Source organism: Mesorhizobium sp. M5C.F.Ca.ET.164.01.1.1 (assembly GCF_004792125.1).
In the GTDB taxonomy this organism is placed as follows: domain Bacteria; phylum Pseudomonadota; class Alphaproteobacteria; order Rhizobiales; family Rhizobiaceae; genus Mesorhizobium; species Mesorhizobium wenxiniae.
Map to the genome: position 1 here is coordinate 110,727 of NZ_SRTG01000002.1, position 57,452 is coordinate 168,178.

Genomic DNA, 57,452 nt, shown 5'->3' on the forward strand with positions numbered 1-57,452 from the left:
CCTTGCCATCGATGGCTGGCGCAAGCTGTGGAGCGCCGCTCGCCTTCGCGCCGACGAGGTCGAGCCGGGACTGGCGGCCGAGGTCGATGCCGACTTCGCCGATTTCGAGCGGAACTGGCCGAAAGGCCTGCCGGAAGGCATCATCCATGCCGATCTTTTCCCGGACAATGTCTTCTTCCTTGGCGAAAAACTGTCGGGCCTGATCGACTTCTATTTCGCCTGTAATGATCTCTACGCCTATGATGTCGCTACCTGCCTCAATGCCTGGTGCTTCGAGAAGGATTTTTCCTTCAACCTGACCAAGGGTACGGCGCTGCTTGCCGGCTACCAAAGCGTGCGGCCCTTGAGCGGCGAGGAGAAAGCTGCGCTGCCTATCCTGGCACGCGGCTCGGCGCTGCGTTTCATGCTGACCCGGCTTTACGACTGGCTGACCGTTGCCAACGGCGGGCTGGTCGTGAAACGCGACCCGACCGAATATATCAGGCGAATGCGCTTCCACCGGGCGATCAGATCTCCTTTCGAATACGGACTGACATGACCAAACGCGTTGAAATCTTCACCGATGGTGCCTGTTCGGGCAATCCGGGGCCTGGCGGCTGGGGGGCGGTCCTGCGCTTCAACGGCGTCACGAAAGAACTGTCGGGCGGCGAGGCTGCGACTACCAACAACCGCATGGAACTTTTGGCCGCCATCTCGGCGCTCAATGCGCTGAAAGAACCCTGTGCCGTCGATCTTTATACCGACAGCAACTATGTCAAGGACGGCATTTTCAGCTGGATCGACGGCTGGAAGCGCAACGGCTGGAAGACCGCTGCCAGGCAACCAGTGAAGAATGCCGAGCTGTGGCAGGCACTCGACGAGGCGCGCAACCGCCATCAGGTCGTCTGGCACTGGGTCAAGGGCCACGCCGGCCATCCGGAGAACGAACGTGCCGACGAACTGGCGCGGCTCGGCATGGCGCCGTTTAAGAAAGGCCCAGTGAAGGCCCCGACGCCGAAGCCGGATCCGCAGTCGAAGCAGCCGGCGGTCGCAAAGCCACGGCGCTCGACCCAGAGTTATTGAATTCCGGCTGCGGTTCCGCTCTCTGGCAGGAAGACCTCTATCATGCCGATCGCATACTACATCACGCATCCCCAGGTTCGGATCGATGCCAATGTTCCAGTGCCAGAGTGGAGGCTATCCGACATCGGGCGGGCGAGAACGTCTGCAATGCTCGATCAGCCGTGGGTTCGGTCGATCCGGCGTATAGTGTCATCGGGTGAACGCAAGGCGGTAGAAACCGCCGAGATACTGGGAAGGCATCTTCGCCTTGAGGTCGAGGTGAGGGAGCGGATGCATGAGAATGACCGATCGGCAACCGGTTTCCTACCGCCTGCGGCGTTCGAAGCGGTCGCGGACCAGTTCTTCGCCAATCCATACAGCAGCATCCGCGGATGGGAGCGGGCTATCGATGCTCAGCGTCGTATTCTGAGCGAGGTGGACACTGTGCTCGGCACAGATGACGCCGCCGACGTTGCTTTCGTGGGCCATGGAGGTGTCGGAACGCTCCTGCTCCTCTCTCTCAGCGGGCGGGAGATCAGCCGCGAGGCGGATCAGCCAGCGGGCGGCGGGAACTATTTTGCGTACGATACCCGCGCGCGTCGTATTGTCCACGGATGGCGGCCGATCGACAGGCTGGCGCAGCACGGCGACGATTAATTTGGCTAACGGATCAGCAGCGCCGTGCCGAAAAGTCCGAGCGCGAACACAGTATGCGACACGAGGTTGAGGGCGCGTATCCGCATAGCGTTGGGGCGCTTTGATGCGGCCCAGCCGGCGCCCATGCCGGGCGCCAGCAGGAACCAACCGGCGCCCACGGTGACGATGCCGAGGATGAAGGCCGGCAGGAAGGTCGGCGCGGCCAGCCACGCCGCTCCCGCCAAAACGGCCAGAATGATGCCGTAGACGATGCCGACAAAATAGTGGAAGGCCCAGCCCAGCGCCGATTCATGCGCATAGGGTGCCGCCTCGCCGATATCGTCATGGAAGACCTTGCCGTCGCTCAGATGCCAGACCCAGCGACCAACCAGTCCCCAGTTCGGCCGCGGCTGAGCAAATACCATGTTCAGGAAAATCGCCCAGAGGTCCATGAGCGCCGTGGCGCCGATGCCGATCGCCACAGCGCGCCAGAAGTGGTCAAACAGCATTGAGGTCCCCAAAAGCAAGCAACTCGGAAGAGCTAGCGCATGAGCCCGAAACCGGAACCGGTTTTGTTGGGGATCTTGCGGCTCAGAAATCTTGGAGCGTTTTTGCACGCCAAACTGGACGCGCGGCGCTCAAAACAAGCGTGATCGTCAGACCAAAAGAATTGTGCGATCCCTGGTCTATGCCGTCGCCAAAACGGAAAGCTGTGCGAGGATGTGAGCCGCACCGGATTCGTCAACGCCAGGCTTTGTCTCGATATTGAGCGCGGTGACCTTGCCGTCGTCGACAATCATCGAAAACCGCTTCGAACGCAGTCCCATGCCACCGCCGGAAAGGTCGGCGTCGAGACCGATCGACTTAACGAAATCGCCATTGCCGTCGGCAAGATAAAGGATCTTGCCTTCACCGCCGCTGAAGCGGGCCCAGGCGCCCATGACGTGAACATCGTTGACGGCCAGGACGGCGATGGTGTCGACGCCGCGTGCCAGGATGGCGTCGTAATTATCCAGATAGCCGGGCAGATGATTGTTGGAGCAGGTCGGCGTGAAAGCGCCGGGAACGGCGAACAGTACCACCTTCTTTCCCGAGAAAATCTCGGCCATCGTGATCGCTTTCGCGCCCTCGGCGGTCATCGTCTTGAGGGTCGCTTGGGGTAGCTTGTCGCCAACGGCAATCATCATCATGGTCCTCGTTTGACAAATGGAAGGGAGTGTCCTTGCGATAGCGAACTCAGGCGTTTCCCGCAACCGTCGGGGAGCTTGGAGTAAAAGGATGTTCGACCTGAACATCCTTTTGCTCGGGATCAAGGGAACGGCAGCAGGCCTTCGACGGCGCCGGCCGCAGTTGTCAGCGTGTAGTATAATCCGCCATCCGTCGGCGTCGCCGCCGGCCTGTCGAGGATCGGCACGGTAAACACCAGTTTGCCATCCTTTTCGCTGCGGGCCGGCACGCCGAACATGTAATCCCGCTCCCCGGCGACGAAGAAATCCGCCGCTTCGGGATTGCCCGGAAAGCTCGCCTCGACAATCAGTATCTCGCGGTCGCCCGGCAGGATATTGACGCCGAAATCGGGTCTTGCGGGCGCAGGCAGCGTTGCAAGGGCCGCCTTCACCAAAGCGGCGTCTTCGACATTGTCCGGATCGGAGCCTGGATCGATGGTCAGCTTCGTCTGCACCGGGATGCAGATCGTCTCGCAAATGCCGAGAAAGATATCGGCATCGATGACGGCCGGCTCGTTCGGCGCCGACAGCGTAAATGTCACCGGCAGCGAAACCGGATGGTCGTAGCCGGCCCATTCGCCGTAGCCGTCGTCGTGGCGCTGGGGCGGCGGAAACGAAAACGTCGCGTTGGCAATGTTGGTGCTGGCCGAGATATCGATTTGCGGCGGCACGCCCGCGTCGCCCGGATCGCGCCAGTAGGTTTTCCAGCCAGGCTTGAGCGCAATATCGAGGACGCCATGGATGCGCCCGGCTTCGTCGGGCTTGCCGCTGGTCACAAGCCGCACTCTGCCGCCTTCGCTATTGTACCAGGTCGACGAGGAGGCTGCGGCAGGGAGGCCGGTTCCACATCCAACAGCGGCGCTGAGCAGCAGGACTTTCAAGCTTTGCATGACGGTGATTTGAGCGTCCGTTCATGGCTGCGCAATGACTTCATGGCGTCGCTGTTATCATATTTGCGTGACATCGGGCACAGCTTTGCCTGACCTTAGATGCACATCCGCGACGAAATCGCGCGCGGCGCATCTTTTCGGCGCTTCAGAAACGCGTTACGCTCCTCGCATGGACTTGTTGCGCCACAAGAAGATGGCTGCGGGACGCGGCTTTCTCGACGACCAGTTCCTGATTGCCATGCCCGGCATGAAGGACGACCGCTTTACGCGCTCCGTCATCTACATTTGCGCGCACAGCGACGAAGGCGCGATGGGCCTGGTCATCAACCAGACGCAGCAGATGCTGTTTCCGGATCTGCTCGTGCAGCTCGGCATCATGAACGAACAGGAGGCGATCCGCTTGCCCGCGCAGGCGCGCGACTTCGTCGTGCGCAACGGCGGACCAGTGGACCGCAGCCGCGGCTTCGTCCTGCATTCGGGCGACTACCGCGTGGAATCGTCGCTCACCGTCTCCGACGACATTTGCCTGACCGCGACCGTCGACATATTGCGCGCCATTTCGTCGGGCCGTGGGCCCCGGCACGCGCTGATGGCGCTCGGCTATTCGGGCTGGGGCGCCGGTCAGCTGGAAAGCGAAATCGCCGAGAACGGTTGGCTGACCTGCCCGGCAAATGCGGAGCTTCTGTTCGACACCGACATCGAGCGCAAATACGACCGGATTCTCGCCTCGATCGGTATCGACCTCGCGCATCTCAGCCTGGCGGCCGGTCACGCCTAGTGGTGAAAATCCGATACCTGGCTGGCTACCGCTGCATTGCCGACGCCAGCCGTTTGCCCAAATCGTAGACGAGATTCTCGATACCGGCTGTCCAGGACAGGTCAGCCTCTTTCACGCGGCTTTCGACATCGCTGTATTTGCCGATGCGGGCTTCTAAGAAGGAGCGCAGGCGCTGGTGGAACTGGCCGACGGTGAGCTGTTTTCCCTCGGCCCTGAACATCGCGGTATTGAAGCGCGCCGCCTTGGGGAAGATTTTGCTGGCCGTGGCATTGGCGTCTCGTCGGCGTTCGATAGGAGCTGTGCTGCGCCGTTGGTGCCAAGGAAATGGGGGAGGTAAAGATCCCTTTCGTCCATGGCCTTCTCGAGACGGGCTTCGATGCGTACCTTGGCCGCGAGAAGGTTCTTGGCCGCAAGTGCTGCCGACAGATAGGGATCGCGCCTGAATTCAAGGATGCGCTGTTCATCGGCCTTGTCGTCAACGAAATGGTGTTCGCGCTTGCCCTCTAAGCGGATCCGGATCAGTTCCGCTTCGTCGCCCAGGCCGAGCTCTGCACCGTACTTCTTCACCGCCTCAAGCCATGTCTGGTCGAGGAACTGCATAAGACCAAGTGCCGACCCTTTAGGCGGGCGATTGTTGATGTCGAAGGAGGATTCCTTCTCGGCGATCGCGAAAAGGGTGTCGGCAGGAAATTGGGTGTCCTTGGCGGCACGCAGAATCTCGCTGGCAATGTACTGCGACACCTTGTATTCGCCGAACTCGTGCACCGACATGCCGATGACGATCTGTCCCGCGCCTTCGGAAAGGATGGCGACGGTACCCTTCAATGCGTCGGCCAGTGTGCCTTCTCCCTTGCGTCGGGAGGTCGACGTGGTGCCCGGATCGATGATGTCGAACTCGGGCGCGGCCGAGGGGAAACTCAGAGCGTAGGACGGAACAGCAGTGGCACCCGCGGCTTCGGTCACTCCGTTGACCAACACTCCCGAATAGACCGGCCATGGCATGGCCGCCACTGTCGCCGCCAAGCCAAGTCCCGCGAGCCTTTTCGACAAAGGCCGTCCGCCCGAAAGGATGACGCCTCCGCAAGCAAAGAATTCACGTGTTCTTTTGAGTGACGCCAGGTCCCACTCCGTTCCTTGTCTAGCCGCCCAGATATTTTGGGGCAGATCTATTTCCAACGTTGAGCCGTCAACGTCGAAAAAGACAAGAAGAACGGTCAGTGCTTGCTCTAGATAGTCATGGATCGTGGCGGTACAATGGCCGCAATGCGGCGAGGACAGTTCGTAATGTACATAAGATGATTTTATCGAACGTTGCGTAGGCGATGCGTTGCTTGTGAAGAGAGATCATTTAGCCTTTGGCCGTCGCCAGATTGGCGCTGAGCTCGAAGGCTAGTCCCGATCCATTGCTATACGATTGCAGCACGGGCGCACTCTCGCTCAGGATCTCCTCCACGACGCGTTTGCGCTCCTGATCGCGCATTTCCTTGGCTAAGGAACTCATCCCGACCAGCGCCATCATATTCAAATGCAGGAAAGGTGCGCCCTCCGAGAAATGGATGGTGCGCGAAATAATCCTCGATCGGACCTCTCGGAAGCCGGCGTCTCGCAGCAGCGCCTCAAGTGGAGCCGCTTCCCCGAAGCTGTACCGTTGATCGGCGATGGCTCCCAGATGGCGCTCCGCGACGCGGCGCAGTTCGAGAAAGAACGGGATTTCGTCGTCCGGGCGCCACGTGGCCATCGCCAGCCTGCCACCCTTCGCCAGCGCGAGACGCATCTGCGCCGCCGCTGCGGGTCTGTCAGGAAAGAACTGCAGTCCTTGCTGGCAGACGACCACGTCGAACGTCTCACCGTTACGCAGAGGCAGCTCGCCGGCATTGCCCTGGCGCCAGTCAACGGCTGGTTCTACAGCCCGCGCCACGGCAAGCATGTCCGGGCTGATGTCGACGCCGACGATATATCCGGATTCACCGAGCCGCTCTCTTGCAACGCGCGCCACTATTCCTGTTCCGCAAGCGATGTCGAGTAGGCGATCGCCCGAAGACAATTCCAGCTCGCCAAGAGCCATCTCGGCCCATGGACGGAAGAGAGGGCCCACCAGCCACCGCTCGTACATCTGCGGGAAACTTGCCTGGTTCATTGCGTAACTGGGCAGGGTCATGATCGTCCTCCCTCAAATTTCCATCCGGCCATTGTGAGCCTTCTCCCGCGCTCCTTCGGCGAGCGCGATTCCAACGAAGCAAGAAAGTTGCAGTCGTTTCGGAGAAAAAGGAAATGCTAATATTTCATCGCGCCGATGCAAGGCTGTCATCGGGAAAGGGCGATCCATGGAGATACACGAAACCCGCTACTTCCGGGCAGCGCCGCTGCTGCGTGACCCAGCCGGCGCTGACCCGCGCTATCCAGAAGCTTGAGGCCGAGCTTGGAGGGCATCTCTTCCACCGCGAGCATAGCCATCTCCACCTCACCGACTTTGCGCGTCTCACGCAGCCACATCGCCCAAAATGCGCAGCGATTGAGTGTCGGTAGTCCTGGATAGGGTCGGTACCGGTCCGAGGACCACGGCAGAACGCACCTAAAATCAGCTTCAGCAACAAACGCCTAGCCTGGCCAATCGAAGCTCTGGGCAGCTCGGACCATTGCCGCCGTCGCCGGGCTATAGGGCCGGCCCGGAACGCTAGCCAGGGACACGGTGCGTGCCACCGCGGGTTCGATCAGCGGACGCTGCAGAAGTTCAGGCGATGTCACCGAATATTCAGGCATGAAGGCGAAGCCGATCCGCGCCAGCACCATTGATTGGATCCAATCCTCGCGCTCGGAACGAAAGCGGGCATAAAGGCTGACGTTTCTTTCCCGGCACACACCCATCACCAGATCCCGCATTTCGCAGGACAGACGATCGACATAGGGTTCTTGAGAGAGATCGACCAACTTGATTGCATTGAGGCTCGCAAGCCGGTGATCCGGCGCGAATACGACGACGTAGCGCTCACTGTAGAGATCATGGACGCGGAAAGCCGCTCCCAATCTCTCCAGCGGATTGAGGACGGCCAGATCGAGATCGCCTTGCTCAAGCCTGTTTTTCAGTTCCTGCACGCTCGCCTCGCTGACTTCCAGCTCGACGCCATGATAGTCGCGCTGGAACTTTGCCAGGAACCTGGCGAGCTTCACATGGCCGATGGTCGACATGACGCCGAGCCGGATCGGCACCTGGTTGAGCAGCCTGAAATTGTCGGCAAGCGTCCTGGTTGCGTGGGCCTCCTGCATGATCTGCTGAAGATGCGGCAGAATGGAGCGCCCGAACTCACTCAGGAGGACGCGCTTTCCCTCGCGATGGAACAAGGGCGCGCCAAGCTCATCCTCGAGCGTCTTGACCGCTTTGGTGAGCGCCGGCTGAGACACATTGCATTCGGTGGCGGCCTTGGTGAAATTCAGCATCTTCGCGGCAGCAAGCACGTAGCGGACCTGAAACATCTCCATGGCGAGCCCTCCCGAGGCGGTTCCACGAAACGACATTGTAGCCCTTTAATCCATAACTGTCGGCTATGGATCGATAGAAAAAATGTCGTTCTCTTTCGCCCGCCGCTGCATTCAACTCCTGTGGTCACTGTTCATAGGAGGAGATCTGGAAATGACTGTCTACATGGTGGAACGCGACCTCAAGGGCATCAGCATGGAAGCTCTGGGAGATGCGCAGAAGGCGGCGATCAGCCAGGCCGCCGAGATGACGTCCAAGGGCACCGACATCAGCTATCTGCGCTCGACCTTCGCACCGGAGGACGGGCGCTGCATGTGCCTGTTTGATGCTGTCTCCGATACCGACGTGAAGCGTCTAAACGACGATGCAGGCCTGCCCTACCACAGAATCGTGCCGGCGCTCGATCTTACGCCATAAGCCAGCACGGCCGGGCTCGTGATGACCATCCGAGCCCGGTGTTCTTGCGGATCATGCGCAGCGCGCCACGCTAATCATTTGGAACGACGGAAAGGCCAAGACGTTCGTCCGCTAGCCACAGGTTCGACGCTTGTTGTTCCCAGGAGTCGGATGCGTACCATGTTTGGCAATTCTGGCATCATTCCTCTGCCTCGCCCACTTGAGCGTCGTGTGGATACACTTGCGCAGTCGTTCATGCGCCAGCGGCTCGGATCTCAGATGGACTTCTCGACCCCAGAAGGCGAGCCGGCGCTGTTACCGCCCACCTCGATGTCCTGGCGTATTTTCAAGAACCCTGTTGCGCTCTTCATCGGCGGGGTTACTGCGGTGCTGCTCGAATTGGCGGAGCCGCGGGTTCGCGACGCCATTTGGCAGCACAGCACATTCCGCTCGCACGCGCTCCGACGATTACAGCGTACGGGCCTCGCTGCCTTGGTTACGGTCTACGGCCCTCGAACCAAGGCTAAGGCCATGATTGAAGGTGTGGTCAGGATGCATGGGCGCGTTTCAGGTCGAACCAGCGAAGGTGAGCCATACCACGCCACCGACCCGGAGTTGCTGGACTGGGTGCAAGCTACGGCCGGGTTTGGTTTCATGGAGGCGTATCACGTCTATGTGCATCGTCTGCATTTTTTCGAACGGGACGCGATGTTTGCTGAGGCTCGCCCCGTCGCACTACTCTATGGTGCGGCCGGCTCGCCCACGTCACAGGCCGAGCTTTACGCGCTGTTCGACGCGATGAGGCAAAGACTCGTCGCGTCGCCGATCGTCTTGGAATTCCTGGAAATCATGGAAGACGTTCCCGCCTTGCCGGGAGTGGCTCAACCGCTTCAGCGGCCATTTCTGAAGGCGGCCGTCGAGATCCTACCACGCTGGGTGCGCAAGCGCTTGGCACTCGGCGACCGCTGGACACTGACGCCGTGGGAGCGTGCTTTTGTGAAGACTACGGCTGCAATCTGCGAGAGCATCGTGCTCCCTTCATCCCCGGCCGTTCAATCGTGCCGTCGCCTCGGCCTTTCCGATAGCTATCTCTATCGCCGCCGTTAATTCAGGCTTTCCAACATTGATGGGGCCACGCCGCGGTAGGAGACTAAAATTTTCGATACTGCGTGACCAGTTTACTTGCGACCTCCGAGCGCCGGGAAGCGGACCCCCCGGCACGTCGCCCAAAAGTGCAGAGAGGTCTTGGGACAACCGACATGCACAAAATCAAGCCTGAGCCAGCGGATACTGTTCCTTCAGCGTCTTCAGCACCTGATCGCCGGGCATCGGCGCGCCGAACATGAAGCTCTGCACATATTCGCAGCCCATCTGGCGCAGTTCGAGCGCATCGCTTTCATCCGAAATGCCCTCGGCCACGACCGAAAGGCCGAGTTCATGCGCCATGTTGACCATGGATTTGAGCAGCACCGCGCGCTTCGGTGTCGCGTCGTCGACAAAGCTCTTGTCGATTTTGATCGTGTCGAAGGGAAAGCGCGTCAGATAGGCCAGCGAGGAATAGCCGGTGCCGAAATCGTCCAGCGACAGGCCGATGCCAAGCTTCTTCAGCTTGTTCAGCACATGGGCTGTCTGCTCGGGATTGTCCATCACCAGCGATTCGGTGAGTTCGAGCCGGAAGCAGCGCGGCTTCAGATTGGCCCGCGCGATCACCGAGCGGACGTCGCTGACCAGATCGCGGCGGATGAGCTGACGGCTGGACAGATTGACCGAAACCGACAGCGGCGCGTCGCCGATCTGCTTTTGCCATCCCGCCAGATCTTCGGCGGCCTGTTGCATAGCGAACAGGCCAAGCTGCACGATCAGGCCGCAGCTCTCGGCGACCGGGATGAAATCGCCCGGCGGGATCATGCCGCGGCGCGGATGGTCCCAGCGCAACAGCGCCTCGAAGCCGGCAACACTGCCGTCTTCCAGCCGCACGATGGGCTGGTAGGCGAGTGTGAATTCGCGCCGTTCGATGGCGCGGCGCAGGTCGGACTCGAACTGCAGCCGGTCGGTGCCGACGGTCCGGAAGGCGGGGCGGAACGGCTCGATCCTGTCGCCGCCAAAACGTTTGGCCTGGTGCATGGCAAGCTCGGCGTCCTTGACCATGTCCTCGGCCGAACTCTGCGCCGAGGTCCAGGTGACCAGCCCGATCGAGGCGGTCAGCACGATCTCGCGCTTGGCAAAGGTGATCGGATTGTTGATCGCATGCTTGATGGCGTCGGCAACGGCTGCGATGCGGGCCGGGTCCTGTTCGGAAAGCAGCATCAGCGCGAACTGGTCGCCGGCAAAGCGCGACAGCGAATCCTTCGGCTTGAGCAACCGGTGCAGCCGGCGCGCAACGGTCAGCAGGATGGTATCGCCGGCCGAGATGCCGAGCCCGTCATTGACCTGCTTGAAACGGTCGATGTCGATGACGAAGACGGTCGGACGCACTTTCTCTTCCGTGCGCGCGATCGAGATGATCGCCTCCAGCCGATTCATCAGCAATTCCCGGTTCGGCAGGCCAGTCAGATTGTCATGCACGGCATCGTGCAGCAGCCTCTCCTCGGACTTTTTCTGCTCCGTCACGTCGACCATGGTGCCGACGCAGCGGATGACCTCGCCGTCCGATCCGATCACCGGCCGGGCGCGCAGCGAAAACCAGTGATAGTGCCCGTCGGCGCCGCGCAGGCGGAAATTCTGCGACACCCGGCCGCGCCGGTGTTCGAGCACCACGTCGAGCGTGGTACGGAACGTGTCGCGGTCGTCGGCATGAAGTACCGGCAGCCAGTTGCGAGCAGCTCCGCCCAGGCTGTCGGGCGCAAGGCCAAGCTGGATGCTGACATCCGGCCTGGTGACGACGCGGTCGCGCATCACGTCCCAGTCCCACACCGTGTCGCCCGATCCGGCGACGGCCAGCGCCTGCCGTTCGAGATCGGAGAACAGGCCCTGATGCAGCGCGCCGCCGGCAAAGGCGTGCTGCATGACGGTGAAGCCGATCAGCAGGATGATGAGGATCAGCCCGCCGCCCAGTGCCGGCTGGGCGATGTCGTTGTCGAGCATGCCGGTGATCGCCATCCACGACCCGCATAGCCACAACAGGACCATGACCCAACTGGGCACCAACATGATGGCACGGTCGTAGCCGCGTATGCCGAGGAAGATGATCAGGCCGAGGCCGGTCAGCGCGGTGGCGGCGAAGGACAGCCTGGCGATGCCGGCGGCGACCGCCGGATCGACGATCGCAACGCCAGCGATCAGCAGCAGCCCCAGAATCCAGACCAGCGCGCCGTAACTGAAATGGCCGTGCCATCGGTTGAGGTTGAGATAGGCGAACAGGAACACCACGAAGGTCGCCGCAAGCGCCACCTCCGTTCCGGCTCGCCACATCTGCTCGTTGCCGGGCGATATTTCCAGGACCTTGTTGAGAAAGCCGAAATCGATGCAGATATAGGCGAGCACCGCCCAGGCGAGTGCTGCGGTTGCCGGGAACATCGAGGTCCCCTTGACCACGAAAAGGATGGTCAGGAACAGCGCCAGAAGGCCGGCGATGCCGATGACGATGCCGCGAAACAGCGTGTAGGAATTGACCGAGTCCTTGTAGGATTCCGGATCCCATAGATAGACCTGCGGCAGTTTGGGCGAGGCAAGTTCGGCAATGAAGGTGATCACCGTTCCGGGGTTCAGCGTCACACGGAACACATCGGCGTCGGGGCTGGTCTGGCGGTCAAGCGCGAAGCCCTCGCTGGGCGTGATCGCGGCAATGCGGGTCGAGCCGAGATCCGGCCAAAAGATGCCGGAATTCACCAGCCGGAAATGCGGTGCGACAATCAGCCTGTCGAGCTGCTGGTCGGTGGTATTGGCAAGTGCGAACACCGCCCAGTCGCCGGTCGAGCGCGCATCATTGGCCTCGACCTCGATGCGCCGCACGATGCCGTCCGGGCCTGGAGCGGTCGACACCTGAAAGTTCTCGCCCTGGTCGCGGTAGATTTCGACGGCGCCCGAAAGGTCGAGAGCCACGTCGTCGCGGGCGATCTTGATCGGCTCGACGGCGAAGGCCGAGGACGCCGCGCAGAGCACGACGATTGCCGTCAGCACAAAGGCGAACAACGACCCGATTCGCAGGAAATTCGTCAAAATCAGTCCTTCGTTCCCGCGCCCGGCGGATCGTCTTCGATCCGGGCGTAGAGGTAGTGGTCCTGCCAGATGCCATTGATCCTGAGATAGGATCGCAGAAGTCCTTCGCGCCGGAATCCGGCTTTTTCAAGCACGCGGATCGACCGGGCATTGTCGGGAATACAGGCAGCTTCGATCCGGTGCAACCTCAGCGTATCGAAGGCGAAGCGCGTCACGACCTTGACCGCGTCGGTCATCAGACCACGGCCGCTGTAGCGCTCGCCGATCCAGTAGCCGATATGGCCGCTTTGCGCGACGCCGTGGCGGATGTTGCCGAGGGTGATTCCTCCGACAAGTTTGCCGCTGCCTTCCTCGAAGATGAAGAAGGCTATGGCCGTTCCTTGCGCATAGTCTTCGCGATAGCGGCTGAGGCGATGCCGCCAGGCCGTGCGGTCGAGCTCGTCGGGGTTCCACCGCGGCTCCCACGGCTCCAGAAAGGCGCGGCTTTCCCCGCGCAGCACCGACCATTCGCGGTAGTCGTTGGTCAGCGGCACGCGCAGCGTGACCCGATCACCCTTCAGTGCCGGCAGGTCACGGCGAAAGAAAGGGAGCGCGAACATGACGCTTTGATGGACTTCAGCCGGCGAGCTTTCGGGCCGTGGTCTGCGTGCCCGAAAGCGATTCGAGGACCGCCTCATAGGGAGCGAGCGTACCTACCGGTCCGACGGCAGTCAGCGTCGGCTTGGTCGAAAACAGCCGTGACGACAGGTCCGTCAGCCGCTCGACCGTCAGCGCCGACAGCCGTTCCATCAGCTCTTCCTTGGCGATCGGCCGGCCGAACAGCAGCATTTGCCGGGCGATCTGCGAGGCGCGGCTGGCCGGGCTTTCGGCGGACATGATCAGGCCTGCACGGTACTGGGCGCGTGCCCGGTCGAGTTCCTCCTGCAGGATGTTCTCGCCGACCTTCTGCAACTCGTCGATGACCACCGGCACCAGCTCGGCGATGTCGCTCTGCCCGGTCGCGGCATGGACGCCGAATATGCCGGTATCGGAAAAACCCCAGTGGAAGGCATAGACCGAATAGCACAGCCCGCGCTTTTCGCGGACCTCCTGGAAAAGACGCGACGACATGCCGCCGCCAAGGATCATCGACAGGACCTGCGAGGCGTAGAAGTCGCGTACATGATAGGCGCGGCCCTCGAACCCCAGCACGATCTGCGCGTCCATCAGGTCGCGGTCCTCGCGGAAATCGCCGCCGACATATTGCGCAAATTGCGGCATCGTGTTGTCGGACTTGCTGCGGAAACCGCCAAGGTGCTTCTCGACCTCGCGCACGAAATTGTCGTGCTTGATGTCGCCGGCGGCGACGACCACCATGCGCTCGGCGCCATATTGCCGTTCGATGAATTTGTGCAATTGCTTCGAGGTGAAGGATTTGACGGTTTCCGGCGTGCCGAGGATGGAGCGGCCGATCGTCTGGTGGCGGAAAGCCGTCTCGGTGAAGCGGTCGAAGACGATGTCGTCGGGCGTATCGTGAGCGGCGCCGATCTCCTGCAGGATCACATGCTGCTCGCGCTCCAGCTCCTGCGGGTCGAACTCGGATTCCTGCAGGATGTCGGAGAGGATATCGACGGCCAGGGGCACGTCGTCGCTCAGCACCCTGGCATAATAGGAGGTGGTCTCGACACTGGTAGCGGCATTGATCTCGCCGCCGACATCCTCGATTTCCGAGGCGATCTCGAAGGCGCTTCGCCTTCTGGTTCCCTTGAACGCCATATGTTCAAGCAAGTGGGCCATTCCGTGCTCTTCGCTACGCTCGTTGCGGGCGCCTGATTTGAGCCAGGCACCAAGAGCGACGGATTCGAGGCTTGGAAGGGTTTCGGTGGCGACTGTCAGGCCGTTCGACAGACGGCTTACCTCAACACCCATATAGCTGATACTCCCTAACTTGCCGCCCGCGTGTGACGGCTAACATAATCTTCCACCATTTTCAGGTCGGATGGAAGTACCGTGTATTTTTCCTCTGATGTCATCAACCCGCCTAGCCATGCCGGCAGGGTCGGCGACACGCCGCTGGCGGCTTCGACGGCGGCCGGGAACTTTGCCGGATGGGCGGTGCCCAGCACCACCATCGGCACGGCATTGGTGACCTTCGCAGCCGCAACATGCATGGCCGCGGCCGTGTGCGGGTCGAGCAGATAGTTGCTGGCTGCGAGCGTCGAGCGGATCGTAGCGGCGACTTCGTCCATGGTCGATCGGCCGGCATCGAATTCGGAGCGGATCCTGGCGATCTCGCCCGCTTCGATGGTGAAGGCGCCGGACTGCTTGAGGCCGCTCATGTAGCGCCGCACGGTTGAGGCGTCGCGGCCAGCCGCCTCGAACAGCAAGCGCTCGAAATTCGAAGAAACCTGGATATCCATAGACGGCGACGTGGTCGAAAAGACGCCTTTCGTGCGATATTCGCCGCTCGACAGCGTGCGCGCCAGAATGTCGTTGTCGTTGGTCGCGATGATCAGCCGCTCGATCGGCAGCCCCATCTTCTTGGCGGCGTAGCCGGCGAAGATGTCGCCGAAATTGCCGGTCGGTACCGTGTAGGAAACCGGCCGGTCGGGCGCGCCGAGCGACAGCGCCGATGAGAAATAATAGACGATCTGGGCCATGATGCGGGCCCAGTTGATCGAATTGACCCCGGACAGCGATACCCGGTCGCGAAAAGCGTGATCGTTGAACATGTCCTTCACCAGCCCCTGGCAATCGTCGAAATTGCCTTCGATCGCGATTGCATGGACATTTGCGGCAGAGGACGTCGTCATCTGCCGCTGCTGCACCGGCGAGACCCGGCCGTGCGGGAAAAGAACGAAGATGTCGGTGCGGTTGCGCCCGGCGAAGGCATCGATGGCGGCCCCACCGGTGTCGCCGGACGTGGCGCCGACAATGGTGGCGCGCTGGTCGCGTTCGGCAAGCACATGGTTCATCAGCCGGGCGAGAAGCTGCATGGCCACGTCCTTGAAGGCAAGCGTCGGGCCATGGAAGAGTTCCAGAACGAACGTGTTCGAGCCGGTCTGCACCAGCGGGCAGACCGCCTCGTGACGGAAGGTCGCATAGGCTTCGCGCACCAGGCGTTCGAACACCGGCATCGCGATCTCGCCGCCGAGAAACGGCGACAGCACGCGGATGGCGAGGTCGGGATAGGCAAAGCCGCGCATGGCGCGGATCTCTGCCGCCGAAAACTGCGGCCATGTATCAGGCACATAAAGACCGCCATCGCGCGCCAAGCCCGCCAGCACCGCGTCGGAAAATCCAAGCACGGGCGCTTCCCCGCGGGTACTCACATATTGCATCGTCATGTTCCATTGCTGCCGGGCGGTCTCGTCCGCGGCAAAGTGGTTAATTTCCGTCCTTGTTCAGTCGCATTTTTGCCGCGCGGTTGATATACGTCACCCGCTTTGCGAGAGGGAAGTGCAGTTCATGGCGTTCCATACATTCAACGGTCGTTTTGTCGCGGGTCTGGCGCTGACTGGCTTTATGCTCACCGCCGCCGGCTGCCAATCAGGCGGCAATGGCATCTTGGGCTTCGGAAAGACGGACACAACACCGCCACCACCGCCGGACCCCAAGCTTCTCGCCAGCCAATTGCGGGCCTATTGTCCGAAAGTGACGCTGCGCGACGGCACCGCCTTTTTCAACACCTATGCCAAGGGCGGCCAAAAGCCCAAGAAAAAAGCCGCCGCCCAGGACGCCGAAGCTGCTGCGCTTGACGCGAGCAGCGATCAGCAGGACGATTCCGCGAAGATCATCTATCAGGCATCGATCACCGATGTGACCCGCGACTGCAACCGTGCCAACGGCTCGCTGACGATGAAGATTGCCGTGGCCGGCAAGGTCGTTCCGGGACCGATGTTCAGCCCGGGCACCATCACCATGCCGATCCGTATCGCTGTGATGCATGGCACCGAGGTCCTTTACTCGCAGCTTCACCGATATCAGGTCCAGGTTACCAATCCCTCGAGTGCCACCCAGTTCGTCTTCACTGATTCGAACGTTGTCGTTCCCGAGCCCACCGCGCGGGACTATCAGGCGTTCGCCGGCTATGACGAAGGCCCGCCGAAGAAGACCGACAAAAAGATTGCCGCGGTCGAATAGCGGCGGCGTTTGAGCCGCCTACGGTCGGAGGCGCATGCATCACGCATCCGCCGACCATTCCGACAGGGCGGCGATCACGCTTTTCAGCTCCGCCCAGCGGCGGATGACCGTTTCGGCGCCGGCCTCGGTCAGCGCGTCGGCATGCCCGGGATAGCTGTGCGCCGCTCCGGTGAAGCCGATCACACGCATGCCGGCTGTCCTGGCGCCGGTCACACCGTGCACGGAATCCTCGATGACGAAGGTGTTCGCCGGGTCGGCCTTGAGTTTTTTCGCGGCAAAGAGAAACACGTCGGGCGCCGGCTTGGATTTTCCGCTCGGCGTTTCCAGCGACGAAAAAATGTGCCCAGTGAAAAACGGCAGCAGACGCACCTTCTCCAACATGAATTCGATCCGCTCGGTGCGCGAATTCGAGCAGATGCAGCGCGGTGCTGTCACCGCGGCGACCGCCTCGTGCACCCCGTCGATGGCGCGCACGTCGCTGCGCAGCCGGCGGTCGACCAGCTCTTCGGCGCGATCGATCAGCGCGGCCTGGAACGGGACGCGGGATTTTTCCTCGACCCGCATCATGATGTCCTTGAAGGTCAGCCCGGCATAGGTTTCGGAAAGCTCCTCGGCCGATATCTCGTAGCCGGCCGACGTCAAAAGCTCGGCTTCGATGCGTGCGGCGATGATTTCGGAATCGACGAGCACGCCGTCGCAATCGAAGATGACAAGGTCTGGCTGGGGCATAGCGATCCGGAAAGCGGGAGGGAGGAGGCTGGGACGGTTCAGGCGGCGCGGCATACACCAACGGGCCCGGCTTCGCAAATTACCTGGGCTCCGGACCCTCGGCCTTCATCGAATATTTACGCTGATCGGTAACCATAACAGGGAGTAAACAGTAACGCGTTCTTTGGGTGTCACAATGTCTGCCGTGCGTCTTCTCGACGAGCTTTCCCACGCTCCCCAGCAATCTGAATGGCTGGATACGATCCTGAAGGGCGATTGCGTCGCCGCGCTCGACCGGCTGCCCGAAAAATCCATCGACGTGATCTTTGCCGATCCGCCCTACAATCTGCAGCTCGACGGCGATCTGCACCGGCCCGACCAGTCCAAGGTCGATGCCGTGGACGACGATTGGGACCAGTTCGCGAGTTTTGAGGTCTACGACGCCTTCACCCGGGCCTGGCTGCTTGCGGCGCGCCGCGTGCTGAAGCCCAACGGCACCATCTGGGTCATCGGCTCCTACCACAACATTTTCAGGGTCGGCGCCAAGATGCAGGATCTGGGGTACTGGATCCTCAACGATGTCGTGTGGCGCAAGACCAATCCGATGCCGAATTTCCGGGGCCGCCGCTTCCAGAACGCCCATGAGACGATGATCTGGGCCTCGCGCGATCAGAAGGGCAAGGGCTACACCTTCAACTACGAAGCGCTGAAGGCGTCGAACGATGACATCCAGATGCGTTCCGACTGGCTGTTTCCGATCTGCACCGGCAGCGAGCGCCTCAAGAACGAAAATGGCGACAAGCTGCATCCGACGCAGAAGCCCGAGGCGCTGCTCGCCCGCATCATGATGGCCTCGACGAAGCCCGGCGATATCGTGCTCGATCCTTTCTTCGGCTCCGGCACTACCGGCGCGGTGGCCAAGCGCCTCGGCCGCCATTTCGTCGGCATCGAGCGTGAGCAGGCCTATATCGACGCCGCCAACGAGCGCATCCATGCAGTCCGGCCGCTGGATCGGGCTGATCTCACCGTGCTTACCGGCAAGCGCGCCGAGCCGCGCGTTGCTTTCGTCAGCCTCATCGACACCGGGCTGATGCTGCCGGGTGCCACACTCTACGACGCCAGGAAGCGCTGGGCGGCCAGGGTGCGCGCCGACGGCACGGTGGCGGTCGGCGACAGCGCCGGATCGATCCACAAGATCGGCGCGGAAGTTCAGGGGCTGGATGCCTGCAACGGCTGGACCTTTTGGCATTATGAGCGCAGCGGCGGCCTGACCCCGATCGACGAGCTTCGCCGTATCGCCCGCCTCGGCATGGAGCGGGCAGGGGCCTGACGATAACCGCTATAGCGGTCTCGTTGCACATCGTTCCCGAAGGAAGGAGGGGCGCGCTCGGCCTGTCTTTTCGCCGGGTTACACCTTGATGCCGCACACACCTGTGCCGGGAAGACCAGCGCTCGCCGGTTGGAATCTCACGATCATGCGAGTCGCAGACCGAGGTAACGAACCATCGGATCGAAGTCTCGGTCATCATGCAACAGCGCGTGTCCACCCAGGATGCAGAATGTGCCGATAATCATATCGATTGTCTTGCGGATGGTGATGCCCCGCTGCCGGAGCATGCGATAGTTTCGGGCAGCTTCGACTGCCGTCGCCGGATCCAGCATCGGCATAATGGCGAATTGTCGGAGGTTCCGCTCAATCAGTTGGGCATGCGGTTCGTTGAGCGCGCCTTGTAGCACTTCCAGCAGGATCAAGTCTCCGACCAGAATCTCCTGAGTGTCATCGAGATGCCTGAGCTTACCGACCGAGACGCTGTCCGTGTTGCGGAGATGGGCGATCCACACGGAACTGTCGACGACGATCATCGATGCCGATCGGGCGAACGGCCTTCCCGCATGGCGTCAAGATCGCCCTCCCAGCCGGCGCCAGCAAGGGCGGCGATAGCCATATCCTGCCTGTGCCGGCGCACCAGAGTGCGCAGCGCCGCCTCAATCGTCGCTTTCTTGGTCTTGAGGCCGGAGGCGGCCATGGCCTCCGCGATCAATTCGTCGTCGAGTTCGATGTTGGTTCGCATGGTGATGCTCGATGTGTATAGATTGGACTAAATATACACATTCTGCTCCTGACCAACAAGCCGTCACAACGAAAGCCGTCCCGTCGGAGGGACCACGGTGAGCGATTCCCCAGGAACGGTTATTGACCTTTGCCCACCGTTTCTCGAAGGCTTGGTTCCCTACCCAACGGAGACCAATTCCATGAAAGCTCTTGCCTCGCCGTTTGTCGCCGCCGCGCTCGTCACGGCGTTGTTGGCCCCTCCGGCGATTGCGCAGAACACCGGCGCAGAAAACCAGCTTGATGCGATTATCAAGGGCGGCAAGCTGCGCGTTTGTACGACCGGCGACTACAAGCCCTTCACGTTTCATGATAAGACCGCGAATAATTACCAGGGCATCGATATCGATCTCGCAAAATCCCTGGCAAGTTCACTAGGGGTCGAGGCGGAATTCGTGGCGACTACCTGGAAAAAATTGCTGGCCGATTTTACAACCGGCAAGTGTGACATCGCGATGGGCGGCATTTCGGTGACCCTGGAACGCCAGAAGCAGGTGTTCTTCAGCGAACCCTACCTCGTCAACGGCAAGGCGCCGATTGCGCGCTGCGAGGACGAGGCGAAATTCCAATCGATTGACGACATCGACAAGCCGGATGTGACTGTGATTGTTAATCCCGGCGGGACCAACGAGAAATTTGTGCGTGAAAAACTCAGTGACGCCAAAATCGAGATCTACCCGGATAATGTCACGATCTTCCAACAAATTCTTGACGGCAAAGCCGATATTATGATCGCCGAATCGGTCGAAACCGAGTTGCAGGAGAAACTTCACCCTGGCCTTTGCGCGATCAACCCCGAGAAGCCACTCCAATATGGCGAAATGGGTTACATGCTTCCTGAGGGTGCCGTCGTCTTCAAGGCCTATGTCGACCAGTGGCTGCATCTTGCCAAGGCGACGGGTGAGTTCGATCGCATCTACGCGTCTCACGTCAAGTAGCCCGACGACTCGATCCAATGGCAGCGCCGCGCAGCACGCGCCTCAGCGACTACACCGCTATCACACGCCGTCTTGTCCATCAGCTTGAGAGGACAACACTGGTTCAGCCGTTGCGCGCGCTTTGCCGCCTATTGACCCCACCGATTGCCCTGGCCTGACAACAAATCCTATTGCAATCGGCCGTGTTGAAGCGGGTTATCAGTCAGACCCGTCGCAGTGATCACACTCTGATCCCCAGTCGATCGAGGTCGGCTTCGAGCGTCTTGGCGTCGGTGAACAGCACCGACTGCCAGCCGGCCGCCTTGGCGCCGTCGACATTCATCTGGCTGTCGTCGATGAACAGCGTGGCCGCGGGCTCGAGGCCGAAAGCAGTGACGTGATGGTCGTAAATGCCGCGATCCGGCTTGATCATGCCGATCTCGCCCGAAATGGTCACCCCGCGCGGACGGTTGAGAAAGTCGAAACGCTGCCGGGCTTCAGCCAGCGTGTCGGCGGCGAAATTGGTCAGCATGGTGACGTCGTGGCCGCTCTCGATCAGCTTCTCCATGATCTGGACGCTGTCGTCATAAGCGTGCGGCACCATCTCGTGCCAGAGGCGGCGGAAGTTGCGGATGTTGTCGGCGTGGTCCGGGTGTTCGGCGATCAGCAGCGCTTCGGCCTCTTCCCAGGTCCGGCCGCGGTCCTGCTCGATGTTCCAGTCATGCGTGCAGACGTTGTCGAAGAACCATTTCCGCTCTTCGGCGTCGGGGATCAAGCGGCTGAAGGGTAAGTTCGGATCGTAGTGGATCAGCACTCTGCCGATGTCGAAGACGATGTGGCGGATTTCGGTCATTCTTGTCCTCGTTCAATGCAATTCAATGTGGGGCGATATAGGCGATTTAATGTGCGCGCTGCTTCTTCGTCGCGCCCGGTATCGCTGCTTCGATTACCTTTTTCATGACGGTGGGCAGCGCTTCGCCGGAAATTTGATCGGCCAGCGACCAGAAATGACCCGCAGGGGCGGCGCCATCGGTCATCGATTTGAAGACGTCAAGTTCGAGCGCGAAATGGGTGAAGACATGGCTAATCCGGCCGGCTGGCCGCCAGTTGCCGGGGAAGGGCGCTGCCGCATCCGTGATGGCGCCGTCGATCCGCGCGGTCCAGCCGGTCGTCGGTACTTCGGTCATGCCGCCGAGCAGGCCTTTATCCGCACGTTTGCGCAAAAGAATGGCGCCATCGTCACGTACGGCAACGAAGGCAGCCCCGCGCCGCAACGGTTTCTCGCTCTTCGGCAGGCGGACAGGAAAGCGCTCGGGATCGCTTGAAACAGTGGCGCTGCAGTCCTCTCGCAGCGGGCACAGCATGCAACGCGGCCGGCGCGGCGTGCAGATCGTCGCGCCGAGATCCATCATCGCCTGGGCGAAATCGCCCGGTCTGGCCGCTGGAACCATGCGCTCGACATAGGCGCGTATGTCTCCCTTGGCTTCGCTCAGCGGCGTGGCGATCGAAAACAGCCGGGAAACGACCCGCTCGACATTGCCGTCGACGACCGCGGCGGGCTGGTCGAAGGCGATCGCCGCCATCGCCGCCGCCGTGTAGGCGCCGATGCCGGGCAGCTCTCTCAAGCCAGCTTGCGTATCCGGAAACCTGCCGCCTTGCCGTGCGACGAGATCGGCGCAGGCCTTTAGATTGCGCGCGCGGGTATAATAGCCAAGCCCGGCCCAGGCCTTCATGACATCCTCGGCCTGTGCCGCGGCCAGTGCATCGACATCAGGCCATTTCTCGAGAAAGGCCCGGAAATAGGATTTTACCGCTTCGACCGTGGTCTGCTGCAGCATGACTTCGGAAAGCCAGACGCGGTATGGATCGGGCCGTATGCCGCTTGCCAACTCGCGCGGCGCAACGCGCCACGGCAAGTCGCGGTGATGCGCGTCGTACCAGGCGAGCAGGCGGGACGCGATCTCGCCGCTTTCTCCAGACGCGACTCTGCCGCTGTCTCCGGATGCGGTCTTGCGGGTCTGGTCGTGCAGTGCCATTGATCGAGGACTGGCCTAACCGATGCGTGGTGAAGGTCGTGACTGGAGAACGCACATGGCAGGGAAAAGGCCCTTCGGCAATCCCGTTCCGGTGAGTGATCTCGCAACCCAGATTCTCGATCCGGTGTTGCGGAAGCGGGCCGGCATGTCGATCGGGCTCGTCCAGTCCTGGGAGGAGATTGCCGGGCCGCGGCTCGCCAGCCGTTCGCGCCCTGAAAAGATCCAGTGGCCGCGCCGCATGCATGAAGATGATCCGTTCGAGCCGGCGGTTCTGGTCATCGCCTGCGAAGGCATGGCCGCGCTCCATCTGCAGCACGAGACCGGCGAGATCATTAACAGGGTCAATGCCTTCCTCGGCTTCAACGCTATCGGCCGGATCAGAATCGTGCAAAAGCCGGTGACGGCGGACAAAGGGCGGCCTAAACAAAGCTTTCGGCCGCTGACCGCGGCCGAAAAGGTGAAGTTGTCAGGCACTGTCGGAATGATCGAGGATGACGGGCTGCGCGCTTCGCTGGAGCGGCTCGGCGCCACCATTCTCGGTCAAAAGAAAGTATAATCTCGCGCTTTCGTGATCGCGCACACAAGATTCGGCGATTGGAATGGGGACGGCGATGCCTTAATTCGCGCCAACTCTCGCCTTCTCTAGTCTTTGCATTGCAAAATCCAACCATTGTCAGGTGATTCGTATGACCCGTCTTTTGTCCCGCAGGAACCTCCTGTCGTCGCTGGCCGCCATTCCGGCGGTGGCTCTGCTCGGTGCCTGCAGCGACTCGGGCGAGAAGGCCGTGGCGCAGGATGCAAAGCCTGCGGCTCCCGCCGATGCGATGAAGCCGGCCACTCCTGCCGCGGCCAAGGCGCCTGAGGCCCAGGGCACGGTGGACATGGCGGCTCTGCTGAAACCCGGCGCACTGCCCGACGAGCAACTGGGCAAGGACGACGCGAAGGTCACCATTGTCGAATATGCCTCGATGACCTGCCCGCACTGCGCGCATTTCCACGAAACCACCCTGCCTGAGCTGAAGACGAAATATATCGACACCGGCAAGGCCCGCCTTATCCTGCGCGAATTTCCGTTCGACCCCAGCGCCGAGGCCGGTTTCATGCTGGCACGCTGCTCCAAGGACAATTATTTCCCGATGGTGGACGTTCTGTTCAGGCAGCAGGCGAACTGGGCAGGTGTTGCCAATACCAAGGACGCCCTGCTGCAAATCTCCAAGATGGCCGGTTTTACACAGGAGTCGTTCGAGGCCTGCTTGACGGACCAGAAACTTCTGGACGATGTGAGATCGGTCCAAAAGCGCGGCGCCGATGAATTCAAGGTCGACTCGACGCCGACCTTCTTTATCAACGGGAAGACCTACAAGGGGGCGCTGTCGATTGAGGAAATCTCGGCTATTATCGACCCTCTGCTCTGACGTTTCGGCAGCGCCGAGGCGGCCGCGCTTCGGCGTGCGCGACCTTTTGTTGTGCCGCGGGCTCTTGCCGCAAAACCGCGGAACACTTTTGCTGACCCCGCTTATGGGGCGGCGCGAATGAAATTCTCGCGCCTTCGCCTGCTCGGTTTCAAGTCCTTCGTTGAACCCGGCGAGTTCGTCATCGAACGCGGCCTGACCGGCATCGTCGGGCCGAATGGTTGCGGCAAGTCGAACCTTGTCGAGGCGCTGCGCTGGGTGATGGGCGAAAGCTCGTACAAGAACATGCGCGCGTCCGGCATGGACGACGTCATCTTTTCCGGTTCGGGAACACGACCGGCCCGCAACACAGCTGAAGTCACGCTTTTCCTCGACAACAGCGACCGTAGCGCGCCTTCGGCCTTCAATGATGCAGACGAGTTGCAGGTTTCGCGCCGCATCGAGCGCGAGGCGGGCTCGCTCTACCGCATCAATGGCAAGGAGGCCCGCGCCAAGGACGTGCAGCTGCTTTTCGCCGACCAGTCGACTGGCGCGCGCTCGCCATCGATGGTCGGGCAGGGCCGCATCGGCGAGCTGATCCAGGCAAAACCGCAGGCGCGCCGCGCGCTTCTGGAAGAGGCGGCCGGGATTTCGGGTCTGCACACACGCCGCCACGAGGCCGAACTGCGTCTGAAAGCGGCCGAACAGAATCTGGAACGACTGGACGACGTCGTCGGCGAGCTGGAAAGCCAGATGGAAAGCCTGAAGCGCCAAGCCCGCCAGGCGTCACGCTTCAAGAACCTGTCGGCCGACATCCGCAAGGCTGAAGCGACGCTGCTGCATCTGCGCTGGACACTGGCCAAGACGCAGGAAGGCGAGGCGCGCTCGGCGCTGGCAATTGCCACGGCACTGGTCGGCGACCGCGCCGCCGCCCAGATGGCTGCCGCCAGGGAGCAAGGGATCGGCGCCCATCGCTTGCCGGAGCTACGCGACGCGGAAGCCGCCGCCGCTGCCGCCTTCCAGCGCCTGTCGATCGCCAAGACGCAGATCGAAGAGGAAGCGGGTCGCATCCGCGCTCGCCAAGCGGAACTCGATCGCCGGCTCCAGCAGCTCGACGGCGACATCACCCGCGAGGAGCGGATGGTCCGCGACAATGCGGATATCCTCGAACGCCTCGCCGCCGAAGAAGCCGCCCTCAATGCCGAGAACGCAGGTGCCGCCGAGCGCGAGGCCAGCACCCGCGCGGCGGTCGAACAGGCGGCGTCTACGCTTGCCGCGAGTGAAGCCAAACTCGCCGGGCTGACGGCCGAACGGGCGGAGGCCGCCGCCTCCCGCAACCAGATCGAACGAACGCTTCGCGACACTGCCGAGCGTCGCGACCGCTTCGCCCGCCAGCTCGCCGATGTCGACCGGGAGTTGTCCGACATCGCCTCCAGGGTCGCCGGCCTGCCCGATCCCACCGAGAAGCAGCTTCTGGTCGAACAGGCCGTGGCGCTGCTCGAGGAGACCGAAGCCGCGGCGATTGCCGCCGAACAGGCTGTCGTCGAGGCGCGCGTGGCGGAAAGTGCCGCCCGCCCGCCGGTTCAGGATGCAAAGGCCGAGCTGGCGCGGATCGAAACCGAGGCCCGCACGCTGGCCAAGATCCTGAATGCCGCGAGCGGCGACCTCTTCCCCTCAGTCCTCGAGCAGATCAGCGTCGAGCGCGGCTATGAGACGGCGCTGGGCGCAGCCCTTGGCGAGGATCTCGACGTGCCGCTCGACCGCAGCGCGCCGGTGCATTGGGGCCAAAGCGAGGTTCAGCCCGGCGACGCCGCTCTGCCTGACGGCATCAAGAGCCTTGCCAGCGTGGTCCGCGCGCCAGCGCAGCTGGCCCGCCGATTGGCGCAGATCGGCATCGTCGAGGCCGGCGATGGAAAGCGGCTGCAGGCGCTGCTTGCTCCCGGGCAGCGGCTGGTCAGTCGCGAAGGGGCGCTCTGGCGTTGGGACGGGTTCACCGCCAGCGCCGATGCGCCGACCGCCGCCGCGCAGCGGCTGGCGCAGAAAAACCGGCTGGCCGAACTCGACGCCGAGGCGGTCCACGCAACGCGTATCCTGCGCCAGGCCGAAGAGGCTCTTGCCCATGCCGAGCAGGCGCTTGCCCGGGCGAGCGAGGCCGAGCGCAACGCCCGTCAGGCCGGTCGTGATGCCCAGCATGGGCTGGACGCTGCCCGCAACGCGCTGGCCGAGGCCGAGAAGGCCGGCGGTGAGCTGTCGAGCCGACGCGCAGCACTTGACGAGGCACGCGCGCGCATCGTCGACAGCCATGAAGAGACGGCGGCGGCTTTCGTGGAGGCGGAGATGCTGCTGCAAAGCGCCCCCGATCTCGGTGATCTGCAGTTGCAGCTCGAACAGTCGGCCGCCAACGTTGCTCGCGACCGCGCCACCCTTGCCGATGCACGCGCCGTCCATGAAGGCTTGAGGCGGGAAGCCGAAGCGCGCACGCGCCGCCTCGACGCCATCGGTCAGGAACGCCGCAACTGGTTGGAGCGCGCCGAAAACGCCTCGACGCAGATCGCGTCCCTCGGCGAACGCAAGGCCGAGGCCGAGGCCGAGCGCGAAAGACTGGCCGATGCACCCGACGAGATCGACGCCAAGCGGCGCGCTTTGCTGTCGCAGCTTGCCGAAGCCGAAAGCCTGCGCCAGGCAGCCGGCGACCGGTTGCAGGAAGCGGAGAACAAGCAGTCCGAACTGGACAAGGCCGCGACATCAGCGATCCAGTCGCTGGCCGAGGCGCGCGAAACGCGCGTCCGCGCCGAAGAGCGGCTGACCGCTGCCGACGAAAGGCGGCTGGAGGTCGAGGCGCGTATCCAGGAGACGCTGAACACGCCGCCGCATCTGGTCATCCGCCACACCGGCCTGGAGGCCGACAGTCCGATGCCAGAGATGACTGAGGTCGAGCGTCAGCTCGATCGGCTGAAGATCGAGCGCGAGCGGTTGGGCGCCGTCAATCTACGCGCCGAGGAAGAGCAGAAGGAACTGTCGGACCGTCTGGAAACCATCGTCACCGAACGTGAGGACATCATCGAGGCCATCCGCAAGCTGCGGCAGGCGATCCAGAGCCTGAACCGCGAAGGCCGCGAACGGCTGCTGGCTGCCTTCGACGTGGTCAATGGCCATTTCCAGCGGCTGTTTTCGCATCTGTTCGGCGGCGGCACGGCGGAACTGCAACTGATCGAGTCCGACGATCCGCTCGAGGCCGGTCTCGAAATCCTTGCGCGGCCGCCCGGCAAGAAGCCGCAGACGATGACGCTGCTTTCCGGCGGCGAGCAGGCGCTGACGGCGATGTCGCTGATCTTCGCCGTGTTCCTGACCAATCCCGCGCCGATCTGCGTGCTCGACGAAGTCGATGCACCGCTCGATGATCACAATGTCGAGCGTTTCTGCAATCTGATGGACGAAATGGCCGCCACCACCGAGACGCGCTTCGTCATTATCACGCACAACCCGATCACCATGGCCCGCATGGACCGGCTGTTCGGGGTGACCATGGCCGAGCAGGGCGTTAGCCAGCTCGTGTCGGTCGACCTGCAGGCGGCCGAGGCCCTGCGCGAGGCAAGCTGATGCGTCGACAGCTCAGCTTGCCGGTAGCGCTTATCGGCTGTAGCACGAGCTGAGACGGTCCTTCATTCGGATGTAGCATTTTGATGTTACGCATGATCGTTTCGCAAATCGATCTCTATTTCGCGATCACGTGCCAGAATATTATGGAGAACCTTGTTGCCTGTACTTGTCACCGGAGCCGCGGGATTCATCGGCAGCCATGTTTGCCACCATCTCCTTGGCAGGGGAGAGGCGGTCGTCGGCGTCGACAATATGAACGACTATTACGACCTGGCGCTTAAAAAGGGGCGGCTCGCCCGCCTTCAGCCCCACAAGGATTTTTCATTTCATCAGATCGAGATCGCCGAACAGGGCGCTCTTGCCGCCGCTTTGGGCGGGCAAGGTATAACCAGGATTGTCCATCTCGCCGCTCAGGCGGGCGTGCGCCATTCACTCGACAATCCGAGGCTCTATGTCCGTTCCAATGTCGTCGGCCATCTCGAAGTGCTCGAATTCTGTCGCGCACAACCAGCATTCGAGCATCTGGTCTATGCCTCGTCGAGCTCGGTCTACGGCGGCAACCGCAAGGTGCCGTTCAGTGAGACCGATCAGGTCGACAAGCCCGTCTCGCTCTACGCCGCCACCAAAAAGTCCGATGAATTGATGAGCCATACCTATGCCCATCTCTTCGGGGTGCAGCAGACGGGACTGCGTTTTTTCACCGTCTACGGTCCCTGGGGCCGGCCCGACATGGCCTATTGGATATTCACCAAGGCGATGCTCGAGGGAAAGCCGATCCGGGTGTTCAACAATGGCGAGATGTGGCGGGATTTCACGTATGTCGACGATGTGGTGCGGGCGGTCGTCGCCGTGCTCGACAAGCCGCCCATGGCCGAGGCCCCACCCAGCAGGATTTACAATGTCGGCAACAACCGGCCGGTGCGGCTGGGTGATTTCATCGACACTCTGGAAAGACTGCTCGGTGTAAAGGCGATCCGCCACAGCGAGCCGATGCAGAGTAGCGACGTCGAGCGGACCTATGCCGACATGACGGCACTGGAGCGCGATTTCGGCTTCAAGCCGAGCGTTTCGATCGAAGATGGTCTGAAGAAATTCGTCGACTGGTACCGGTCCGAATGGGTTGCAGGATCAACGACAAGGTGACTGCGGCCTGAGTGTCGTCGTTGCCTGTTGGCATCCGCGTTTGCGGCCCCGCGACTTCGCTCCGGCCGGCCGCTCGATCATCGCCTCAGCCCGGCCATGAAGGTCTTTACTCGGGCAGGGTCGACCTGGTTCCACCAGACGCCGTCATGCTTCAGTGCGCTGGCGATGATGACGCCATCGACGATGCCAAGGATATCGTTGGCATTGTCGGGCGTCACGCCGCTGCCGACCAGCGTCGGTAGGCCGGCAGCCTCTTTGATCATGCGGATGTAGCTCAGATCCGCAGCGTGCCCGGTGCGCTGACCGGTTGCAATGATGGCGTCGGCGTCGAAGAAGACCAGGTCCTTGACCAATTCCTCAATCGGGCGGTCGGCGACGATCGCGTGCGCGCCATGCTTGACATGAGCATCGGCGAAAACGCGGATGCCGTTGGCGCGAAGCTTGGCGCGGTAGCGCGCCGCGCGACCCGACTCGCCCTCGACAAAACCCTCGTTGGCGACATAGGCATTCGCCCATTGATTGACGCGGATGAAACCCGCGCCGGCGGCACTGGCGATCGCAAGGGCAGGGATCGCGGCGTTAGCGAGCACATTGATGCCGACCGGCTTGCCGAGTTCGCGGCGGATACGGTCGGAAACGACCGCCATATAGGCCGTTGTCTCCGGTCCGATATCGTCAGGTTTGGCAAAGGGGATGTCGCCATGATTCTCGACGATCACGCCGTCACATCCGCCGTCGAGATAGGACCTCGCATCATCGAGACCCCGCTGATAGATCGCCTCGACCGCCTCGCCGTCAAAGCGCGGCGCGCCAGGCAGCGGCGCAAGATGAACGACGCCGATCACCACCTTGGTGCGGCCGAAAAGCTGCACGAGCGCGTCGCCGCCTGATTGGCCGAGTTGGGTCATGAGAGCTCCGTTTCATCGAAGAGCGCCCCCATTTCAGACGCGGAAGGACAGGATATCAGTGTGCCCGGGCGAGTCACTGCAATTGCCGCGGCCGCGAGCGCGAACTTCAGTGCTGAGGTAACCGACATACCCTTGGCAAGCCCGCCGGCCAGACAGCCGCAAAACACATCGCCGGCGCCACTGGTGTCGAGCGCCTCGACACGTGGCGCCGGCAAACGAAGCGGTGCTTCCTGGTCCGGGCCAAGCACGAGACAACCTTCCGCGCCAAGTGTGATCACGACTGTTCCGGCGCCTTTGGCCGCGAGCGCGTCGGCCGCGGCTGCCATATCACCCCGGCCGGTCAGTGCTTTCGCCTCGGATTGATTCACCACCAACAGCTGCGCCAGACCGAAATCAGGCAGAGCCGCCGCGTCGATAGGGCTGGCGTTCACAACGGTACGCGCGCCAATTTCCTGCGCTGTCCGCAGGCAGGCATTTATCGCGGCACCTCGCAGGTTTCCTTGGCACACAAGTATGTCGCCAAACGCGATCCGGCGCGCAAGTGCGGTTTGCGCAATCGGATCGAACGCTTCGCTGCAGGCGACGCCGCTGACGATGAAATTCTCGCCGCCAGCCTCAATAACGATGGTCGAGCGGTCGCTCGGCAGGTCGAATTCGCTCACCTCGAGGTCGGACAACTCCCTGTCGAGAGAGGCTCGGATCCATGCGCCTGCGCGGTCCTTCCCGAGCGCCGTCCAAAACGTCACCGCAGCACCCGTGCGCGCGGCCGCAACCGCTTGGTTTGCGCCTTTGCCGCCGAGGCCGTCGGCGTAGCTGCTGGCGTTCAAAGTCTCGCCGGCGGCAGGGAAGCGGCCGACGCGAAACATCGTGTCGACGCAGGCATTGCCGACGACATGCACATGCATCGCTTAGTTCTCACCGGTCGCCCAGCTCAGCATCTGTTCGAACAGGGTCTTATAGCCTTTCCAGGCGACGAACTCCGGTGGCAGCCAATGCGGCCCGACATCGGATGTCCAGGCCACAGTGCGGCCCTTGCCATAGTGGCCGGCGACGAGCAGCGGCAGCGATCCGTAGTCCGATGACACGGTTGCCAGAACTTCCGCCCCGTCTTTCAGCGTCACCTCGTTGAAGCCGAGCAGGATTGGCCAATCCGAACCGAGACCCTGCAAGATCGGATGGTCCGAGGAGCCCTTCGGGACAGGCGAAAACCCTTCCGGCACTTCGACGCGGTCGTCGAACGCGAGGCAGTTCACCGGCAGGACCTCCTCGACTGGCGTTTTGCGGTAGCGCGCGCCGCCATTGATGCCCTGGAAGCTATAGTAGCCGCCGAACATCAAAAGCCCGCCGCCATCGCGCACATAATCGCGCAGCAGGCGCAAGCGGTTCGGCGTCGGCTTCGAGTGGACCCAGGTGTCGGGATGCAGAAGCAGCGTGTTGGCGCCGATGTCGGAGAGCACCACCGCGTCATAGGCCGAAAGCGCCTCCATTGTTTGCGGAAAACTGCGCTGCGCCTCATGCGCCGGCATGAAGGCCACGTCGAAGTCGGTCGCCTTCAGCGCCGTCAGCAATTCGTCAGCGCCGGTGTGGTAGGTGACCGTCGGAAACTGGTCGAAACCCTTGATATGCGTCGCGGTCGACACCCAGGATTCGCCGGCAAGCAGGATCTTTTTCTTGGACATTTGAACTCCGTCTTAAGTCAGTTCCGCCGCGAGAACACAGCCTTCGGATTGGCGATCAGCATGCGGTCGATGGCTGGCTGCTCGACGCCATGCCGTTTCAGGCGCGGTATGAAATGCTTCAGGATATAGCCGTAGCCGAAGCCGCCGAAGCGGGTCAGCATGATCTTGAGGAACACATCCTGCGACAGCAGCAGGCAGTCGCCGAAACCGGCCTCGATAAGTGCCGCGATTGCTCGCGCATTCTCTTCGTCGGAGGGCGATTGCGCGTCCTGGTCGGCATAATAATAATCCATACCGATCATATCGTATTCGAGGAACGCGCCGCGCCGGGCGAGGCTTGTCTGATAGTCGAGATCGCTATGGCTGGGGTTCATGTGGCACAGAACGGTGTGGCGAAGATCGGCGCCCTCCGCCTCCACGACATCGAGCACCTCATGCGCCAGCCGCTCCCAGCCGGGCAGATGGATCGACAGCGGCACGCCCGTGATGCGCGAGGCCCGCGCAGAAGCTCGCAGTGACTTTCGTTCCTTTGAAGTGAAGTCCTTGCTGACGCCGATCTCGCCGATCAGCCCGGCCAGGATCGGTGGCTGCGTCTCGCCGCCGCCGACGTCGTTGACGATGAACTCGGTCACGGCGTCGATATCCATCGCGTTCAGCCATTCGGGATGGGTGTGCTCGAGATAGAAGCCGGTGCCCATGACGATCTTCAGGCCGGACATGCGGCTGATGCGGGCGAGCTTCTCCGGCTCGCGGCCGATGCCGATGTTGGTCGCGTCGACGACGGTGTGGCCGCCCAGCGCGCGATAGCGTTGCAGCTCAGACAGCGCCAGGTCGCTGTCGTCGAGCGAAACATTGTCGCGGTTGGCGTAAGGGTTCATGCGCAGTTCGCCGATGATCTCGATGTTCACCGGCTGCTCGGCGAGCGCCAGGTCGTCGGGATGACAGGGACATTTCCAGCTGCGCGCACCATCGAGCAAGATGTGCTCGTGCATCAAGGTAATGCCCATTTCTTCGACCGGAACGGGGCCGAGCACGGTCATCACCTGGCCGGTTTCGACCCCGATCGCCAGCCGCTGCCTGGGAGCTGCGTCATCGAAGAGATCACTCATAGGCTCAACGGCTCCGTACGGCGCCGCGGAACAGGCGGAAGTTCAGCCAGATGGCGATCAGGATGATCGTTCCGGTCACGATCGGCGTCAGGAAGGGCGACAGATGCGCCAGGATCAGGCCGTTGCCGATGACGGCCACGGTAAGCGCGCCGAGCACCGTGCCGATAATCGTTCCACGGCCGCCGAACAGGCTGGTGCCGCCAAGCACGACGGCAGCGATCACTTCGAGCTCAAAGCCTTGCCCGGCGTTCGACGATCCGGATCCGAGCCGGGCCGCAATGATGATCCCCGCAAGTGCTGCCGCGGCGGCGGAAATCACGTAAACGAAAAGCGTCGTTAGCCGCGTGTTGACGCCGGCGCGTCTAACCGCTTCGGCGTTGGCTCCGATGCCGGTCACGTAGCGGCCGAACGGCGTCTCGTTGAAGGCGATATAGGCAATCGCAAGGATCGCCAGTGCGATCAGCGCAGGCGCCGGCACGCCAAGAAACCAGGCGCGGCCCAGCACCGTGAAAGGGCTTCCCGGCTCGATGGGGATCGAGTAGCCGCCGGTGATCAGCAGCGCCACGCCACGGATCACCGAAAGCCCGGCAAGCGTGACGATGAAGGCCGGGATGCCCTCATAAGCAACGAAATAGCCTTGCACCGCGCCAAGCAAGGCACCCAGCGCAAGCATGGCCAGGATGACCACCGGCCATGGCAGGCCCAGCTGCAGCAGTGTCGCCGACAGCGTTGCCACCAGCGCCAGCACGGAGCCGACAGAAAGGTCGATGCCGCCCGTGGTGATGACGAAGGTCATCGCTGCGGCGACGATCAGCAGCGGGGCCGACTGCCGCAGGATGTTCAGCAGATTGGGCGACGTCAGAAAGGCGTCCGTCGTCACCGAGAAGATGACGCAAACCACAAGAAAGAACAACGCGATCGACACGACACTGCCATTGGCGAGCACCGCATCTCGCCATGTGCCTTCGCGAACCCTTCGAGACTGAGCGGAGTGGGTCGAACTCACGTCGCTCATGCTGGCGCTCCATCGCGATAGGCGTTGGTGGCCGAACGAGCGCTGAATTTGCGGCCCACGATCAGGTTGACGACATCTTCGATATTGGTTTCGCCGATCAGCCGCTCGGCGACGTTGCGTCCTTCGTACATGACCTGAATGCGGTCGCATACGAGGAACAGATCCTGAAGGCGGTGGGTGATCAGAATAACGCTGACGCCGCGGGCGCTCACGGCGCGGATCAGGTCGAGCACAGCCTCGACCTCGGCGACGGCAAGCGCTGCCGTCGGCTCATCCATAATCAGCACGGACGGCTCGAACGAGGCGGCGCGGCCGATCGCGATCGACTGTCGCTGTCCGCCGGACAGGTTCTCGACCTTGAGCCGCGTGTCGGCGATAACGATGCCGAGGCGATCGAGCATCTGGCGCGTCTGTTCGTGCATGCGCTTCTTGTCGAGAAAGGAAATGCCGGCGATGCGGCGGCGCGGCTCGCGGCCGAGAAAGAGATTGCCGGCGACATCGACCGTGTCGCAGAGCGACAGATCCTGATAGACCATCTCGACACGCGCTGCACGCGAATCCGCCGGCGAGTTGAAGGTCACCGGCATGCCATCGATCTCGATCGTGCCGGCATCGGGAACCACCGCCCCCGACAGCACCTTGCTCAATGTCGACTTTCCCGCGCCATTGTCGCCGACCAGTCCCAGGACCTCGCCCGGCTTCAGCACCAGCGACACATCATCGAGCGTCTGGATGGCGTTGTAGCGCTTTGAGATGCCGCTCATCCGCACCCGATAGGTCTCGCTACTGCTCATCTTGGATCCCAGGGGATTTGCAAAGCGTTCCGCGGCGTAGCCTCAAGCGGCGCCGCGGACCGGTCATCGACGCAGTTTACTGGAACATCGCGCGGTATTGCTCGACATTGTCCTTGGTTACGATGGTCACCGGAATATTGATGATCGGCTCGACCGTTTCGCCCTTCTTGAGCTTGATCAATGCCTCGACCGCGGCTTTGCCTTCGCCGGCCGGATCCTGCTGGACGACCGCTGCCACCCAACCATCGTCAATGCCCTGAATGACCTGCTTGGTCAGGTCCCAGCCGAACACCTTGACGTCGCCGGTGCGGCCTTGGCTGGTTACGGCCGAAACAGCGCCGAGCAACGCCGGCTCGCCGGTCGCATATAGCGTCGTCATGTCCGGATTGGCGGTCATCAAATTCTCCGAAGCGCTCATTGCGGTCTCCTGAACATTCTGGCCGTCGACCGTGTCGAGGAAGGTGATCGCCAAGCCGCTGTCAGTGACCGCCTTCTTGAAACCGTCGAGCCGCTGGTTCTGGATGAACGAATTAAGCGCGCCGACAATGCCGATCTTGGCAGTGCCGCCCATCTCCGACTTGACATAGTCGGCGTAGAATTTGCCGATATCCTCGCCAGCCTTGGCGTTGTCGACACCGATGAACGCAACGTTGTCGCCGTCGGGAATCTGCGCGTCGATGGCGATCACGGGGATGCCGGCCGCCTTCGCGGCGGTGATTGCAGGCTTGACGCCGTTCACGTCGATGGCGACTAAAATGATGCCGTCGACTTTCTGTGTGATGTAGTTCTCGATCGCGTCATTTTGCGCGCTCGGCACGTTGTTGGCATTGAAGATGACCAGCTTGGCGCCTGCGGCGTCGGCCGCCTTCTGCGCGCCCTCATTGATCTGGTTGAAGAACAGGGCCTGCTGGTTGATGTTGACGAGAGCGAACGTATCGGCGAACGCCGATCCCATCGCGGTCGAGCAAATGGCGATGACGGCGGCGCAACGGAAGAGAAGTTTGAACGGACGCATTTACGGTTCCCCTTGCTTGCGGGCCAAACCTGTTCGGCTGGTCCCATTGGTGCTACAGGCACGAGGCAACATTCAAGAGACTTGAATACTTGTCAACGAATTTGATCTCTGAGCGCCGTCAGAACGTCGCCGGCGTGTTGACCCAGAAAATGCTGGCTCTCTCCTTGCCGATGTTGCGGTAATGGTGCGGCAGTTCCGACCTGAACACGAACGCATCGCCAGTGGCTAGATCATGGCTCTTGCCATCGACGATCAGCTTGATCCGGCCAGCGAGCACATAGCCGACTTCCTCGCCGACATGCTGGATGGGACCTTCGCTCTCGCCGTCCGCCTCGATATGATGGATATTGCACTGCAGCAGGTGACCGGGCGAATACGGAATGATGCGCTCAAGCGAAATGCCCTCGCCGCGCCTCAGCGCGTCGAGCGAGATCAATGGCCGCGCGCCTGCGCGGAACACGATCGCCTCGTCGTCGTCGACCTGTTCGAACATCCAGCCGATATTGGTCCCCAGAGCTTCGACCAGGCGGTGAAGCATGGGCAGGGATGGCGAAGCCTTGCCGTTCTCGATCTTGGACAAAAGGCTTTCAGAGCAGTTCGCAGCTGTCGCCAGCGTCTTCAGCGTCATGCCCCGTGTCTGCCGGGCGAGGCGCAACCGCGTTCCAAGCCGCGCGGCATTTACGGTGGCGGCGTCCGCTTCAGACTCTGGCCGTCGCCGATCGATTTTGTTCATCCGTTCGCCAACCATTCAACAGTCATGGGACAACTGTCGCGCGAGCAAAAGACAGCGGCGACCGATTTGCAAGCGATGATTTGTCAATTTCGACGCTGCAGTGCCTCGACCAGTCTTGATAGCACGGATAAAGCAACTCAGCGTCGAACACTCGCCTTCTATGGCGACATCGGCCGTCCCCCGATCAACCCATCGCTGACTGGAACAAAAAGCGTTCCTGCGTTGTTCTCCAACCGTCCTGATGTTCGACGGCTGGTTCATACGCCGGCCAGGGGCAATCCCCGCGGCAGGCGCTTGGCCGGCACGCGAAGAAGGGATGGCGATGGATCCTGACGATCTCAACACGGAACGGATCGCCACTGTGTTCGGCGGAACAGGCTTTCTCGGGCGCAGGATCGTGAAGCGGCTCCTTGAAAGAGGCTTCACGGTCCGCGCCGCATCCCGCCACCCGGCTCGTGTGGGCCCGGTCTTTTCTTCGACAACAAGGATGCCCGAAGCCGTCGAGGCGGATATATTGGATGCGTCCTCGATCGGCTCGGCCATTGCCGGATCACAGGCGATCGTGAATGCTGTGAGTCTTTATGTCGAGCAGGGCGCGCAGACGTTTGAACGCGTGCATGTGAAAGCTGCCGCTGATCTCGCCGCTGCGTCGCGCGATGGCGGGGTAGACCGGTTCGTCCAGATTTCGGGGATCGGCTCCGATCCTCAATCGGATTCGAAATATATTGGGGCACGTGGGCGCGGAGAAGTGGCGGTGGCTGGCGCATTTCCGGGCGCCTTCATTGTTCGTCCCGCCGTTATGACAGGACCTGACGACGTTTTCCTCACGACGATTGTGAGGCTGATACGTCTCCTGCCGGTCTATCCGCTGTTCGGCGATGGTGGCACACGGCTTCAGCCGGTCTATGTAGCAGACGTCGCAGAAGCAGTGAGCCGGCTGGTCGACGGGCGAAACCACAAGGGTTCATTGATATTCGAATTCGGTGGCCCGCGCATCTACACCTATAAGGAACTGCTTCGGGAGATCGCCCGACAGCTCGATACCCATATCAGGCTGATGCCACTGCCGTTTGCGGCGTGGAACGCATTGGCCGGCGTCGCGGAATTCCTTCCGGCCGCCCCGATAACGCGCAACCAGGTCGATCTAATGCGTCACGACAATGTGGCATCAATAGACGCGCCAGGCCTGAAGGAACTCGACATCGAGCCGCGGGGCATCGAGGAGGTGATCCGCTTGATCGAACAGCGCGCGTGATGCCGGCCAACGCTCGTCTCCTCCTTAGGAAGAACCTACGATCCTGACGGGAACCTATCGCGATGCAGCAGGTTGGTCGAGATTGCGCCAATGAAGGAGGAAAAGAACTATGGCCAGATGCGATCAATGTGGGAATGACTACGACAAGGCTTTCGAAGTGAAGGTGGCCGCGGAAACCTATACGTTCGACAGCTTCGAATGCGCAATTCAAAAACTTGCTCCGGTCTGTCCGCATTGCGGATGCCGGATCATCGGACACGGCGTTGAACAAGATGACATCATCTACTGCTGCGCACATTGCGCCGCGGAGGAAGGCGCAAGCGCACTGACCGATCGCGCACCTTGATGCAACGCTACCAGGATGGGCCCCCAAGAGGCAGGGCCATCGCCGACACGGACTTGTTGGCAAGCATGGAAGTCAGCATTCAGAAGCCTGTTAGCAAAGCCGTGATCAGCGAAAGCAACTAAAGGGCGGGTTGGCCGTTCTGATCAGCCGCATTAGCGGCGGGGCATCCGAAGACATGACTACGCCGCAAATCCTGTCGTTCGCCGTTACCTTCGTGATGATGGCAGCGTTCGTATGGGGTCGCTATCGATATGATCTGGTCGCAGCTGCGGCACTGTTGCTTGCACTCGCGGTTGGCATTGTACCTTTTGAGGAAGCCTTTAGCGGGTTCAGCGACGACATCGTGATCATTGTCGGCAGTGCGCTGCTGGTGAGCGCCGGCATAGCCCGCTCGGGCATCATGGAAGTTGCCATCAAGCGTTTTGTTCCGAACATATCGGGCGTTCGGCCGCAACTGGCGCTGCTGGTGATCGTGGTCACGATCCTGTCTGCCTTTGTAAAGAATATCGGTGCGCTGGCTATCATGATCCCGATAGCCTTCCAGTTCGCGCGCCGGTCAAGCGTTTCACCCTCGATATTCCTGATGCCTATGGCGTTCGGGTCACTGCTCGGTGGACTCATGACGCAGGTGGGGACATCTCCCAATATCGTTGTGTCGCGTGTGCGGGAGGAACTTACCGGCACCGCCTTCACAATGTTCGACTTTACACCTGTTGGAGCCGCCCTGGCCGCCGCCGGAACGATCTTCCTGCTGCTTTTCTATTGGCTGTTACCGGTGCGCGAAAAGCTCGGCGGGTCGCTGAATGAAGCCATCAACATCAAGAATTATCTGACAGAGGCCCGAATTGTCAGCGCTTCCACGGTGCTCGGGAAAACCGTCGCAGACCTCATTAAGCTTTCCGGCGGCGATGCTATCGTGACGTCGATCCTGCGCAACCGGACTATGCGTATGACGCCACTGCCCGACGTTGTCCTCAAGGTGAACGACATTCTGCTGCTCGAGGGTGACCCAGAGGCGCTGGATCGCCTTGTTTCCCAAGGCAAACTCAGCGTTACGGGCAATAGGGTCGGTGGTGATGCCACGGCCAGCGAGATGGTAGCTATCGAAGCCGTAATCGGTGAAAGCTCCTCTTTGATCGGCTGGTCAGCCCAGCGCCTTGCCCTTTACGACCGCTTCAATGTCAACCTCCTGGCTGTCAGCCGTCACGGTGAGCGCCTCGACCGCAGGCTGGCCGAAATCCAGCTAAGGCTCGGCGATGTCATCGTGCTGCAGGGCAATGCAGCGGCGATACCCGAGATACTGCGTGAACTCGGCTGCCTGCCGCTGGCGGAAAGGGCTATCCTGCTTGGTAGTGTGCGTAAGGGTGTCGTGCCGGTAACGATCCTTGCTCTCGCCATGGTGGCGACTGCGTTCGGGCTGCTGCCGGTCTCCGTCGCTTTCTTTGCGGCCGCGGTCGGGATGGTGCTTTTCAAGGCCATTCCGGTCCGGGAGGTCTACCAATCGCTAGATGGTCCAATCCTTCTTATGCTCGCCGTTCTCATTCCAGTGAGCGATTCGCTACGCAGTACGGGGGCGACAGGAGTAATTGCCGGTGAGCTTGCCAAACTGGGAACTATTCTTCCGGCGCCCGGCGCACTGACGCTAATCCTTGTCGCCGCCATGGCCGTTACGCCATTCCTCAACAATGCCGCCACCGTGCTTGTCATGGCGCCTATCGCCGCCGAGTTTGCTGGCGATCTCGGCTACAGGCCGGAAGCATTTCTGATGGCAGTCGCCATTGGCGCCGGCTGCGATTTTCTCACCCCGATCGGCCACCAGTGCAACACGCTCGTCATGGGGCCGGGCGGCTACCGCTTCAGCGATTATCCACGTCTGGGACTGCCGCTATCGTTCCTCGTCGTCATCGTTGCTGTGCCGATGCTAATGATCATATGGCCAATGAACTGATGTGCGGCGGACGGATCAATCCTGCTCGAGCTTTAGCTACCGATTTCGAGAAGGATAAGCCGCGATAGCGCCTCCGCATGTAGGCTCGCCGCTGACAGTGATCTGCCCTTAGGGCGCGGACAGCGGCTCCATGTCCGTGCTACGATTGCGTCGGTCGAACGACGCGTTGGGGAAGCATATGGCGAGTGAATATTGGGTAAGGAGGGGTGCCTGTTTGTGCTCGGGTTGGAAGCATGTTGGCGCTTCGAACATGCCGTCAACGGCTTAAGCCACATGCAATCCAATGCCCTCCTCCTGGCGGTTTTTGGAGCAATCGTGCTCCTCACGGCCTGGCTACCCATGTTTCTTAGGAAGCTTCCGCTTTCGCTGCCAATGGTTTGCATCGGGATCGGGGTTCTTTTGGTTTGGTCGCCATTCTCTCCGCTCGTAGGGGTGAACCCACTCGAGAACCGGATACTAACCGAGCGCCTCACAGAGTTGGTTATCATCGTCGCCCTTATGGGGGCAGGCCTGAAGCTGGACCGGCCGGTGAGTTGGCGGGGTTGGGAGTCGTCATGGCGCCTTCTCGGCATCGCCATGCCTCTGACGATCGCAGGAATTGCATTTCTCGGCTGGTCAATTCTCGGGCTTGGCCTTGCCGCCGCACTTCTGCTTGGGGCTGCTCTCGCGCCTACTGATCCTGTTCTGGCAAGCGACATACAGGTTGGTCCACCTCAATCCGGCAAGGAGGATGACGTGCGTTTTGCTCTCACCTCGGAGGCCGGGCTCAATGATGGAGCGGCGTTTCCGTTCGTCTATCTCGCCATCGCAATTGCGCTGTCCAGTGCGTCCGGCGAGCCTTTCTTCTCACGCTGGCTCGCCGTTGAGGTTCTCTGGAAGATCGCCGCAGGCGTTGGCATCGGATGGCTGGGCGGAAAAGTTATGGGCTACCTTACGTTTCATCTGCCAAAACGGTCGGGTTTGTCAGAGACGAAAGACGGCTTCGTTGCGCTCGGTATCACTTGCCTTGCGTACGGCTCGACCGAAATGCTTCACGGCTACGGCTTCCTTGCGGTGTTCGTCGCGGCTGTTGCGCTACGCTCCGTCGAGCGGCAGCACCGGTACCATGAGAGCTTGCACGACTTCGCGGAGCAGATTGAGCGATTGCTGATGATGGTCCTGCTGGTCTGCTTTGGGGCAGCCATCGCAGAAGGATCGATCTTTGGCGCCTTGAGTTGGCAGGTGATCGTCACGATCGCCCTGGTGCTGTTCGTGGTGCGCCCGCTCGCGGCGTGGGTTGGGCTAATCGGATTTCAGACGTCATCACGCGAAAAGGCCGTGATTGCTTTTTTTGGAATACGCGGCCTTGGATCGTTCTACTATCTCGCATTTGCACTCGGGCAGGCTGAATTCGAGGGTGCGACAATTCTTTGGGTAACCGTCTGCTTCGCCGTTCTGAGTTCAATTGTTATGCATGGCGTTATGGTGACCCCAGTCATGCACCAGTTGGACCGCGGCCGACCACGCTCCTGGCTGAGGATGCCCCGAACTCGGCCCAGGTAGGCCAGCCGCGAGCGGCGGATGGATCAGGGGCACCAAGTCAGTTGTGACGATCCAAGCATCTAAAATAGTCGACCTGAGTTGAATGGCCGTTGCCGATGCGCTGGCGGAGAGAGCGCTGGAATCACCGCTGGGAACGGCGCAATGAGATTTATATTGTTGGCAGCTACAGAAGCTGTCGAAATAACGGGATTATTGTTTATCTCGACAACTGCACTACACGGTTGTCTTAAAGGTGAACTAAGCTGTTGGTTTCATTATCAGATGACTGGCTGGGGCGCCAGGATTCGAACCTGGGATTGTCGGTACCAAAAACCGATGCCTTACCACTTGGCTACGCCCCAACAGCGGGAACATGCCCGCTGTGCGCGCGGCCTTATAGGACGAGCCGACGGAAAGCTCAATGCCGAGAATAGCAAGAGCGCGGGACTGATCCACCGGTTCCCGCAGATTGGCGTTCGCATATCATCGTCTGCTGTCGGGCGATGGCGTATTCACCCCAAACGGCCATCTCATTGCCGGCCGGATCGACGAAATGGAACCGCCTGCCGCCGGGGAATGAGAAGATCGGCTTGACGATCGTGCCGCCGGCATTCTCGACGGCGCCCAGGGTTTCTTCCAGGTCCTCGGAATAAAGCACTGGAAGCGGCTTGGCGGGCGCTTCGCCGGCATCAGCCTGGAAGCCCATCAAGGCCTTCCGAAAAGGCCGAGAGTAGGTCGTGAACGACCAGGAAAAGGCGGCGATGTAGAAAGCCTTGAGCCTATCCAGCGTTCCACCAATTGCCGGCATTTCCAGAAAATCGAGTTGTCCGGTCAGTTTCACGGTGTTACCCCTTGTTCCTGTTATGTTCTACTCAAGTGGGCGCCGAGCGGCAAGTCTTTTCGCCATCGCTTTTTCTTAATCGATTGTAGAAGCCGGCTGGCTTTGCCGACGCTTGCCTTTCGCACTGCAGCATCATATCGCTCGGATGGGACACGGCGAAACTTCGGCTCGCCAATCTTTTCAATCTCCTGCAACCGGAGAGCAAGCATGACCAAATGGGTCTACACCTTTGGCGACGGCGCTGCGGAAGGCCGTGCCGGCGACAGGAACCTTCTGGGCGGCAAGGGCGCCAATCTGGCCGAAATGTGCAGCCTGGGCCTGCCCGTGCCGCCGGGGTTCACCATCACCACCGAGGTCTGCAACGCCTACTACGCCAACGGCCGCACGTACCCGGCCCCGCTGGAGGCGGACGTCGCGGTTGCGCTTGACCATATCGGCCGGCTGACCGGGCGCCGTTTCGGCGATCCCTCGAACCTGCTTTTGGTGTCGGTGCGTTCCGGTGGCCGCGCTTCGATGCCCGGCATGATGGACACCGTCCTCAATCTTGGCTTGAACGATGAGACGGTCGAAACGCTGGCCGCCAATTCAGGCGATGCGCGCTTTGCCTATGACAGCTACCGGCGTTTCATTCAGATGTATTCCGATGTCGTCATGGGCCTCGACCATGAGGTGTTCGAAGAAATCCTCGAAGACCAGAAGGGCGGGCTCGGCCACGAACTCGATACCGAACTGACGGCCATCGAATGGCAGGGCGTGATCGCGCTCTACAAGGCCAAGGTCGAGGAGGAACTCGGCAAGCCGTTTCCGCAAGATCCGCACGAGCAGCTCTGGGGGGCGATCGGCGCTGTGTTTTCGAGCTGGATGAACAACCGCGCCATCACCTATCGGCGCCTGCACGACATTCCCGAAAGCTGGGGCACTGCGGTCAACGTCCAGGCCATGGTCTTCGGCAATATGGGCGAGACCTCGGCCACCGGCGTCGCCTTCACCCGCAATCCGTCCACCGGCGAAAAGATGCTCTATGGCGAGTTCCTGGTGAATGCGCAGGGCGAAGATGTCGTCGCCGGCATCCGCACGCCGCAAAACATCACCGAGGCGGCGCGCATTGCCGCCGGCTCCGACAAGCCGTCGCTGCAGAAGCTGATGCCAGATGCGTTCCAATCTTTCGTCACCATCTCCGACCGTCTGGAAAAGCACTACCGCGATATGCAGGATCTCGAATTCACCATTGAGCGCGGCAAATTGTGGATGCTGCAGACGAGGTCCGGCAAGCGTACCGCCAAGGCGGCGCTCAAAATCGCCGTCGACATGGCGCGCGACAAGCTCATCTCAAAGGAGGAGGCCGTCGCCCGCATCGATCCGGCCTCGCTCGACCAGTTGCTGCATCCGACCATCGATCCGAAGGCGGCGCGCGATGTGATCGGCATCGGTCTGCCCGCATCTCCGGGTGCAGCCACCGGCGAGATCGTCTTTTCCTCCAACGACGCCGAGGAGCTTAAGACGCAAGGCCGCAAGGCGATCCTCGTGCGCATCGAGACCAGTCCCGAGGACATCCACGGTATGCATGCGGCGGAAGGCATCCTGACCACGCGTGGCGGCATGACCAGCCACGCCGCTGTGGTGGCGCGCGGCATGGGCAAGCCTTGTGTGTCGGGCGCTGGCTCGCTGCGCGTCGACTACAGAGCCGGCACGCTGATGGCGATGGGGTCGACGTTCCGCAAGGGCGACATCATTACCATCGATGGCGGTAACGGCCAGGTGCTGAAGGGCGCCGTACCGATGCTGCAGCCGGAACTCTCGGGCGATTTCGCCGCCATCATGGAATGGGCCGATGCCGTGCGTCGCATGAAGGTGCGCACCAACGCCGAGACGCCGCTCGACGCGCGCATGGCGCGTTCCTTCGGCGCCGAAGGCATCGGACTTTGCCGCACCGAGCACATGTTCTTCGAGGGCGACCGTATCGTCGCCATGCGCGAGATGATCCTGGCCGACACGGAAAAGGGCCGGCGAACGGCGCTCGCAAAACTCTTGCCCATGCAGCGCTCGGATTTCCTCGAATTGTTCGAGATCATGGCCGGCCTGCCGGTGACGATCCGCTTGCTTGATCCGCCGCTACACGAATTCCTGCCCAAGACCGAGGAAGAGGTGGCCGAAGTCGCTGCCGCCATGAACGTGTCGCCCGACAAGCTCAGGCAGCGCACTGAGGCCCTGCACGAATTCAATCCAATGCTTGGCCATCGCGGCTGCCGGCTTGCGGTTTCCTATCCCGAAATCGCAGAGATGCAGGCGCGCGCCATTTTCGAGGCCGCCGTCGAGGCCGGCAGGAAGGCCGGCGCGCTGGTGGTTCCGGAAATCATGGTGCCGCTGGTCGGTCTGGTGAAGGAGCTCGACTACGTCAAGGCGCGGATCGACGCCGTCGCCAAGAGCGTGATGGAGGAGACCGGCGTCAAGATCACCTATCTTACCGGCACGATGATCGAACTGCCGCGCGCCGCGCTCCGCGCCCATGTCATTGCCGAGGCGGCCGAATTCTTCTCTTTCGGCACTAACGATCTGACCCAGACCACCTTCGGCATCTCACGTGACGACGCGGCCTCGTTCCTGGAGACTTATCGTCAGAAGGGCATCATCGAGCAGGATCCGTTCGTGTCGCTCGATATTGAGGGCGTCGGCGAACTGGTGCGGATGGCGGCCGAAAAGGGCAGGGCGACGCGGCCGGAGATCAAGCTCGGCATTTGCGGCGAACATGGCGGCGATCCGGCATCGATCCATTTCTGCGAGGAGGTCGGCCTCGACTATGTGTCGTGCTCGCCCTACCGTGTGCCGATCGCCAGACTGGCTGCCGCGCAGGCGGCGGTGCAGGTTGCAAAGACTACAGCGCCGCCCGTCGTTTAATTCAGCGCGCGCAAAGAATGGTGCGGCACTTGAGCTTTGCGCAGGAACCCTCGAACCGAACCCTATGCAGCGAAAATCCGATCCGGATTCTCGCTAACGCGCACCTTCTCGGGGCATGTTCTCTCGAAGCGCATTCTCTGCACCAGCGGGGTGTCGCAATAGTCCACGCGAGCATCCACGCTCGCCAAAAGAGACAGGCTTCAAGCTGCAGTTCGTGCACCTGTCTCTGTTGGCGAGCGCGGGCCCTCATGCGAGGTCGTGTCCCGTTAGCTCGTTCAGGTCACAAAGAATGCAGCTGCCGTAAGCGACAGACCTGGAGAGAGAGTGGCGAATTGTGTTTGAACCGCGCCGCCGATCCCGTCGCTGTCGAAAGAGAGTGCCCCGGTTGAATTGTTGTAGATGATGCGGTCGGAACTGTCGTGCGCGGCCGTACCCGCAAAGAAAGCGGTGGATGTGAGCCCTCCCAACTTAAGCCCGGCAAAAATCGCGTCGTCGAGGTGGATCTTGTCCTGGAGCTTGTTGAAGTCGGTGATCCTGTCGATGTTGCCGGCTCCAAGAGCGGTCTTGAAGACGAAAATGTCGTTGCCGCCAAAGCCGCTCAACTTATCGGCACCGCCGCCGCCGTTAATGACGTTGGCGCCGGCATTGCCCTGGATGGTTTGGGCCAACGCGTTGCCGGTCAGGTTGATTGCCGTGGTGCCGGCGTCCTTCGTGGTGCCAAGGACTTCAATCGACGAGCCGGCTGAGAGCGCATAGCTCACCGAAGTCCACACCCTGTCTTGACCTTGCCCAGAGGACTCGACCGCCTTGTCGCCGGCATTGTCGACATAGTAATCATCGTTGCCGCCAAAGCCGACCATCGTATCGGCGCCGCGGCCGCCGTTGATGACGTTGGCGCCGGCATTGCCCTGGATGGTTTGGGCGAACTCATTGCCGGTGAGGTTGATCGCTCCCGTGCCGGCGGCATTCCTGGTGCCGAGAAGCTCAACTTGCGATCCGGCCGAAAGCGCATAGCTCAACGAGGCGAATGCCCTGTCGCTGCCGCCGCCCGCCGCCTCAACCACTCTATCGCCGGCATTGTCGACATAGTAGGTATCGTTGCCGCCGTAGCCGGTCATCGTATCGGCGCCAGCGAGGCCGTTGATTACATTGGCGCCGGCATTGCCCTGGATGGTCTGGGCGAACTCATTGCCGGTCAGGTTGATCGCCGTCGTGCCGGCGGGATTCCTGGTGGCGAGAAGTTCGACTTGCGCGCCGGCCGTAAGCGCATAGCTCACTGCAGCGAGCACCTTGTCGGTGCCGCCGCCCGCCGCCTCGACCACCCTGTCGCCGGCATTGTCGACGTAGTAGGTGTCGTTGCCGCCGTAGCCGATCATCGTGTGGGCACCGGCTCCCTGAAGTACATCGGCTCCGCTGGTGCCATAGAGCGTATCGTCGGTTGGAGGTGGGGTCGTGGTGCTGGTGTTGTGTCGCAGGAAAAAGTCTTGCATCGCCGGAGTGTTCCCAAGCGAGGTTTCGCCGTTCTGCGAGGCCCATTTATAAGCCATGTCAAACGCAGGATTGGGAACCAGCCTTTCCCAGTGGTCCATCATGGTCTGCATCTGGGATGTCGTGGGCATGACATATGACCCGCCCGTATTGGTCGTCCAGCCGCCGCCGCCAAATGCCTGATAGACCGGAACGATCGCGCTCTGCGGGATGCCTGCTTCCAACGCCGCAGCCACGGCTCTATCAATGTAGTTGAAGTCCACCGCAGTCGTGCGCACCGGATAGGGATTTATTCCGTAGTAATCGATGCCCGTGTTGGCAGGATTGTAGGTATTGGAATAATTCGAATCTGTGAACGACCCCATGTCCATCAGGGTGATGAAGGTCTTGGCGCCTGGAAAATGGGAATGGATCCAGTCGGATTCCGCCTTCAGGTTGGCAGCGCTCACTTGGGTATGATATCTGCCGGTGGGATCCGGCTCGTCAGCCAGAAAAAATCCAAAAACCTTCGGATTATTGAGGAGAGGCGTTACCTTGTCGATAAACGACTGGGTTACACCATTGCTCTCGCCGAGCCAGATCAGGGCCTTCGAGCCCTCCGGCAACGCGTTGACCGACGACGCGTATTGAAGATCAACCAGGTTGAAGCCATAGGCCTTGGCCTGGGCCGCTGAGGCGCCCCAGGTGTAGTGCATCGTGGCCATGCGAATATCCCTCGTGTGATTCGGTAGCCCCCGATCCCTGCCTACGCGACGGCCCATATTAGCGCCAAATCAATTAGCGAGACGCTGTTGATAGAATCATTTGATCTTGGATGGATCACCAATTCTCATGTGTTTTGACTGCACAGACCTTGCGCCCTGCGGGATATTCGGAGAGCGCCGCCACGCGGTCATAGATGATCGACGGGACGCGATCGATGGGGAGGAAACGATGAAAAACATGGATAGTGTCTACGCGCGAACGCGATAGACCCCATCGTGCCGCCAGCGGGCTTGGCTGCGCCTGTGCGTCACGAATACGTCTGTGTTCGGCGCTGTCCGGAACGCGACGGCGCCGTGCTATAATGCCGTGCGCATTCTTGCGACGCTTCGCAAGACGCGTAGGGGCTGGACAATGCCGAAATGACCTAGAATCGTACTGGGGACGGCCGGCGCCATCGTAGTCGCCATGGTTCGGGGAATCGTTGCCACCTTGACGGGAGCGCCGCTAAGGCTTCCGGGCTAATCGGGCAGTGGCTCCACGCAATTGTCTACGGACGAGAATGTCGCCAAAACACAAGGCCGGTAGCAAGTACGCCGAGATGCGCGGCAGCACTCCTTGCATTGTTTGAATTGAAAGTACTAAAAGCATCGCCCATTGGTCACGGGTACCGGCCGGGGGATTGTCACGGAAAAGGCACCATAGGTTTTATGCTGGCGCCTTCGGACAACCAAGGGCTTGTATCTGTGACTAGCGCTGGCAGGCGTTCGAAGGCGTCGATGCGGTCTACGAAGCATTGACGTTGAAATTTCAGACCTTTGAGAGAGAGACCAAAATGACCGAACGGATTGTCAGTTTTGTCATGAGCGGCGGTGTTGGTTCACGGCTTTGGCCTCTGTCGCGCGAGGACAATCCCAAGCAGTTTCATGATTTTTCGGGCGAAGGCTCGATGCTTGTCAGGACGCTGAGTCGGCTTACGGCTCGGCCAGATGGCGAAACGCCAATCTACCTGATTGCCTCGGAGCGCCACGCCGACCGCGTTTATGCCGACCTCGCCGGCCTCGATCTTTCGGGTGGCGGCCCCTTGTTCGAGCCGACCGGACGCAACACGGCGGCCGCCGTTGCCTTGGCAACCCTGCGCTGCTTGTCCGAATATGGCGACAGCCTCATGCTGGTAGTGCCGTCCGATCATGAGATCGCAACCGAGCAGCAATTCTGGCGGAGCGTGGAAAACGGCACCGCGGCGGCGCGTGCGGGCCGGCTGGTGGTGTTCGGCATCAAGCCAAGCCAGCCGGAGACGGGGTACGGGTATATCGAGGTTGCCGGCGAGAAGGATGGCATCTACGATGTCTCGCGCTTCGTCGAAAAACCGGATCTCGTGACTGCGCAGAGCTATCTGACGGCCGGCAACTTCTACTGGAACACCGGCATCTTTCTATTTCGCGCAAGCGCCATGCGCGACGCCTTCACGGCTTTCGAGCCCGAGATATGGAAGGCCACCGAAATTGCCTACCAGGCAGCGACAAGCGATCTTTCTGGGCTCTACATGCCTCTGGAGCTCTACGCCGCCATTCCCTCAACGTCGATCGACTATGCGATCATGGAGCGCGCCAGCCACATCGCCATGGTGCCGGCCGGCTTCCGCTGGAACGATCTCGGTTCCTGGCAGTCGTTGCTCGATGTCGGGCCCTCCGACAATGACGGCAATGTGATCGTCGGCGATGTCGTCGCCATCGACTGCGAGAACTCTTATATCCGCAGCGACAGTCGCTTGCTCTCGGCCATCGGCTTGAAGGACGTTGCCATCGTCTCGACCGCCGATGCCACCTTCGTCGCTCCGGTCAGCCGCAGCCAAAACGTCAAGCAGATCGTCGAGCAGCTCGAAAGGAGCGGTCGGCTGGAAACGAGGTTCACGCCCGCTGCCGACCGCGTGATCGAAAGCGGCGCCTGGCGGCGCCGCGTCCACCACTGGCTGTTTGAAGAGACGGTGCCGCTGTGGTCCACGGTCGGGGTCGATGAGCGCCATGGCGGTTTCCACGAGGCGCTTGGCTTTGACGCCACACCGCTGATGAAGCCCAAGCGCATGCGGACCATGGCCAGGCAAGTCTACGCCTTCGCTGTCGCCAAAGCGCGCGGCTGGGACGGGCCTGCCGACCGGTTGATCAGCCATGGCATCGAATTCATGAACAGGAACGGCCGCACCGACAATGGCGGTTGGGTGCGCACGCTTAATATCGATGGCACTGTCGCCGACGCCGCCGAGGACGCCTACGATCATTCCTGCGTGCTCCTGTCGCTGGCGCATGCCCATATGGTCGGCAATGTTGATGCTTTGCGGCTTGGTGAAGAAACGTTTTTGTTTCTCGACGCGCACCTTGAGGATCACCGCATGACCGGTTTTCTCGAGACGTCGAGAGGCGCGGGCGAGCGGCGTTCCAACCCGCACATGCATCTGCTCGAGGCTTTTCTGGCCTGGCATCAAGCGACCGGCGAACTCGCCTATCTTCGTCGCGCCGCGCGCATCGTAGATCTGTTTCGCAGCCATTTCTTCGATCCGGAAAGCTGGACGCTGGGCGAGTATTTCGATGCCGAGTGGAGGCCGGCGGATGGCGAGAAAGGCCTATGGACGGAACCCGGCCACCATTTCGAATGGGCCGCACTGCTGGTCGACTTCGCCGAGCGCAGCGGCCAGAGTGAACTGACCGGCTTTGCCAGAAAACTCTACGCCTCTGCCATCGCCAATGGCCTCAATCGCGCCACCGGCCTCGCTTATGGCGCCGTCTCGCGGCAAGGCCTGCCGCTCGACCGTATCTCACGCAGTTGGCCGCAGGCCGAAGCAATCAAAGCGGCGATTGCACTCGACGGTTCAGGTGGCCCCGACCTCAAGCCCGAGATCGAAGCACGTGTCGGTCGCTTGTTCCGCTGGCACATCAATCCGGCACCGCTCGGCCTGTGGGTAGATCGGATCGACGAGCGTGGCCGCTCACTCGCGACCGATGTGCCGGCAAGCATCTTCTACCATCTGGTCTGTGCGCTGACCCAATATCTCGACAGCACTGGCGGCAAGCCCCGTGAGGGCTCGACACGCTGGGCCTCGACATAGCTGCCGGTGAACAACGGACGGACAGAGGCGAAGAGCGGTTTCCCCGGAAGTCGACGCTGAGCTTTTGCGGGCCACGAAGGCCCGCCGAGATTGGTGGTCACCGGCACGAAGATTGATGTTGTCTGGCTTTTCTTCGATAATAGGCTTCGCTTCTTTCGACCTATGGCTCAAGCGATTTTTAGTGAAGCCATGAGCCCAGCAGCTGTTTCCATATGATTGGAATCCCGTGCTTAGTTGAACTCGATTCTGAGGTTCGCTTCCAACGTTTGCTAGCCAGGTAGTCCGTACGTGCGGTCGTAGCTTGCTGAGCGCGCCGGTCTGAGTGATTGAGGTGCAGCCGCTTGCAGGCACTGGCGAAGGCTCTCGGTAGTAGCAGGCGCCGTTATCGGTCATGATGCGTATAACCGTGATGCCGAGGCTTGTGTAGTAAGCGAGCGCCGCCTCGAGGGAGGCGACCGCGCACTTCTTTTTCTCGTCGGCTTTGATTTGGCTGAATGCGATACGCTACACATCGTCGATGCAGACATGAACCAACTCCCAGCCCGTCTCCCACGCTTGAAACGCTCGAGCGGCCGAGCTTCCTAATATCGATGTGGATCAGCTCACCAGGACGCTGGCGCTCCTAACTGCGGACCGGTTCGGCCGGGCTCCAACGAAGCGATCCGATTTGAGACCGAGGCGCTGCAGGATACGGCTGACGGTAGCCGGCGAGACGCCGACCACGGCAGCGATCGCCTTGCCGGTCCATCGTTGGCGACGTAAGGCCTCAACCTGCTCGATGATGGCCTGCCGCGTCGGTCGGTAGAGACGATGCGAGGACCGATCTTTGAGCCCCTCCACAACTCAGCTTGCTCGTCCGGGACCGGATGGACAACCTATTGAAGACTCGCTTCTAATCTCATTGGATGTCACTCCTCAAAGCCGCCCGTCAGGGTCGTAGCTTCCAAAACGATATCGCAGCGCCTGTTAGAGCGGAGTTCGAACACCCTCGCACCGGAACGACCACAATGATCCTTCAAGGTCGGATCTCACGGAGAGTCCGTTGGTAACTCGGATGTCAACTATCCAGATCGGGTCATGGTCAATCGCGCCGCTATCCCCTGATGCCAGATTGTACGCTCCTGAAACGTCGATCACCCTTCGCCCCGCCGTTTTCAGGTCCACGGTGAATAACGTCGCGCCGCCAATGTTGCGGAGCTGGAGGGTTGCCGTCCCGCTATCTCCGGAATAGGCCCGCAGCACATCAATGCTGATGCGGTTGATGAACATGCGCTTGCCGATCGGGTTGGTGATAGATCCCCCGGTAGGCGGTATAATCCGCTGGTCGAAGGAGAAAAAAGCCGGCCCGATGTCGAAGGAGTCAATATCGACCGGTGTGGCAATGGCTCTCCCGAGCGTCCGTATTTGTTTGCCGTAGGGACCGACAAAGGCAAGGTCGCGCGTCCTGATATTGCGGTGGCAGAATGCCCTGATCTCGTTATCAGTGCTCAAGGAAACGAGCGAATCCCCTTCGAAGTAGACGACATCATCCACTTCGTAAGGCATCTTGTTCAGCCGGAAGGCCGGGACGCCTGCAGAGGTGTAGAGCATCGCATCGGGCGACATGAACCGCGCGATCTGCGACGAGTCGAAATGCCTGCGCGAGATTGACAGCAGCGTATCGCTTTCCTTCGTGATCGACATTTCCCGATAATCGCCGGAGAAAAGGCATGTCTTCGTGGAACTAGTGACGACGAATTCCGTGCCTTCAAAGGAGATGTTCTCCGTTAGTGAGCTGGTGGGGCCGAGAACGGAAGTCGCGCTGGCCGACAGACCAATAAGACGGCCGCGCCGGACAACGAGGTTCTTGCTCGGTGACAGGTTCCAGAAATCCTGAGCTTGCACATCCTCAAGGATGAGCGAACGTACGCCCACACCAGCCCCTATTTCAAGGCATTTGGAACTGCGGAACACTACCTCATCTATGCACTTGTCGAACTCTATCCCGCCGCGGACATCAAGCTCGCATGCATCGACGTACTTGCCTTGGCTGACATACATGCCGCCGTCCAACTGGCCGCCCCTGATCTCGCAGTAATCAAACCCACCGATGGTCACGCGGCCATTGCGCTCAAGGTTAGCGTTAGCCGTCGTCCAATTCGGATTGGCAACAACATTTATGTCGTGGATTATAAGGCGGCGGTAGCCTTTGAAGTTGCTGCGATCCGCAGAGATGATGCGAGGGGCGCCAAATACGAAGGTACCGGATCCATCCGGCCAGCGGGCGTCATAATCATACTTCAGTCCGCGCCGCAGCGAGACGCTGCTGCCGTCAACACTCTCGATCTCATTGTATTCTGAGATGCGCGGATCAGGCGGGAATCCGGAGAAGCCACCACCGCTGAAACCATAAATGAAAACACGCGCGCCCGCCGTGAGGCCGGTTCCATCCAAAGAACCCGTCACCTCGATGGTCATATCCCCCGCAGACGCCGTGGCGATAGTCTCGCCGGCATAGTAGTTCCCGGCACCATCTTCATGACCATTGGTCATGAAGATGGTGCCGAAGTGTAGTCCTTCGTTGTTGGACACGAACCCGGCATCTGCTGCCCCGCCGTGCGTGTTCATGATCGCGGCGCCGTTGAAATCTAGCGTCAGGTATTCGATACCGCAGAACATATGGGCGTGTTTGGTGGTATAGATCTTCCCTGTCTCTCCAATCCAGTGAAGATGGCCATGCTTCCGGCCCCAGTCACACATCGCAACCATTGCGGCGTCGTCATCAGTCGTGCCGTCACCGACAGCGCCAAACATCTCGGCTGTCACGGCGGCCCATTCTGCAATTTCCCCTCCGCCGGCGATCGAATCATGGAGTACGCCCTGGGCGCTCGTTGGCTTTACCGAATTCACGGAGGGATTCGCAATCGTTCCTTCGTTGGCTTGCGGAGCACTGGGCAAGATAGCGGTACCCCCAAGCAGGCGAAGAAAGGAACGACGTTTCATTCAAATCACCAGTCGTAGTGTTGCGCTCGATCGCCGCCGTTCAGGGTGATGCGACGAATTTATCCGAGCCGCTTCATAAAGGGGAGTGGTACTCCGGTTTCGGGCCGATTAATGACGGATATTGGGGAACGATCGAAAACAAAAGGGGGCCTGTTTAGGCCAGGGCCTTAGAACAGGTTCGCTCGATGAGAGTTCGCCGCGCGACGCCAATTTCTCAAACCCAATCTCTATTTCGTTTGCCTTCCATCTCCTCCATTTTGAACGGCTATGATCCTTGCGACATGGCAGAGGAGAGCGGTGCGAGATCCTGGCCACTCTGATAGCGGCTGACATGTCCGTCGCTGTGATGAAGGTCTTGGCGTCTGGCATGCGAGCGTGGATCCAGTCGGATTCGGCTTTCAGATCTTCAGCGTCTACCTGGGTATGGTATTGGCCGGCAGGTGCCGGCTCGTCGACGAGAAAGAACCCAAATACCTTCGGATTGCCAAGGAAGGGGGGACTTTGTCGATAAAGGACTGGGTTACGCCCTCGCCCTCGTTGAGCCAGACCATAGCCTTCATGCCATCCGGTAGCTCGTTGACCTGCTCGACGGTTTGAACGTCAGCCAGATTGAAGCCGGCGCTTGCGACTTCGGTGGCGGACCCACCTACTGCGAAATGAAGAGGTGCCATTCTGTTACTAATTCCTTGTCTGATTTGATATCTCCCCCGCGGTGCCTGCCTACTAGACGGTGCATATTAGCCAAGGCAAATACGTGAACTCATTGATAGATTCCATTGGTTACGGAAGAGTGGCGTCAGCGGTTTTTAGCAGAAGTACTTGCCTAGAGTTAGGAAGGATTGAAAATTGTTGATGTGTTATCTGGATGTTAATCGATGGATTGATTTTACAGGAATGGTTATAATATATATCGAAAATACCGAAAAATTGGGAGAGCTGTAATCCGCTGGAGAAGACTTGGCTGTCCCTAACGATCCTGCAGGAGCGTCGAAAATTATGAAATTGTATCGACTAAAAATAATGGGAATATACTTTCGAATTATTAGTAATTCTTAAAGAAATGCCGTTTAATGACAAATGTAAATTCTGGCCGATATTAAGCTACGCGCTGAGCCGCGCACCCCCGTCGCGACCAAGTTGTTGTGGACAGACAGTGGACAGGTGCTCGCTCAGACCTCGGTATCATCGGCAGCCGAGGTGCCAGCATCGGAGATGGTCAAACTTGACTTGTCTGCCGCTCGCCAGGAGGTCAGAATCGGTCAAGACAGTATGTGACTGAGATTTTGTTCAACCAGCCTACTGAGACTCCGGGTCGCCATCGGGAATGCTCAGACGGGCAACACCCGGCGAAGGCACTGTGACTGCGGTCAGTCCGAAAACTGGGTCTTCGAGGCGATCGAGGCGCCAGGGGAGCAAGTAAGGAGCCCGCCGACAGTCATGTGCCCATCAGCAGGGCTTATAATGTCCGCCGGATTTCTCTGGCTGACCGCACAAAAATCCTTGACTTATTAGTTGTTCAGCGAGATCAGCCCCGTCCTTGGTGAAACATTGGGCTACTATAAAGTTGTTCAGCTTTGGCGCGACAAGGCCATCACAAGGTGTGCCAAGTCCTACTGGCTTGCAGGAGACCGTCTGGGGCGGGAACCGCTGCCTCGCCGCTTCGGACACTAGGCTGATCATCCCGGACGGCTTCGTGAAAGTCGCTCCGCACAAGATCACGTGTTTGGATGCGACAGTTATATCTCTAATATCTTTTATCATGAGCGCGCCGCTAAAAGGTATAGATGTGTCAATCCGGACCTGTCGCCGCGTTTTTGGCTCGTTCGCTTGCAGTAAGGCGAGGATTCCCCACGTAAATAGAGCCAAAATCATAGCTAAAATTGAAGACACACGCCACGACATATTTGTTCTGACCTGTTACAATAACGCAAGATAACGGAGACTAAACAGTCTCGCTGGCGGCCGGCGATTCGCACGATCTTCGGCTATCAATGCGCCAGCCCAACCAACGTCGGTTTACGACGCTCTCGTGAGGGAATGATTTTTGGACAGCCGTCAAGTGGCTCGTCCAACAAGCGAACTAACACAACTGACCACTATCATGGCACACGCAATGCCGGCGCAATCGACAGCCCAGTCAAGCCCATCAAAATCGCGCCCTATCAAAGCCGTGCCTTGAAGAACCTCGATCACAGCCCCAACCAAAGCGAGGAAGAGTACCAACGTCGCTTTGCGTTCCGGCCAACTGAGACTCCCAAAAAATGTCAGCACGGCGAAAGCGGTGGCGTGATTCAGCCTATCGTTGTGGAAGCCTACATCGAGTCCGAATTCCTTAAGACGCGGCGCGGGCAAAAGCGCAAGCACAAGAACGGCAAGCAACGTGACGAAAAAAGCTATCCGTTCGGTGACTGATTGCAATCTCATATGGTCTCTTAAAGCTGAAATTTTGGTAGACAAAGGGGTTGGTGGTCCGCGCCGAGCCTACCATGATGTCGAGAGCAGGACGGTACCTGTCACCACGATTGCACCCAATGCCTCGAAAAATCAACTGAACGTGCTGTACATCGTCACCATCGCCGATCAAGAAACTTGCGATCCGCGAACAGATGGCATCAGCCGCCTAATCCTTAAGGTGATAATTGCCGGGAAGGGCCGCGAGAAGCCCGGAAAACAAGGGGCCAGCTTGTGGCGCTGGCAGCGATCCTGTGCCTCTATTGCGGGCTGGTCGCCGGGCCGATCCTCTATGCGTTCCTGGCCATCCAGGGCATGGCGGATTTCTTCAAGTGACGGTGTTGACCATATGAAAACAGCTCGATCCGTCTTGCTACCTGATCCGAAATTGCTTAGCCGGGATGAAACTGCTCCCATGAACCGTTCGTACCGTGTGGGAAACAGGGTGCGGGAGGGCACGTGACAATAAGGATCAGACTTCCGGGCGGGACGTTGAAGATCAAGACGAAGGACGAGCTGCGCCGCCGCGAACAGAAGCGCGAAGTTCCGGTCTGGCAGGTCGGAAATTACTTCATCGTCTGGTGGCCGAGCAGCATGTCGGATCGTCCGTCCAGGCCCCCGCCAACATGATGAACCAGAGCCTGCGACCCGACCCTTCTGGAAACAGTCCCAGAAGATAGCCCCAGAAATAGTCAATGACCGGCCGTTGACTCTTCCGCCGCGGAAGCTCTCTATTGCTGCGCTGCACAATAGGGTTTGGGCTGATGGCGATTCGTATCAAGTTGCCGGGCGGCACCTTGAAGGTGAAGATGTATCGGGAGTTGCGCGAGCGCGAGCGCGCCCGCCGCATACCCGTCGTAAAGATCGGTTCGCTGTATTTCACCTGGTGGTCGAACCGCCAGCGTCCCTTGAACGACCGGCCGGGTGCACCGGACGATCCTGACCAGCCCCAGGCGACGCGGTTGACGCCCTGAACGTCATCAGGCGCCTGCGCTCAATCCTTCCGGAAACAGCCAAAACGTGCCCATCGGCTGTTGACTCTTCCCTTGGGGAAGTTCTCTACTTGCTGCATTGCACATCATCGTTGCGTTGCACGGCGGGAGTTTGAACCGATGGCAGTGCGTATCAAATTGCCGGGCGGCACCCTCAAGATGAAAGTCTATCGCGAATTGCGGGTGCGCGAACGCGAGCGCCGCGTGCCGGTCATGAAGGTAGGTTCGCTGTATTTTGTCTGGTGGTCGAACAGCCAGCCTCACGACAAGCCGCAAGACAGCCATCATTAGCTGTTGAGCCACCCTGTTCATCCCGGTATAGCTTCGATCGTCACCTTGTTGGGATAGAACGCCCCGTGATCGCGGATTTCGAGCATCTCGTCGAAAGGCTGTTCATACGCCCACATCGCATCCTTGCCGGCGTTCGCGGCAGGCAGCACACTCCAATAGCTCGCATCCCCCTTGTAAGGGCAGTGGGTCGACAGTTCCGTCTTGCGAAGCTGATCGAAATCGATGTCCTCGAATGGAATATAGAGCATCCGGGGGTAGGGGGATTCGGTCAACACCTTGGCTTTCGTGGACGAGGCAATGACCGCGTCGCCGGCGCGTACGGTGACAGTTCCGATGTAAGGCTCCACAGTAAGCACCTTATCCGGATTGCGTTGAAAGCCGGGTGACGGGTTAGCGATTTGGTCCATGACCGGTTTCTCCTTGCACGACCTAAGGTGTGTCGGGCGCACGCGCCGCGCAAGGCCGCCGTCGAACGCGGTGCTCGAAACCCATCGCCTTCGGCGTTGCCAGATCTCTCGTCAAATCGACCTTGAGGTTGACCGATCAGGCGGCTGCCTGAAACGCATCCACAAGCCCAGCATAGGCGGCGGCGATCCCGGCGACCGGATTGGTGCTTCTCGAGGCGGTTTCGACTTTGAGCGTACCGCCGCCGGTCGGTAAGGTAAGGAGCAGGAACTGGCGGTTGCCGCCATCGCCGACGCATGCCGCGGCAACGTGCTGGGCTTCGCCTTCGTTTTGAACGCACATCTTGAACAGC

The 57,452-nt window shown here is 60.7% G+C and carries 50 protein-coding genes, 1 tRNA gene and 3 pseudogenes (2 of these 54 cut by a window edge); 24 read left to right on the top strand and 30 right to left on the bottom strand.

Translation table 11 applies throughout. The features are described 5' to 3' along the window. The 3 genes in view from EN807_RS17355 to EN807_RS17365 are tightly spaced (at most 42 nt apart) and all read left to right on the top strand, a layout consistent with a single transcriptional unit that may run on beyond the window. Positions 1-538 carry the 3' portion of a homoserine kinase gene (locus EN807_RS17355; protein WP_135935986.1) on the top strand. 425 nt of this gene lie to the left of the window's left edge, so the window shows 538 of its 963 coding nt (coding positions 426-963); its start codon lies off the left edge, out of view; it ends in the stop codon at positions 536-538. Next, on the top strand, positions 535-1,062 hold the full coding sequence (gene rnhA, locus EN807_RS17360) for a ribonuclease HI (protein WP_135935987.1): 528 nt from the start codon (positions 535-537) through the stop codon (positions 1,060-1,062). Before EN807_RS17355 ends, rnhA begins: the two co-directional genes overlap by 4 nt. Positions 1,063-1,104: 42 nt before the next feature. Continuing rightward, the gene (locus EN807_RS17365) at positions 1,105-1,698 is read left to right on the top strand and encodes a histidine phosphatase family protein (protein WP_135935988.1); all 594 of its coding nucleotides are present in this window, start codon (positions 1,105-1,107) and stop codon (positions 1,696-1,698) included. A 5-nt stretch (positions 1,699-1,703) separates the two neighbouring features. On the opposite strand, the gene EN807_RS17370 is transcribed toward EN807_RS17365, so the two are convergent. The 3 genes from EN807_RS17370 to EN807_RS17380 form a co-directional block, all read right to left on the bottom strand. Further along, the gene (locus EN807_RS17370; protein WP_135936473.1) at positions 1,704-2,183 is read right to left on the bottom strand and encodes a DUF2938 domain-containing protein; all 480 of its coding nucleotides are present in this window, start codon (positions 2,181-2,183) and stop codon (positions 1,704-1,706) included. A gap of 180 nt (positions 2,184-2,363) precedes the next feature. After that, positions 2,364-2,864, bottom strand: a complete 501-nt coding sequence (locus EN807_RS17375) for a peroxiredoxin (RefSeq protein ID WP_135935989.1) — start codon at positions 2,862-2,864, stop codon at positions 2,364-2,366. Positions 2,865-2,986: 122 nt separating this feature from the next. Further along, the gene (locus EN807_RS17380) at positions 2,987-3,793 is read right to left on the bottom strand and encodes a protein-disulfide reductase DsbD domain-containing protein (RefSeq protein WP_135935990.1); all 807 of its coding nucleotides are present in this window, start codon (positions 3,791-3,793) and stop codon (positions 2,987-2,989) included. 169 nt (positions 3,794-3,962) lie between these two features. Between EN807_RS17380 and EN807_RS17385 the strand changes: the two genes are divergently transcribed. Further along, positions 3,963-4,571, top strand: coding sequence for a YqgE/AlgH family protein (locus EN807_RS17385; RefSeq protein WP_127318731.1), 609 nt, complete (start codon positions 3,963-3,965; stop codon positions 4,569-4,571). 153 nt (positions 4,572-4,724) lie between these two features. Here the strand turns inward: EN807_RS17385 and EN807_RS17395 are convergent, their stop codons facing one another. Together EN807_RS17395 and EN807_RS17400 are read right to left on the bottom strand one after the other, a co-directional pair. Then, positions 4,725-5,594 carry a transglycosylase SLT domain-containing protein gene (locus EN807_RS17395; protein WP_135935992.1) on the bottom strand — a complete coding sequence of 290 codons (870 nt, stop codon included), beginning with the start codon at positions 5,592-5,594 and terminating at the stop codon, positions 4,725-4,727. A gap of 325 nt (positions 5,595-5,919) precedes the next feature. Further along, positions 5,920-6,729: a methyltransferase domain-containing protein gene (locus EN807_RS17400; protein WP_135935993.1), complete on the bottom strand. Its 810-nt coding sequence runs from the start codon at positions 6,727-6,729 to the stop codon at positions 5,920-5,922. Positions 6,730-6,895: 166 nt separating this feature from the next. On the opposite strand from EN807_RS17400, the pseudogene EN807_RS17405 reads away from it, so the two are divergent. Then, positions 6,896-7,043: pseudogene (locus tag EN807_RS17405) on the top strand (LysR family transcriptional regulator); the annotation flags it as partial. Between the two features lie 126 nt (positions 7,044-7,169). Here EN807_RS17405 and EN807_RS17410 read toward each other — a convergent pair. Then, positions 7,170-8,048 carry a LysR family transcriptional regulator gene (locus EN807_RS17410; protein WP_189522477.1) on the bottom strand — a complete coding sequence of 293 codons (879 nt, stop codon included), beginning with the start codon at positions 8,046-8,048 and terminating at the stop codon, positions 7,170-7,172. A 151-nt stretch (positions 8,049-8,199) separates the two neighbouring features. On the opposite strand from EN807_RS17410, the gene EN807_RS17415 reads away from it, so the two are divergent. Both EN807_RS17415 and EN807_RS17420 read left to right on the top strand, forming a co-directional pair. Beyond that, complete coding sequence (locus EN807_RS17415) at positions 8,200-8,463, top strand: DUF4242 domain-containing protein (RefSeq protein WP_127209693.1); 264 nt, start codon at positions 8,200-8,202, stop codon at positions 8,461-8,463. Between the two features lie 150 nt (positions 8,464-8,613). After that, positions 8,614-9,549, top strand: a complete 936-nt coding sequence (locus EN807_RS17420) for an oxygenase MpaB family protein (protein WP_210239989.1) — start codon at positions 8,614-8,616, stop codon at positions 9,547-9,549. A 162-nt stretch (positions 9,550-9,711) separates the two neighbouring features. Here EN807_RS17420 and EN807_RS17425 read toward each other — a convergent pair whose 3' ends face one another. From EN807_RS17425 to thrC, 4 genes are read right to left on the bottom strand one after another with little or no spacing between them, the layout of a single operon-like run. Next, the gene (locus tag EN807_RS17425; protein WP_135935996.1) at positions 9,712-12,600 is read right to left on the bottom strand and encodes an EAL domain-containing protein; all 2,889 of its coding nucleotides are present in this window, start codon (positions 12,598-12,600) and stop codon (positions 9,712-9,714) included. 2 nt (positions 12,601-12,602) lie between these two features. Next, complete coding sequence (locus EN807_RS17430) at positions 12,603-13,199, bottom strand: GNAT family protein (RefSeq protein ID WP_127318739.1); 597 nt, start codon at positions 13,197-13,199, stop codon at positions 12,603-12,605. 16 nt (positions 13,200-13,215) lie between these two features. After that, positions 13,216-14,508, bottom strand: coding sequence for a pitrilysin family protein (locus EN807_RS17435; RefSeq protein ID WP_029355661.1), 1,293 nt, complete (start codon positions 14,506-14,508; stop codon positions 13,216-13,218). A 14-nt stretch (positions 14,509-14,522) separates the two neighbouring features. Continuing rightward, positions 14,523-15,920 carry a threonine synthase gene (gene thrC, locus EN807_RS17440; RefSeq protein WP_135935997.1) on the bottom strand — a complete coding sequence of 466 codons (1,398 nt, stop codon included), beginning with the start codon at positions 15,918-15,920 and terminating at the stop codon, positions 14,523-14,525. Positions 15,921-16,047: 127 nt separating this feature from the next. Here thrC and EN807_RS17445 point away from each other — a divergent pair, with 127 nt between their 5' ends. Then, positions 16,048-16,722 carry a hypothetical protein gene (locus tag EN807_RS17445; RefSeq protein WP_135935998.1) on the top strand — a complete coding sequence of 225 codons (675 nt, stop codon included), beginning with the start codon at positions 16,048-16,050 and terminating at the stop codon, positions 16,720-16,722. A gap of 39 nt (positions 16,723-16,761) precedes the next feature. On the opposite strand, the gene EN807_RS17450 is transcribed toward EN807_RS17445, so the two are convergent. Continuing rightward, positions 16,762-17,451, bottom strand: coding sequence for an HAD family phosphatase (locus EN807_RS17450; RefSeq protein ID WP_135935999.1), 690 nt, complete (start codon positions 17,449-17,451; stop codon positions 16,762-16,764). Positions 17,452-17,626: 175 nt separating this feature from the next. Between EN807_RS17450 and EN807_RS17455 the strand changes: the two genes are divergently transcribed. Continuing rightward, a complete protein-coding gene (locus EN807_RS17455) occupies positions 17,627-18,760 on the top strand; it encodes a site-specific DNA-methyltransferase (protein ID WP_135936000.1) in 1,134 nt (377 codons plus the stop codon). Positions 18,761-18,903: 143 nt separating this feature from the next. On the opposite strand, the gene EN807_RS17460 is transcribed toward EN807_RS17455, so the two are convergent. After that, a complete protein-coding gene (locus EN807_RS17460; protein ID WP_135936001.1) occupies positions 18,904-19,293 on the bottom strand; it encodes a PIN domain nuclease in 390 nt (129 codons plus the stop codon). Further along, complete coding sequence (locus EN807_RS17465) at positions 19,290-19,502, bottom strand: type II toxin-antitoxin system VapB family antitoxin (protein ID WP_135936002.1); 213 nt, start codon at positions 19,500-19,502, stop codon at positions 19,290-19,292. Before EN807_RS17465 ends, EN807_RS17460 begins: the two co-directional genes overlap by 4 nt. A gap of 181 nt (positions 19,503-19,683) precedes the next feature. Between EN807_RS17465 and EN807_RS17470 the strand changes: the two genes are divergently transcribed. Beyond that, the gene (locus tag EN807_RS17470; RefSeq protein WP_135936003.1) at positions 19,684-20,478 is read left to right on the top strand and encodes a transporter substrate-binding domain-containing protein; all 795 of its coding nucleotides are present in this window, start codon (positions 19,684-19,686) and stop codon (positions 20,476-20,478) included. A 220-nt stretch (positions 20,479-20,698) separates the two neighbouring features. Here the strand turns inward: EN807_RS17470 and EN807_RS17475 are convergent, their stop codons facing one another. After that, complete coding sequence (locus EN807_RS17475) at positions 20,699-21,310, bottom strand: HAD family phosphatase (RefSeq protein ID WP_135936004.1); 612 nt, start codon at positions 21,308-21,310, stop codon at positions 20,699-20,701. A 46-nt stretch (positions 21,311-21,356) separates the two neighbouring features. After that, complete coding sequence (gene mutY, locus EN807_RS17480; RefSeq protein WP_135936005.1) at positions 21,357-22,493, bottom strand: A/G-specific adenine glycosylase; 1,137 nt, start codon at positions 22,491-22,493, stop codon at positions 21,357-21,359. 55 nt (positions 22,494-22,548) lie between these two features. Between mutY and EN807_RS17485 the strand changes: the two genes are divergently transcribed. The 4 genes from EN807_RS17485 to EN807_RS17500 all read left to right on the top strand — a co-directional run bounded on the left by EN807_RS17485 (position 22,549) and on the right by EN807_RS17500 (position 28,627). Then, on the top strand, positions 22,549-23,049 hold the full coding sequence (locus EN807_RS17485; RefSeq protein ID WP_135936006.1) for a DUF721 domain-containing protein: 501 nt from the start codon (positions 22,549-22,551) through the stop codon (positions 23,047-23,049). A gap of 130 nt (positions 23,050-23,179) precedes the next feature. After that, on the top strand, positions 23,180-23,908 hold the full coding sequence (locus tag EN807_RS17490; protein ID WP_135936007.1) for a DsbA family protein: 729 nt from the start codon (positions 23,180-23,182) through the stop codon (positions 23,906-23,908). Positions 23,909-24,025: 117 nt separating this feature from the next. Then, on the top strand, positions 24,026-27,484 hold the full coding sequence (gene smc / locus EN807_RS17495) for a chromosome segregation protein SMC (protein ID WP_135936008.1): 3,459 nt from the start codon (positions 24,026-24,028) through the stop codon (positions 27,482-27,484). 156 nt (positions 27,485-27,640) lie between these two features. Further along, positions 27,641-28,627: an NAD-dependent epimerase/dehydratase family protein gene (locus EN807_RS17500; protein ID WP_135936009.1), complete on the top strand. Its 987-nt coding sequence runs from the start codon at positions 27,641-27,643 to the stop codon at positions 28,625-28,627. 77 nt (positions 28,628-28,704) lie between these two features. Here the strand turns inward: EN807_RS17500 and EN807_RS17505 are convergent, their stop codons facing one another. The 8 genes from EN807_RS17505 to EN807_RS17540 all read right to left on the bottom strand — a co-directional run bounded on the left by EN807_RS17505 (position 28,705) and on the right by EN807_RS17540 (position 35,880). After that, positions 28,705-29,535 carry a BtpA/SgcQ family protein gene (locus EN807_RS17505; protein WP_135936010.1) on the bottom strand — a complete coding sequence of 277 codons (831 nt, stop codon included), beginning with the start codon at positions 29,533-29,535 and terminating at the stop codon, positions 28,705-28,707. After that, on the bottom strand, positions 29,532-30,440 hold the full coding sequence (locus tag EN807_RS17510; protein WP_135936011.1) for a PfkB family carbohydrate kinase: 909 nt from the start codon (positions 30,438-30,440) through the stop codon (positions 29,532-29,534). The genes EN807_RS17505 and EN807_RS17510 overlap by 4 nt, the downstream gene beginning before the upstream one ends. Positions 30,441-30,443: 3 nt before the next feature. Then, positions 30,444-31,214, bottom strand: a complete 771-nt coding sequence (locus tag EN807_RS17515) for a glutamine amidotransferase (protein ID WP_127320228.1) — start codon at positions 31,212-31,214, stop codon at positions 30,444-30,446. Positions 31,215-31,231: 17 nt separating this feature from the next. Beyond that, a complete protein-coding gene (locus EN807_RS17520; protein WP_135936012.1) occupies positions 31,232-32,323 on the bottom strand; it encodes a phosphotriesterase in 1,092 nt (363 codons plus the stop codon). A 4-nt stretch (positions 32,324-32,327) separates the two neighbouring features. Next, positions 32,328-33,338, bottom strand: coding sequence for an ABC transporter permease (locus tag EN807_RS17525; protein ID WP_135936013.1), 1,011 nt, complete (start codon positions 33,336-33,338; stop codon positions 32,328-32,330). Further along, entirely contained in the window at positions 33,335-34,132 is a 798-nt protein-coding gene (locus tag EN807_RS17530) for an ATP-binding cassette domain-containing protein (protein ID WP_127316702.1), read from the bottom strand. The genes EN807_RS17525 and EN807_RS17530 overlap by 4 nt, the downstream gene beginning before the upstream one ends. 76 nt (positions 34,133-34,208) lie before the next feature. After that, positions 34,209-35,147: a substrate-binding domain-containing protein gene (locus EN807_RS17535; protein WP_135936014.1), complete on the bottom strand. Its 939-nt coding sequence runs from the start codon at positions 35,145-35,147 to the stop codon at positions 34,209-34,211. A gap of 118 nt (positions 35,148-35,265) precedes the next feature. Continuing rightward, the gene (locus EN807_RS17540) at positions 35,266-35,880 is read right to left on the bottom strand and encodes a cupin domain-containing protein (RefSeq protein ID WP_135936015.1); all 615 of its coding nucleotides are present in this window, start codon (positions 35,878-35,880) and stop codon (positions 35,266-35,268) included. Between the two features lie 322 nt (positions 35,881-36,202). Here EN807_RS17540 and EN807_RS17545 point away from each other — a divergent pair, with 322 nt between their 5' ends. From EN807_RS17545 to EN807_RS17560, 4 genes are all read left to right on the top strand, one after another. Continuing rightward, entirely contained in the window at positions 36,203-37,135 is a 933-nt protein-coding gene (locus EN807_RS17545) for a complex I NDUFA9 subunit family protein (RefSeq protein ID WP_246684182.1), read from the top strand. 109 nt (positions 37,136-37,244) lie between these two features. Then, positions 37,245-37,481: a hypothetical protein gene (locus tag EN807_RS17550; protein ID WP_127316705.1), complete on the top strand. Its 237-nt coding sequence runs from the start codon at positions 37,245-37,247 to the stop codon at positions 37,479-37,481. Between the two features lie 175 nt (positions 37,482-37,656). Further along, entirely contained in the window at positions 37,657-39,429 is a 1,773-nt protein-coding gene (locus EN807_RS17555; RefSeq protein ID WP_135936475.1) for an SLC13 family permease, read from the top strand. A 273-nt stretch (positions 39,430-39,702) separates the two neighbouring features. Then, positions 39,703-40,971, top strand: coding sequence for a cation:proton antiporter (locus tag EN807_RS17560; RefSeq protein ID WP_135936476.1), 1,269 nt, complete (start codon positions 39,703-39,705; stop codon positions 40,969-40,971). Positions 40,972-41,237: 266 nt separating this feature from the next. On the opposite strand, the gene EN807_RS17565 is transcribed toward EN807_RS17560, so the two are convergent. Both EN807_RS17565 and EN807_RS17570 read right to left on the bottom strand, forming a co-directional pair. After that, a tRNA-Gln gene (locus EN807_RS17565) sits at positions 41,238-41,312 on the bottom strand. Positions 41,313-41,461: 149 nt separating this feature from the next. Continuing rightward, positions 41,462-41,791, bottom strand: a pseudogene (locus tag EN807_RS17570) (VOC family protein); the annotation flags it as partial. Between the two features lie 207 nt (positions 41,792-41,998). On the opposite strand from EN807_RS17570, the gene ppdK reads away from it, so the two are divergent. Beyond that, positions 41,999-44,686 carry a pyruvate, phosphate dikinase gene (gene ppdK / locus EN807_RS17575; RefSeq protein WP_135936017.1) on the top strand — a complete coding sequence of 896 codons (2,688 nt, stop codon included), beginning with the start codon at positions 41,999-42,001 and terminating at the stop codon, positions 44,684-44,686. 275 nt (positions 44,687-44,961) lie between these two features. Here the strand turns inward: ppdK and EN807_RS17580 are convergent, their stop codons facing one another. Then, entirely contained in the window at positions 44,962-46,878 is a 1,917-nt protein-coding gene (locus EN807_RS17580) for a calcium-binding protein (RefSeq protein WP_189522478.1), read from the bottom strand. 833 nt (positions 46,879-47,711) lie between these two features. On the opposite strand from EN807_RS17580, the gene EN807_RS17585 reads away from it, so the two are divergent. Then, entirely contained in the window at positions 47,712-49,979 is a 2,268-nt protein-coding gene (locus EN807_RS17585; protein ID WP_135936018.1) for an AGE family epimerase/isomerase, read from the top strand. A gap of 322 nt (positions 49,980-50,301) precedes the next feature. On the opposite strand, the pseudogene EN807_RS36620 reads toward EN807_RS17585, so the two are convergent. Both EN807_RS36620 and EN807_RS17595 read right to left on the bottom strand, forming a co-directional pair. Continuing rightward, a pseudogene (locus tag EN807_RS36620) lies at positions 50,302-50,762 on the bottom strand (helix-turn-helix domain-containing protein); the annotation flags it as partial. A gap of 183 nt (positions 50,763-50,945) precedes the next feature. Next, a complete protein-coding gene (locus tag EN807_RS17595; protein WP_135936020.1) occupies positions 50,946-52,961 on the bottom strand; it encodes a hypothetical protein in 2,016 nt (671 codons plus the stop codon). A gap of 2,037 nt (positions 52,962-54,998) precedes the next feature. Between EN807_RS17595 and EN807_RS35545 the strand changes: the two genes are divergently transcribed. The 4 genes from EN807_RS35545 to EN807_RS35555 all read left to right on the top strand — a co-directional run bounded on the left by EN807_RS35545 (position 54,999) and on the right by EN807_RS35555 (position 56,695). After that, positions 54,999-55,373, top strand: a complete 375-nt coding sequence (locus EN807_RS35545) for a hypothetical protein (RefSeq protein ID WP_189522479.1) — start codon at positions 54,999-55,001, stop codon at positions 55,371-55,373. Between the two features lie 498 nt (positions 55,374-55,871). After that, positions 55,872-56,042, top strand: a complete 171-nt coding sequence (locus tag EN807_RS35550; RefSeq protein ID WP_189522480.1) for a hypothetical protein — start codon at positions 55,872-55,874, stop codon at positions 56,040-56,042. A 134-nt stretch (positions 56,043-56,176) separates the two neighbouring features. Continuing rightward, a complete protein-coding gene (locus EN807_RS17605; protein ID WP_135936022.1) occupies positions 56,177-56,386 on the top strand; it encodes a hypothetical protein in 210 nt (69 codons plus the stop codon). A gap of 138 nt (positions 56,387-56,524) precedes the next feature. Further along, the gene (locus tag EN807_RS35555; RefSeq protein ID WP_189522481.1) at positions 56,525-56,695 is read left to right on the top strand and encodes a hypothetical protein; all 171 of its coding nucleotides are present in this window, start codon (positions 56,525-56,527) and stop codon (positions 56,693-56,695) included. Between the two features lie 17 nt (positions 56,696-56,712). Here EN807_RS35555 and EN807_RS17610 read toward each other — a convergent pair whose 3' ends face one another. Beyond that, positions 56,713-57,102 (bottom strand): DUF427 domain-containing protein, encoded by a 390-nt coding sequence (locus EN807_RS17610; protein ID WP_135936023.1) that lies wholly within the window; start codon positions 57,100-57,102, stop codon positions 56,713-56,715. 136 nt (positions 57,103-57,238) lie between these two features. Beyond that, a protein-coding gene (locus EN807_RS17615; RefSeq protein WP_135936024.1) for a hypothetical protein crosses the window boundary here: on the bottom strand, positions 57,239-57,452 show its 3' portion. 143 nt of this gene lie beyond the right edge of the window; the window shows 214 of its 357 coding nt (coding positions 144-357); the start codon falls outside the window, past its right edge — the gene reads right to left on this strand; the stop codon is at positions 57,239-57,241.

Bases quoted from the DNA above. Each gene is read 5' to 3' on its own strand.
- EN807_RS17410 (WP_189522477.1), bottom strand. From the start codon at position 8,048: ATGGAGATGTTTCAGGTCCGCTACGTGCTTGCTGCCGCGAAGATGCTG.
- EN807_RS17580 (WP_189522478.1), bottom strand. From the start codon at position 46,878: ATGGCCACGATGCACTACACCTGGGGCGCCTCAGCGGCCCAGGCCAAG.
- thrC (WP_135935997.1), bottom strand. From the start codon at position 15,920: ATGCAATATGTGAGTACCCGCGGGGAAGCGCCCGTGCTTGGATTTTCC.
- EN807_RS17450 (WP_135935999.1), bottom strand. From the start codon at position 17,451: ATGCCCCAGCCAGACCTTGTCATCTTCGATTGCGACGGCGTGCTCGTC.
- EN807_RS17485 (WP_135936006.1), top strand. From the start codon at position 22,549: ATGGCAGGGAAAAGGCCCTTCGGCAATCCCGTTCCGGTGAGTGATCTC.
- EN807_RS17530 (WP_127316702.1), bottom strand. From the start codon at position 34,132: ATGAGCAGTAGCGAGACCTATCGGGTGCGGATGAGCGGCATCTCAAAG.
- EN807_RS17380 (WP_135935990.1), bottom strand. From the start codon at position 3,793: ATGCAAAGCTTGAAAGTCCTGCTGCTCAGCGCCGCTGTTGGATGTGGA.
- EN807_RS17385 (WP_127318731.1), top strand. From the start codon at position 3,963: ATGGACTTGTTGCGCCACAAGAAGATGGCTGCGGGACGCGGCTTTCTC.
- EN807_RS17430 (WP_127318739.1), bottom strand. From the start codon at position 13,199: ATGTTCGCGCTCCCTTTCTTTCGCCGTGACCTGCCGGCACTGAAGGGT.
- EN807_RS17465 (WP_135936002.1), bottom strand. From the start codon at position 19,502: ATGCGAACCAACATCGAACTCGACGACGAATTGATCGCGGAGGCCATG.
- EN807_RS17550 (WP_127316705.1), top strand. From the start codon at position 37,245: ATGGCCAGATGCGATCAATGTGGGAATGACTACGACAAGGCTTTCGAA.
- EN807_RS17475 (WP_135936004.1), bottom strand. From the start codon at position 21,310: ATGACCGAAATCCGCCACATCGTCTTCGACATCGGCAGAGTGCTGATC.
- smc (WP_135936008.1), top strand. From the start codon at position 24,026: ATGAAATTCTCGCGCCTTCGCCTGCTCGGTTTCAAGTCCTTCGTTGAA.
- mutY (WP_135936005.1), bottom strand. From the start codon at position 22,493: ATGGCACTGCACGACCAGACCCGCAAGACCGCATCCGGAGACAGCGGC.
- EN807_RS17515 (WP_127320228.1), bottom strand. From the start codon at position 31,214: ATGTCCAAGAAAAAGATCCTGCTTGCCGGCGAATCCTGGGTGTCGACC.
- EN807_RS17375 (WP_135935989.1), bottom strand. From the start codon at position 2,864: ATGATGATTGCCGTTGGCGACAAGCTACCCCAAGCGACCCTCAAGACG.
- EN807_RS35545 (WP_189522479.1), top strand. From the start codon at position 54,999: ATGATTTTTGGACAGCCGTCAAGTGGCTCGTCCAACAAGCGAACTAAC.
- EN807_RS17435 (WP_029355661.1), bottom strand. From the start codon at position 14,508: ATGGGTGTTGAGGTAAGCCGTCTGTCGAACGGCCTGACAGTCGCCACC.
- EN807_RS17555 (WP_135936475.1), top strand. From the start codon at position 37,657: ATGACTACGCCGCAAATCCTGTCGTTCGCCGTTACCTTCGTGATGATG.
- EN807_RS17535 (WP_135936014.1), bottom strand. From the start codon at position 35,147: ATGCGTCCGTTCAAACTTCTCTTCCGTTGCGCCGCCGTCATCGCCATT.
- EN807_RS17605 (WP_135936022.1), top strand. From the start codon at position 56,177: ATGGCGATTCGTATCAAGTTGCCGGGCGGCACCTTGAAGGTGAAGATG.
- EN807_RS17490 (WP_135936007.1), top strand. From the start codon at position 23,180: ATGACCCGTCTTTTGTCCCGCAGGAACCTCCTGTCGTCGCTGGCCGCC.
- EN807_RS17510 (WP_135936011.1), bottom strand. From the start codon at position 30,440: ATGCATGTGCATGTCGTCGGCAATGCCTGCGTCGACACGATGTTTCGC.
- EN807_RS17415 (WP_127209693.1), top strand. From the start codon at position 8,200: ATGACTGTCTACATGGTGGAACGCGACCTCAAGGGCATCAGCATGGAA.
- EN807_RS35555 (WP_189522481.1), top strand. From the start codon at position 56,525: ATGGCAGTGCGTATCAAATTGCCGGGCGGCACCCTCAAGATGAAAGTC.
- EN807_RS17520 (WP_135936012.1), bottom strand. From the start codon at position 32,323: ATGAGTGATCTCTTCGATGACGCAGCTCCCAGGCAGCGGCTGGCGATC.
- EN807_RS17585 (WP_135936018.1), top strand. From the start codon at position 47,712: ATGACCGAACGGATTGTCAGTTTTGTCATGAGCGGCGGTGTTGGTTCA.
- EN807_RS17400 (WP_135935993.1), bottom strand. From the start codon at position 6,729: ATGACCCTGCCCAGTTACGCAATGAACCAGGCAAGTTTCCCGCAGATG.
- rnhA (WP_135935987.1), top strand. From the start codon at position 535: ATGACCAAACGCGTTGAAATCTTCACCGATGGTGCCTGTTCGGGCAAT.
- ppdK (WP_135936017.1), top strand. From the start codon at position 41,999: ATGACCAAATGGGTCTACACCTTTGGCGACGGCGCTGCGGAAGGCCGT.
- EN807_RS17455 (WP_135936000.1), top strand. From the start codon at position 17,627: ATGTCTGCCGTGCGTCTTCTCGACGAGCTTTCCCACGCTCCCCAGCAA.
- EN807_RS17420 (WP_210239989.1), top strand. From the start codon at position 8,614: ATGCGTACCATGTTTGGCAATTCTGGCATCATTCCTCTGCCTCGCCCA.
- EN807_RS17445 (WP_135935998.1), top strand. From the start codon at position 16,048: ATGGCGTTCCATACATTCAACGGTCGTTTTGTCGCGGGTCTGGCGCTG.
- EN807_RS17460 (WP_135936001.1), bottom strand. From the start codon at position 19,293: ATGATCGTCGTCGACAGTTCCGTGTGGATCGCCCATCTCCGCAACACG.
- EN807_RS17545 (WP_246684182.1), top strand. From the start codon at position 36,203: ATGGATCCTGACGATCTCAACACGGAACGGATCGCCACTGTGTTCGGC.
- EN807_RS17525 (WP_135936013.1), bottom strand. From the start codon at position 33,338: ATGAGCGACGTGAGTTCGACCCACTCCGCTCAGTCTCGAAGGGTTCGC.
- EN807_RS17540 (WP_135936015.1), bottom strand. From the start codon at position 35,880: ATGAACAAAATCGATCGGCGACGGCCAGAGTCTGAAGCGGACGCCGCC.
- EN807_RS17560 (WP_135936476.1), top strand. From the start codon at position 39,703: ATGCAATCCAATGCCCTCCTCCTGGCGGTTTTTGGAGCAATCGTGCTC.
- EN807_RS17470 (WP_135936003.1), top strand. From the start codon at position 19,684: ATGAAAGCTCTTGCCTCGCCGTTTGTCGCCGCCGCGCTCGTCACGGCG.
- EN807_RS17610 (WP_135936023.1), bottom strand. From the start codon at position 57,102: ATGGACCAAATCGCTAACCCGTCACCCGGCTTTCAACGCAATCCGGAT.
- EN807_RS17505 (WP_135936010.1), bottom strand. From the start codon at position 29,535: ATGACCCAACTCGGCCAATCAGGCGGCGACGCGCTCGTGCAGCTTTTC.
- EN807_RS17365 (WP_135935988.1), top strand. From the start codon at position 1,105: ATGCCGATCGCATACTACATCACGCATCCCCAGGTTCGGATCGATGCC.
- EN807_RS17595 (WP_135936020.1), bottom strand. From the start codon at position 52,961: ATGAAACGTCGTTCCTTTCTTCGCCTGCTTGGGGGTACCGCTATCTTG.